At 67.0% G+C, this 45,669-nt stretch carries 57 protein-coding genes (1 of these 57 only partly in view); 50 read left to right on the forward strand and 7 right to left on the reverse strand.

Annotated elements, in window-relative coordinates:
* From LRK53_RS18895 to LRK53_RS18910, 4 genes are all read right to left on the reverse strand, one after another.
* A protein-coding gene (locus tag LRK53_RS18895; protein WP_235642722.1) for a helix-turn-helix domain-containing protein crosses the window boundary here: on the reverse strand, positions 1-1,085 show its 5' portion. It extends 112 nt beyond the left edge of the window; only the first 1,085 of its 1,197 coding nucleotides appear in the window; it begins with the start codon at positions 1,083-1,085; its stop codon lies off the left edge, out of view.
* Positions 1,086-2,225: 1,140 nt separating this feature from the next.
* Positions 2,226-3,263 carry a ParB/RepB/Spo0J family partition protein gene (locus LRK53_RS18900; protein ID WP_235642723.1) on the reverse strand — a complete coding sequence of 346 codons (1,038 nt, stop codon included), beginning with the start codon at positions 3,261-3,263 and terminating at the stop codon, positions 2,226-2,228.
* Positions 3,250-4,698: a ParA family protein gene (locus LRK53_RS18905; RefSeq protein ID WP_235642724.1), complete on the reverse strand. Its 1,449-nt coding sequence runs from the start codon at positions 4,696-4,698 to the stop codon at positions 3,250-3,252. The genes LRK53_RS18900 and LRK53_RS18905 overlap by 14 nt, the downstream gene beginning before the upstream one ends.
* 686 nt (positions 4,699-5,384) lie before the next feature.
* The gene (locus LRK53_RS18910; RefSeq protein ID WP_235642725.1) at positions 5,385-6,446 is read right to left on the reverse strand and encodes a ParM/StbA family protein; all 1,062 of its coding nucleotides are present in this window, start codon (positions 6,444-6,446) and stop codon (positions 5,385-5,387) included.
* Between the two features lie 506 nt (positions 6,447-6,952).
* Here LRK53_RS18910 and mobI point away from each other — a divergent pair.
* The 19 genes from mobI to LRK53_RS19005 all read left to right on the forward strand — a co-directional run bounded on the left by mobI (position 6,953) and on the right by LRK53_RS19005 (position 19,753).
* Complete coding sequence (gene mobI / locus LRK53_RS18915) at positions 6,953-7,549, forward strand: conjugative transfer protein MobI(A/C) (RefSeq protein WP_235642726.1); 597 nt, start codon at positions 6,953-6,955, stop codon at positions 7,547-7,549.
* Between the two features lie 355 nt (positions 7,550-7,904).
* A complete protein-coding gene (locus LRK53_RS18920) occupies positions 7,905-8,900 on the forward strand; it encodes a S49 family peptidase (RefSeq protein WP_235642727.1) in 996 nt (331 codons plus the stop codon).
* Positions 8,897-9,373: a CFI-box-CTERM domain-containing protein gene (locus LRK53_RS18925; protein ID WP_235642728.1), complete on the forward strand. Its 477-nt coding sequence runs from the start codon at positions 8,897-8,899 to the stop codon at positions 9,371-9,373. Before LRK53_RS18920 ends, LRK53_RS18925 begins: the two co-directional genes overlap by 4 nt.
* A complete protein-coding gene (locus LRK53_RS18930; RefSeq protein ID WP_235642729.1) occupies positions 9,352-10,020 on the forward strand; it encodes a hypothetical protein in 669 nt (222 codons plus the stop codon). Before LRK53_RS18925 ends, LRK53_RS18930 begins: the two co-directional genes overlap by 22 nt.
* Positions 10,020-10,622 (forward strand): PD-(D/E)XK nuclease family protein, encoded by a 603-nt coding sequence (locus LRK53_RS18935; RefSeq protein ID WP_235642730.1) that lies wholly within the window; start codon positions 10,020-10,022, stop codon positions 10,620-10,622. The genes LRK53_RS18930 and LRK53_RS18935 overlap by 1 nt, the downstream gene beginning before the upstream one ends.
* Positions 10,623-10,743: 121 nt before the next feature.
* Complete coding sequence (locus LRK53_RS18940) at positions 10,744-11,205, forward strand: hypothetical protein (RefSeq protein ID WP_235642731.1); 462 nt, start codon at positions 10,744-10,746, stop codon at positions 11,203-11,205.
* Positions 11,206-11,216: 11 nt separating this feature from the next.
* On the forward strand, positions 11,217-11,438 hold the full coding sequence (locus LRK53_RS18945) for a hypothetical protein (protein ID WP_235642732.1): 222 nt from the start codon (positions 11,217-11,219) through the stop codon (positions 11,436-11,438).
* Positions 11,439-11,738: 300 nt separating this feature from the next.
* A complete protein-coding gene (locus tag LRK53_RS18950) occupies positions 11,739-12,188 on the forward strand; it encodes a hypothetical protein (RefSeq protein WP_235642733.1) in 450 nt (149 codons plus the stop codon).
* A gap of 526 nt (positions 12,189-12,714) precedes the next feature.
* On the forward strand, positions 12,715-13,350 hold the full coding sequence (locus tag LRK53_RS18955; RefSeq protein WP_235642734.1) for a hypothetical protein: 636 nt from the start codon (positions 12,715-12,717) through the stop codon (positions 13,348-13,350).
* A 103-nt stretch (positions 13,351-13,453) separates the two neighbouring features.
* Positions 13,454-13,735: a hypothetical protein gene (locus tag LRK53_RS18960; protein WP_235642735.1), complete on the forward strand. Its 282-nt coding sequence runs from the start codon at positions 13,454-13,456 to the stop codon at positions 13,733-13,735.
* A gap of 78 nt (positions 13,736-13,813) precedes the next feature.
* Complete coding sequence (locus LRK53_RS18965) at positions 13,814-14,512, forward strand: hypothetical protein (RefSeq protein WP_235642736.1); 699 nt, start codon at positions 13,814-13,816, stop codon at positions 14,510-14,512.
* A complete protein-coding gene (locus tag LRK53_RS18970; protein ID WP_235642737.1) occupies positions 14,509-15,768 on the forward strand; it encodes a site-specific DNA-methyltransferase in 1,260 nt (419 codons plus the stop codon). The genes LRK53_RS18965 and LRK53_RS18970 overlap by 4 nt, the downstream gene beginning before the upstream one ends.
* A 100-nt stretch (positions 15,769-15,868) precedes the next feature.
* On the forward strand, positions 15,869-16,144 hold the full coding sequence (locus tag LRK53_RS18975) for a hypothetical protein (RefSeq protein ID WP_235642738.1): 276 nt from the start codon (positions 15,869-15,871) through the stop codon (positions 16,142-16,144).
* Positions 16,145-16,320: 176 nt separating this feature from the next.
* Complete coding sequence (locus LRK53_RS18980; protein ID WP_235642739.1) at positions 16,321-16,707, forward strand: hypothetical protein; 387 nt, start codon at positions 16,321-16,323, stop codon at positions 16,705-16,707.
* A gap of 151 nt (positions 16,708-16,858) precedes the next feature.
* A complete protein-coding gene (locus LRK53_RS18985; protein ID WP_235642740.1) occupies positions 16,859-17,224 on the forward strand; it encodes a hypothetical protein in 366 nt (121 codons plus the stop codon).
* A gap of 82 nt (positions 17,225-17,306) precedes the next feature.
* Complete coding sequence (locus tag LRK53_RS18990; protein WP_235642741.1) at positions 17,307-17,666, forward strand: hypothetical protein; 360 nt, start codon at positions 17,307-17,309, stop codon at positions 17,664-17,666.
* Between the two features lie 85 nt (positions 17,667-17,751).
* Positions 17,752-18,105: a hypothetical protein gene (locus tag LRK53_RS18995; protein ID WP_235642742.1), complete on the forward strand. Its 354-nt coding sequence runs from the start codon at positions 17,752-17,754 to the stop codon at positions 18,103-18,105.
* A 117-nt stretch (positions 18,106-18,222) separates the two neighbouring features.
* The gene (locus LRK53_RS19000) at positions 18,223-18,558 is read left to right on the forward strand and encodes a hypothetical protein (RefSeq protein ID WP_235642743.1); all 336 of its coding nucleotides are present in this window, start codon (positions 18,223-18,225) and stop codon (positions 18,556-18,558) included.
* 85 nt (positions 18,559-18,643) lie between these two features.
* Positions 18,644-19,753: a phosphoadenosine phosphosulfate reductase domain-containing protein gene (locus tag LRK53_RS19005; protein WP_235642744.1), complete on the forward strand. Its 1,110-nt coding sequence runs from the start codon at positions 18,644-18,646 to the stop codon at positions 19,751-19,753.
* Here LRK53_RS19005 and LRK53_RS19010 read toward each other — a convergent pair.
* The gene (locus LRK53_RS19010) at positions 19,726-20,775 is read right to left on the reverse strand and encodes a hypothetical protein (RefSeq protein ID WP_235642847.1); all 1,050 of its coding nucleotides are present in this window, start codon (positions 20,773-20,775) and stop codon (positions 19,726-19,728) included. The two genes, LRK53_RS19005 and LRK53_RS19010, sit on opposite strands and share 28 nt — an antisense overlap.
* 266 nt (positions 20,776-21,041) lie before the next feature.
* On the opposite strand from LRK53_RS19010, the gene LRK53_RS19015 reads away from it, so the two are divergent.
* The 31 genes from LRK53_RS19015 (at position 21,042) to LRK53_RS19170 (ending at position 44,468) form a co-directional block, all read left to right on the forward strand.
* Positions 21,042-22,103, forward strand: coding sequence for a hypothetical protein (locus LRK53_RS19015; RefSeq protein WP_235642745.1), 1,062 nt, complete (start codon positions 21,042-21,044; stop codon positions 22,101-22,103).
* A gap of 76 nt (positions 22,104-22,179) precedes the next feature.
* Positions 22,180-22,500 (forward strand): hypothetical protein, encoded by a 321-nt coding sequence (locus LRK53_RS19020; RefSeq protein ID WP_235642746.1) that lies wholly within the window; start codon positions 22,180-22,182, stop codon positions 22,498-22,500.
* Positions 22,493-23,053, forward strand: coding sequence for a DUF2786 domain-containing protein (locus LRK53_RS19025; protein WP_235642747.1), 561 nt, complete (start codon positions 22,493-22,495; stop codon positions 23,051-23,053). Before LRK53_RS19020 ends, LRK53_RS19025 begins: the two co-directional genes overlap by 8 nt.
* An 80-nt stretch (positions 23,054-23,133) precedes the next feature.
* Entirely contained in the window at positions 23,134-23,376 is a 243-nt protein-coding gene (locus LRK53_RS19030; protein ID WP_235642748.1) for a hypothetical protein, read from the forward strand.
* Positions 23,373-24,281, forward strand: a complete 909-nt coding sequence (locus LRK53_RS19035) for a DUF72 domain-containing protein (RefSeq protein ID WP_235642749.1) — start codon at positions 23,373-23,375, stop codon at positions 24,279-24,281. The genes LRK53_RS19030 and LRK53_RS19035 overlap by 4 nt, the downstream gene beginning before the upstream one ends.
* Before the next feature lie 82 nt (positions 24,282-24,363).
* A complete protein-coding gene (locus LRK53_RS19040; protein WP_235642750.1) occupies positions 24,364-24,744 on the forward strand; it encodes a hypothetical protein in 381 nt (126 codons plus the stop codon).
* 67 nt (positions 24,745-24,811) lie between these two features.
* Complete coding sequence (locus LRK53_RS19045) at positions 24,812-25,675, forward strand: hypothetical protein (protein ID WP_235642751.1); 864 nt, start codon at positions 24,812-24,814, stop codon at positions 25,673-25,675.
* 68 nt (positions 25,676-25,743) lie between these two features.
* A complete protein-coding gene (locus tag LRK53_RS19050; RefSeq protein WP_235642752.1) occupies positions 25,744-26,409 on the forward strand; it encodes a hypothetical protein in 666 nt (221 codons plus the stop codon).
* 144 nt (positions 26,410-26,553) lie between these two features.
* Entirely contained in the window at positions 26,554-26,940 is a 387-nt protein-coding gene (locus tag LRK53_RS19055) for a hypothetical protein (RefSeq protein ID WP_235642753.1), read from the forward strand.
* 137 nt (positions 26,941-27,077) lie between these two features.
* Entirely contained in the window at positions 27,078-27,608 is a 531-nt protein-coding gene (locus LRK53_RS19060) for a hypothetical protein (protein WP_235642754.1), read from the forward strand.
* 309 nt (positions 27,609-27,917) lie between these two features.
* Positions 27,918-28,427, forward strand: a complete 510-nt coding sequence (locus LRK53_RS19065) for a hypothetical protein (protein ID WP_235642755.1) — start codon at positions 27,918-27,920, stop codon at positions 28,425-28,427.
* A gap of 81 nt (positions 28,428-28,508) precedes the next feature.
* Positions 28,509-29,033, forward strand: a complete 525-nt coding sequence (locus tag LRK53_RS19070) for a hypothetical protein (RefSeq protein WP_235642756.1) — start codon at positions 28,509-28,511, stop codon at positions 29,031-29,033.
* The gene (locus tag LRK53_RS19075) at positions 29,030-29,614 is read left to right on the forward strand and encodes a DUF262 domain-containing protein (protein ID WP_235642757.1); all 585 of its coding nucleotides are present in this window, start codon (positions 29,030-29,032) and stop codon (positions 29,612-29,614) included. Before LRK53_RS19070 ends, LRK53_RS19075 begins: the two co-directional genes overlap by 4 nt.
* A gap of 20 nt (positions 29,615-29,634) precedes the next feature.
* Positions 29,635-30,093, forward strand: a complete 459-nt coding sequence (locus LRK53_RS19080; protein WP_235642758.1) for a hypothetical protein — start codon at positions 29,635-29,637, stop codon at positions 30,091-30,093.
* Entirely contained in the window at positions 30,090-32,987 is a 2,898-nt protein-coding gene (locus LRK53_RS19085; RefSeq protein ID WP_235642759.1) for a hypothetical protein, read from the forward strand. The genes LRK53_RS19080 and LRK53_RS19085 overlap by 4 nt, the downstream gene beginning before the upstream one ends.
* A complete protein-coding gene (locus tag LRK53_RS19090; RefSeq protein WP_235642760.1) occupies positions 32,977-33,714 on the forward strand; it encodes a hypothetical protein in 738 nt (245 codons plus the stop codon). The genes LRK53_RS19085 and LRK53_RS19090 overlap by 11 nt, the downstream gene beginning before the upstream one ends.
* Before the next feature lie 111 nt (positions 33,715-33,825).
* On the forward strand, positions 33,826-34,077 hold the full coding sequence (locus LRK53_RS19095) for a hypothetical protein (RefSeq protein ID WP_235642761.1): 252 nt from the start codon (positions 33,826-33,828) through the stop codon (positions 34,075-34,077).
* Positions 34,078-34,134: 57 nt separating this feature from the next.
* Entirely contained in the window at positions 34,135-34,506 is a 372-nt protein-coding gene (locus LRK53_RS19100; RefSeq protein ID WP_235642762.1) for a hypothetical protein, read from the forward strand.
* Positions 34,507-34,605: 99 nt separating this feature from the next.
* The gene (locus tag LRK53_RS19105; RefSeq protein WP_235642763.1) at positions 34,606-35,049 is read left to right on the forward strand and encodes a hypothetical protein; all 444 of its coding nucleotides are present in this window, start codon (positions 34,606-34,608) and stop codon (positions 35,047-35,049) included.
* 61 nt (positions 35,050-35,110) lie between these two features.
* Positions 35,111-35,314 (forward strand): hypothetical protein, encoded by a 204-nt coding sequence (locus LRK53_RS19110; RefSeq protein ID WP_235642764.1) that lies wholly within the window; start codon positions 35,111-35,113, stop codon positions 35,312-35,314.
* Between the two features lie 349 nt (positions 35,315-35,663).
* Positions 35,664-35,978 (forward strand): hypothetical protein, encoded by a 315-nt coding sequence (locus LRK53_RS19115; RefSeq protein ID WP_235642765.1) that lies wholly within the window; start codon positions 35,664-35,666, stop codon positions 35,976-35,978.
* A gap of 11 nt (positions 35,979-35,989) precedes the next feature.
* On the forward strand, positions 35,990-36,271 hold the full coding sequence (locus LRK53_RS19120) for a hypothetical protein (protein WP_235642766.1): 282 nt from the start codon (positions 35,990-35,992) through the stop codon (positions 36,269-36,271).
* 109 nt (positions 36,272-36,380) lie between these two features.
* Entirely contained in the window at positions 36,381-37,043 is a 663-nt protein-coding gene (locus LRK53_RS19125) for an esterase/lipase family protein (protein ID WP_235642767.1), read from the forward strand.
* Between the two features lie 78 nt (positions 37,044-37,121).
* Positions 37,122-38,225: a DNA polymerase III subunit beta gene (gene dnaN, locus LRK53_RS19130; RefSeq protein WP_235642768.1), complete on the forward strand. Its 1,104-nt coding sequence runs from the start codon at positions 37,122-37,124 to the stop codon at positions 38,223-38,225.
* A gap of 122 nt (positions 38,226-38,347) precedes the next feature.
* Positions 38,348-39,025, forward strand: coding sequence for a hypothetical protein (locus LRK53_RS19135; RefSeq protein WP_235642769.1), 678 nt, complete (start codon positions 38,348-38,350; stop codon positions 39,023-39,025).
* Entirely contained in the window at positions 39,022-39,480 is a 459-nt protein-coding gene (locus LRK53_RS19140) for a hypothetical protein (RefSeq protein WP_235642770.1), read from the forward strand. Before LRK53_RS19135 ends, LRK53_RS19140 begins: the two co-directional genes overlap by 4 nt.
* Positions 39,477-39,974: a hypothetical protein gene (locus LRK53_RS19145; protein ID WP_235642771.1), complete on the forward strand. Its 498-nt coding sequence runs from the start codon at positions 39,477-39,479 to the stop codon at positions 39,972-39,974. The genes LRK53_RS19140 and LRK53_RS19145 overlap by 4 nt, the downstream gene beginning before the upstream one ends.
* A gap of 93 nt (positions 39,975-40,067) precedes the next feature.
* A complete protein-coding gene (locus LRK53_RS19150) occupies positions 40,068-40,883 on the forward strand; it encodes a hypothetical protein (protein ID WP_235642772.1) in 816 nt (271 codons plus the stop codon).
* 242 nt (positions 40,884-41,125) lie between these two features.
* Complete coding sequence (locus LRK53_RS19155; protein ID WP_235642773.1) at positions 41,126-41,965, forward strand: hypothetical protein; 840 nt, start codon at positions 41,126-41,128, stop codon at positions 41,963-41,965.
* Between the two features lie 302 nt (positions 41,966-42,267).
* Positions 42,268-43,503: a recombination-associated protein RdgC gene (gene rdgC, locus LRK53_RS19160; RefSeq protein ID WP_338109857.1), complete on the forward strand. Its 1,236-nt coding sequence runs from the start codon at positions 42,268-42,270 to the stop codon at positions 43,501-43,503.
* Positions 43,504-43,514: 11 nt separating this feature from the next.
* Entirely contained in the window at positions 43,515-44,468 is a 954-nt protein-coding gene (locus LRK53_RS19170) for a hypothetical protein (protein WP_235642774.1), read from the forward strand.
* A gap of 9 nt (positions 44,469-44,477) precedes the next feature.
* On the opposite strand, the gene LRK53_RS19175 is transcribed toward LRK53_RS19170, so the two are convergent.
* Together LRK53_RS19175 and LRK53_RS19180 are read right to left on the reverse strand one after the other, a co-directional pair.
* Entirely contained in the window at positions 44,478-44,678 is a 201-nt protein-coding gene (locus LRK53_RS19175; RefSeq protein WP_235642775.1) for a hypothetical protein, read from the reverse strand.
* 60 nt (positions 44,679-44,738) lie between these two features.
* Positions 44,739-45,518 (reverse strand): DsbC family protein, encoded by a 780-nt coding sequence (locus LRK53_RS19180; RefSeq protein ID WP_235642776.1) that lies wholly within the window; start codon positions 45,516-45,518, stop codon positions 44,739-44,741.
* Positions 45,519-45,669 lie beyond the last annotated feature (151 nt).

Genomic DNA, 45,669 nt, shown 5'->3' on the forward strand with positions numbered 1-45,669 from the left:
CTCCAGCGTTTCGATTCGACGAGGCGAACACCGGCGCGGACGCCGGCGAGTACATTGCCCTGGCCCAGACCCTTGGTAGCGACCTGATACGCGATCTGGTCAGACAGCGCAAAGGCTTGCGCTTTGGATCCGGTGATCGCTTGGAGGCGCTGAAGGGACTGCGTCAGAGCAGCGGCGAGATCAGGGCTCGCCGTCAGCTTCGCCTGCCGAGCGTGAGCGACGGCCCTCCTTGGGGCCGGCTTCTCCTCCTTGGGGAACAAGGCGCGGAAATGTTCCACCTCACGATCGGTCAGACCCCACGCTAGGTCGAGCGGAACGTCCGCGTAGCTCTTGGCCTGCATGGCGCGCATGCGGGCTTCGGAGGGTACCTTGGCGGCCATAGAGTCGTTGATGGCTTTGTCGAACAGGAACGGGGCTGCTTTGCCTTCGGTACCGTCCTTTGGCGATTCCGCGCGGACCGGCTGGGCCGGCTGGGCCGATGTAGCGTCGGGGGCTTCGGGCAGCACTTCGTGGTGGGCTTCGGGAATACTGTACTGAACGGTACACGAACCAGCGGCAGGGAAGGATGGCGCCGCGCACACCTCTGGATGGCCGGCCATGCTGTCGACGCCGCCGTGTCCTCCTGAGGGCCGAATATCGGCACCGTCACCGCCAAGGGGCCGGTCGGGCCCAGTTGAGCTCTCGGGGCTGCCCGGTGTCTTGCCGTCTACCAGCAGCGCGGCGGCGCCCGTGAGGCGCGTCCGAGTCGGCGCGCCGCGGTGTTTGACGGCGATACGCTTGACGAGACCTGCCGATTCCAGGCCCGAGTAGGCGGCACTGACCGCGTTGCGGTGGACGCCAAGTTGCTCAGCAACGGCAGCAACGGGCATTGCCTCAGTGGAGCTACCGCGACGAATCATGCGGGCGAGTGTGTTGAGCGCCACGCGCATCGCTGTTGCCGAGAGATTGGCGCGTGCCAGCTCGTCGCATAGTGCCGCGACGTGGGCGCGGTACTGCAGACGATTCTGCCGGCGCTCGGCGGATTTGAAGTGGACAAACGGGATGTTGCGGGCGTAGCCAGCCGACTCATGTGCGTGAGCGTGCATGGGGTTCTCCTAAATGCAGAGACAAAACGGCCCCTTGACAGCGCTGTGCCCGCAATTAAGATCGTGACTGCGACATCACTTGATTGCGTGGATTAGCGCTATCTGACAGAAAGCTCACCGTTGGCGCGGTGGGCTTTTTGCTTTCTGGGGATAGCCAGTTGTGAGCGGGCAGGTCGCTACGTCATGGCTGGTCCTCCCGCGTCAGGTCTGAGTTGTTCGTTCGCCCGCGAGTGACCCGGCCCGGGTCATAGATCCACCAGGCCAGCGGTCCGTAGAAGCCGGCGCTCTTTGCGCGCGCTCCGGCGTCACCCGAGCGGCGGCATGCAAGCCCACCCGACTCACTGACCCGGCCCGGGTCAGTCGTCCTCGCGCACGGTTGCAGCGACCCGGCGCGGGTCAGCTCAGCGAGAAAGCCGATCGTGGCCACCTCGAACAGCCGCCGGGATGCGTGCTGGTTCAAGCCTGGTGCCGAAGCGCGAGGGGAGAGTGACCCGGCCCGGGTCAGCGGCAAGACCGATGCCCAGCGAGAGCCCGTCCTCTGTCGTTTGGCGTTGTCCGCGCGTGCCCGGTAGGTGCCGACCCGGCCCGGGTCAGTCATCCCGACGCAGGGTTGCATTGACCCGGCCTGGGTCAGTTGCTGGCGCAAGGCCGTCAGTAGCCATTCGGGCAGCCGCAGCGAGGCGTGCAGGGTCGACCCAGGCCACGAAGCGCATGCAGTGAGTGACCCGGCCCGGGTCAGCGGCAAAGCAGGCAGCCAACCCGAGCATGTCCTCGAAAGGCTGGGGGTGGCCGCACGTTGACTGTGGACGCTGACCCGGCTCGGGTCAGTGCCGCGGGACAGCGGATAGGTGCGACGCTGGGGTAGGGGCGGGGTGTAGATCTCAGGGCAATCGCCGCGCGTGACCCGGCCCGGGTCAGCCGACGGCCATCCTGACTGCCGAGGGGCAAAGCCCCCAACATGTCGCGCGACACCGCGGCGAGGGCAAGGAACGGAAGCGGCCCGGCTTAGCCGGAAGGCCGAATCCGGGCCACCTGACTCACCGGGGGCCGTTGGGCTCCGATTCTCCATCCCCAACAACGCCGAAGGCCCGGATTTCTCCGGGCCTTCGTGGGGTGTTGCGAGAGGGTAGGGCAGGAGCCTCACCGAGGCGTCCCCTCGTGTGCACTGTGGTAGTCCGCGATCAGCTTCTTCAGCTGCTCCACCAGCTCGTCCGGCGCGTCCTTGTAGAGGACGATCGCCTTGCGGTCGTGGATCATCCTTACGGATGCGAGGGCCTTACCCGCAGTCGCCACGATAGACGCGCTGCTGTTGATGCCGGTGAGGCGCTTGTATACGTCGGTGGGCTTGAGGTTGTCCCGAGCCCGGAGGCTTTGAGCTTCCTCGGCCACTGCCGCCGCGTTGCGGCCGCAGGCGTCGAGCAGGGGCTTGATCCAGTTGGAGCGGATCGCCCGGGGATCACGAAAGGCCGAGATCACAATCTCCGGCAGCTCGCCGTATGCGATTAGGCGCTGCAGGACAGCGAAGGGCTCATTCAGCGCCTCGGCCATCTTTCGCATACTGGGGAACTTGCCTTCCTTGAGGAGGAGGGCGTAGTGCCGACCTTTCTCGAAGTGGGATAGATCCTTGCGCCCCTTGTTCTCCGTGACCATCGACACGACCAGCTGCTCGTCCGACAGCTCGCGGACAAAGCAGAAGAAGTCGAGGCCGGCGGTCAGGCATGCGCGATGCCGGCGATGGCCGGCGGCAAGCTCGTAGTCGAAGTCCGGGTCGCCCTGGATGGGGCGGACTATGCCTGGCTCCGAATTACCACCGGTGCTTTTAATCTCATCCACAAAGGCGAGGAATTCCTCGTCTTCGAAGGCCTTGGGATGGCGGTCAGCGTAGGCGCTGGGGCGCACCCGCGCCGGGTCCACCTTGATGGCAACGTCGCCCGAGGCAAACTTCGCCTTCAGTTCATCGGCTTCGTGTCGCGCGACCGCGGCTTCCCGCTGGGCTTCTTCGAGCTGCGCATCGAGCGACTTGTTGCCCGTATCCAGTACCTTGCCGACGAACCCGGTGACCCGCGGGGACGCAGGGCTAGGCGCTGCGGCGGGCTCGACGGCGGGATCTGCGTTGCGCTTCGCGGCGGCATTAAGAATGCCATCTACAAGCGCGCTGGTCTTCTTACCCGCGGCCATGACTCACCTCCAATGCAGCGTCCTCGGGGTGGGGCGTGCCGGCGGCTATGCCCGCAGCAGCCTCGCGCGCCAAGCGCTCCAGCTCCAGCATTTCGGCGACCACCGCCGGATCCTCCTTAGCGAAACCGGAAGCCCACGCGGCACGGATGGCATTGACGACCTTACCGCCCAGTTCGGCATACGCCAGGCGTGCCTGGCGCAGCCCGCGGCTATCAACATCGCTCGGTGTTGCCTCCCAGACGGACATCTGGCGCGCGAGGGCATTGGGAATCGCAGTGGTGTCAGGGATGCCAGCCTCGCTGAGGTGCCGCCCGAACGCTTCCTTCGAAAGGCTCTGAATCACCTCGGAGGACTGGCTGCGGTTCTTCACGCGGTTGTGCACGAACATCACTGGTGCCCACTGGCGCTCGGGGTCGCCGGCGCGGTTGGCCAGGCTCTGGAGGCCAGAGCTGGCCATCGCGCAGAATGCGGCCGTTGCCTTGAAGTCAGGGGAGGCCGGTGGCACCGGAATGATCATGCCGTCGGCCGCCCACATCGTGGCCAGCGCGGCAAATGAAAAGGCAGGGGCTCCGTCGATCAGCACGATGTCGTAGTTGTGCTCCACCGTGCGAATCGCGCGATCGACGCAGGCGTAGAAATCCCGGGCTGCCGGCAGCCGCTCCATGAAGGCTGCAGTGATGTCGAAGTCCGCACCGATCATCTCCAGGTTCGCCGGCACGATGTCGAGCCCATCGATGTGGGTCTTGAGCGGCGACAGGGTGATCTGGTTGAACAGGTCCTGCGAGCTGACGCTGTTGAGCGCCGGCAACAGGGTGTGCTGCGGATCCACGTCCTCGGGGGAGAAGCCGAACATGGTGGAAAGCGAACCCTGTGGGTCCGCGTCGATCACCAGGGTGCGCCAGCCATACAGGGCGAAGAAGCCCGCGAGGTTGAAGCATGTCGACGTCTTGGTGGAGCCACCCTTGAAATTGAAGCAGCCAAGGCGGATCGCACGCGAGCCTTTAGGGCGTCGCGGCGCCACGCCCAGCTCTTGCATCATCCGGTGCATTTCCGCGAGTGTCAGCGGAAGCTGCGGCAGGGTTCCCTTGGTTTCGGCGGCAGGATCGTAGGACTCAAGCGTATGCTTGTTCGCACGGCGCCACTCACGCACCTGGCGGTCGTTCAGTCCGGTGATCTCGAGTAGGTCGGACGTGCGGAAGTTACGAAATGACCGGTTTTCAGCGGTGCCCGCCACTTCAGCGTACGCCGCCGACATTCGGTTGATCGCGTCAGCGATGTCGCTCAAAGCCGATGCGGTCATCGGCAAGGCGAGGGCTGCCGCGTGAGGAGAGTTCGGAGCCATGGGTACCCGAATGGTGCGTGTGTGGAGATGCTTATACGCCGCGAAATGGCTCTGTGCAACGTTTTCGGCGAGCCGGGCAAAAAAACGCGGCATGGGCAAAAAATCGCGACATGAACGATATGCCGCGACAACGCGGTTTAAGCCCCTCGCCCGCCCGGCTGGATGAGCGCAGTGAGCCCCCAAGCGCGCCGGAGGTCCGACCACCCTCGGTATGGCGGTGGCGATCGCCGCTAGCGCGACTGCACCGCGGATCCTTTCGTCAGTGGCGCTTAAAAGCGCTGGCATAGCGGGTCCTCATCGTGATTCGGTCAAAAATGTGGGCGGCCGATGCAGCCAGGGCCCGGCGCTGTAACCGTTGGCCACAGCGGCCTTATGACGTCCCGAGGTCGTTGTCCTTGGACGATCGCCCGGGTCGCCTCTGGATCAAACCTCTTCCATGGAGGCCAGCAGCTCGTCGAGTCCCGCTCCGCCTGTGTCCTCAGGCACGGCCGGCACGCGCGGGAACGCCCCAGAGAGTGGGGCGCCTGCGCCAGGCGAGGGCGGGGGCGCGACGTGCGTAGGAAGTACGAGCTGACCATCAGGCCTGCGCCCTTCCAAGTGGGCGCCTCGGGCTTCCACCAGCAGCCCAAGCCGCGCCAAATACTTCAGTCGCGCCCCGCGACTGCGAGCCTGGAAGCGGTCCAGCTCATTCAGCAGCTCGCCATCGCGGCCATCTCGATCCCAGTAGACAATCGTCCGCGGGCGGGGCCGTAGTTCCTTGACCACGGTGCGCGCCATGGTCACGCCCGCTTCTGCTTGCCGACAGCCGCCTGCCGAATGGCTGCCTGGTGCGCCCGGCGGGCCAGCCACAGATAGCCCTGGGCATTCGCCATGACGGGATCAGCGGTCATCCGGACGTCCGAGGCGCGGAAGCTCAACCGGGCAGCGGGCTCGAATAGGCCTGCGCCCCCGCCCGTCAAGATCACGGAGTCGATGACGTCGCCAAGATCGCGCACCGAGGCCAGGACCGCCGACATGACTTGCCGCGACACGACGGCCGCGGCCTGATCGATGTACTGGCGATACGCAACCGTATGGACGCCCAGCCTGAGCTGCTCCTGGCCGGAGCGAAATGCAGCCTCGAGGCGGTTAACACTGACCTGCGCGCCGTCGTGGTTCTCTGAGATCTGGCGCGCGGCCAGCTCCAGGATGCGCCCGGTGGCCGCTGGATTCGTCTGCGCGGTTCCCCCGCGCACGGAGCCGCCCTGCATGAGCACCCAGTCCACCGAGTAGAACCCGACGTCGATGACCAGAACCGTACGGCCGTCGTCCAGGGTCGCCTGGTCATGGAAGACCGAGGCATAGGTACCCATGGGCTGGGCCATGACGAACACCCGGTCCACCCTGACCGTTCGAGTAGGAGAGATGCGGTGCTCGCCCTTCAGGCGCTCACCCAGCCGCTGCCGAATCATTTTGCTGTCCGGACCGTCGTACTGATCGCACGGGAGCCCCGTGACGAGGATTCCCACGTGGTCGTAGCCCAGGCGGGCCAGCGCGGCGTAGTACAGGGCCAGATACTCCGGCGACGTGATGTAGGAGCGATCCGCTTGGCGGGTAAAGCCCTGCAGGATCATGGGATCCGTGCCCCCCACCCACGGGAGCCCCTGGATCGTGACCGCCTCGCCGCCCCTCAGGTCCGGCTCATTGTTCAGCAGGGTAGGCGCCTGATCGAGGGGCGCGGCGCCCACGGGCAGCTTGACCACGTCGACCGACTCGGTTCCCAGAACCATGCCGCAGGCCTTCAAATTCCCATAGCCGACGTCCAAACCCACCAGCGAACTCGACGTGGTGCAGATTTCCATGCTTGCTCCTTGATTCCAAGTTATTGAACTTACGGCGATAACCAGCGAGCGACCGAGGCGGCGCGCGGTCGATGGTGCAGATTCCGCCCCATGGACCGTCGACTGCCCCAGATGGAGTCGTGATCTGCACCACCGACGGCCGGACAACCCAGCCAAACGGCGTCAGATCGCGATCCGACGCGCATTAGAATCTGCACCAGGGGAATTGGGCCGGCGAAAGGGGGCCGCTGGAGGGGGCCGTTACGGCCGAGCGCATCCTCGACCGAGGCACGCACCAGCCCTTGGCGTCCCCCGCGGGCGGCGTCGAGATCTGGCGGGATCGGTGGTCCTACGACGCGATGGCGGACAGGTTCGCGGGATCAGCATGTAGCGAACCCCCATGGGGAACGCCCCCCGTTCCCCATGTCTGTCATGGGGAACGCTGCAGACGCCCATGACCGAAACGGACGGTCGAAACGGCAGCGTTTCGCCTGAGTGGGGAAACCGCCTTTCCCCATGATAGATAGATGAATGGGAACACGCCCCAAAACCAGCACCTAACAATCTCTTCCGTCGAAGCCAGCCAAGGGCTCGACGAGCTTCGGGCCATCGCATCCCACCTTCAGCTCGCCGAGGCATTGGTCGAGGCCGAAGCAACGGCCTTGATGACGGCCTTCCGAGAGGCACGACTCGAACTGAGAAACCAGGCCGCAGTCCAGCAGCCAGGGGAGGCGGTTGACACCAAGGCGGGCAAATACTCGCCGCTCAATCTCGGGGTCAGGGCGCACAAGGGTGGGCTGGAGATCTACTGGTTCACCCAGAACAAGGCCGCGACGGGTAGGACCGCATATCGGTACTTGCCACTGGGGCGAGGCGGGCGGGCGGGGCACGGGTACCAGCTGCCCGGGCTGCTGGCCCATGCCAGGCCGTATGAGCGTGACTTGGTTCGAGAAACCGAGGGACGGGCAACCGCGCTCCGCGCCCGGCGAGCCGCCCTTGTTGATCTGCGCCGATCCGCCCAGCGACTCGTGAAGCAGTACGAGGAGCAAGTGAGCCGGGACCAGGCCCAGCCGGACAGGCATGTTGGCGCGGACCCGTTTGGTGCCGTCCAGCTCCCGGGGTAAACCTGAGCCACACCGCAGGACGCCCAGGAGCCCATGGATTCACACACCCACATTCAACCGCCCGTACAGCCGCCGGGTAGTGCCCCGCCCGCCGCATGGTCTGCCGTGGCGCATTACCTCGCGCATCAGCGAGGCCACCACATCCCGCTTGCCGCCCTGCTCCGGGCGCCGTGGCGCTGCCTGTTGAACCTCAAGGCAGGCCACGTCGACCGCGGCACTGCCAGCGCAACGGTCCGGACACTGCCGGTCCGGGCGGGAGGCAGTGGCCTCGACAGCTCTTGCAACGATTAACCACCACCGGGTCAAGCGGCCCGATCGCGCCGAGGAAGTCGGTGTGCCACACCAGGAGAACGTAGTGACTGATACCAAAGACCATGACCACGCGGGTGCCGACCAGGGCGACTGGCGCATCGCCGTCGTTGATGCCGCCCAGGCGGTGGCCAACCACATGGTCCGCAGCGAGGCCAGGGAGCGCCGGGAGGCGAACTGGAGAAAGCTGAAGCGTGGCGTGTTCATCGGCTTGGCTCTGGGCGGCATGCTCTCGTACTGGATGTTCATTCGGAGCCTCGCCGGTACGCCGGCCAGCGACCCCAATCCGAGCTCCAACGCCGTGGCGGTCATCCCCATCGAGGGGGAGATCTCCGGCGCGGCCAGGGCCTCCGCCGACAAGGTCGTCGGGATGCTCGAGCGGGCGTGCAGCAACGCCAAGGTCAAGATCGTGCTGCTGGACATCAACTCGCCGGGTGGCTCGCCTACGGAGGCGGAGCGGATGGTGGCGGGCATTAATCAGTGCCGCACCAAGCAGCACAAGCCGATCTATGCCCTGATCGACCAGATGGGGGCCTCGGCGGCCTACATGGTGGCGATGCACGCGGATCGGGTTTACGCCGGGAAGTACTCCGTCGTGGGCTCGATCGGGGCGATCATGCGCTACCTCGACGCCAGTGACGCCGCTGCCCGCTTTGGCCTGACCGAGCACGTGTTCCGATCCGGCGACCTCAAGGGTGGGGTGTCGACGTGGTCCAAGACCTCTCCCGAGGACGCCGCGCTGAACACAGAGATGGTCAAGGCCATGGGCGCGGCGTTCGTTGATGACCTGTTCGCCACGCGCGGCGCGCGACTGCATGCCACCCGAGAGGAGATCGCTTCCGGGCGGGTCTGGACCTCCGACCAAGCCCTTGCGATGGGGTTGATCGACAAGCAGGCCGTCTTCGAGGAGCTCAAGACCACCGAGTTCAAAGGGCTGAAGGTGTCCCGGTACGACAGTCGCCCCCCGGTGACGCGCCTCCTCGGTCTTGAAGAGACGCTGCGCTCGGTCGTGGCGGATGTGCTGCAGCCGAGGTTCGAGTGAAACCCAGGAGCGAGCAGGACTACCTCCCGGCGACGGCGTTGGCCTCGCTGGGGTTCTGTGAGGTCAAGATTCTCAACGAAGGCCGCTATGGCCGGCAGAGCACCGCGGAGCAGGCGGAATCGGCCAAGGCTGGGATCCAGGAGCATGACCGATTTCACCAGGTCGTCTCGGAACTCCACAACCAGCCCAAGCCGCCACAGGACCGCCGGTGCTTCATCGCTACGGCCATGTGGGGTGCGGACGATCCGCGCACTCAGCAGCTGCGCGACTGGAGGGACAGGGTCCTGCTCACGCATCGGTTTGGACGGTGCGCGGCAGGTGTCTACTATGCCATCAGCCCATCGCTGGTCCGGCTCATTGAGCGCTGGCCGGGGCTGCGTGGCCCGGCCGGCCGCACCTTGGAGTGGGTGCGTCGATGGCTGGTTGGGCGTGAATCAGGGAGGGAATCTCAATGGCCATCGAGAATGAGCTGACGACCGTGAGGCTGCGCGTAGAACTGACCGACACCCGAGACTTGGTCCTCTTCGAGGAGCAGGACCGTGCCGAGCGCCACTACCGCCACATCCACGGGGCGCTTATGGACGCGGGGAGCCGTCGATCTGCAGCCGAGACGCAGGCTCAGGTGGACCGGGCGGGTGAGTTTGTCCTGTCGGCAGCGGACGCGGGCCGCGCGACCATCAAGTCGCTGCAGTCGCAGATTCAGGCCATCCGGGAGGACACGAGCCGGAGTCGAGCAGAGACCGACTGGCGTGTGGCGGCCGTAGCCGACATGGACACGATTCGAGAGAAGGGCCAGTACGTGCTGGGCGTGCATGCCAACGCGGCCTTGGCGGGCCGGGCCATCACGGACGCGGCCCTTGCCACAGCGTGGGAGACCAACGGGCTGCTGCACGGGACGGGGTTTGAGCGCCTCCACCAGACCGCCCACTGGCTCCACGCCTACGTCAGGGAGCGGCGCGCGGTGTGGCTTGCCCGCCTGACCACGATCACCGGGCTGGAGATTCGGTCCCTTGCGGACGCGGACGTGACGTGGGAGTCGGAGTCCGCTCAGCGTACCCACTGGGTCGTGAGCAACCTCCCGTCCGGTTGGGACGCGGCGATCCCCAGCGAGGAGGCGTGATGCACTGGCTTGATGCTCTCTTCCTGCTTGGCCTGGTCGCCGCTTATCTGCTCTACCGGGCGGACGTGGCGCGCCGGGGCCGGCGAGAGGGGGCTCGTGGCCTGTACGAGCGCCACGAGCGCAGCCGGATGCCGGCCGTGATCGCCGAAGGGCGGCTGGTTCTCTCCGAGACCTATCACCGCACCGACGTTCCCCGTCGTCTCGGCGCGCGGTTCGACCAGGTGTTCTCCGGAACGGACGGTCTGCTGTACGTGGTCGACACGAAACGCCGTCGGCGCCGGGTCGTCTACGGCTACGACCAGATCGAGCTGTCCGTCCAGGCGGCGGTGCTTCGCCACGGGCGCGTACCGGGCGGAACCGGTCCTGTGGCCCCCGTGGGTTTTATTCGCATCGTCTGTCAGGGGGTGGTGAGCTATGAGCGTGTGGCCTTGCTGAGTGACGAGCGGTTGGCCAACTTGCACGCGCGGTATTTCGCCGTGGTGCGGGGCCAGGTGCAGCCTTGCGGACCGGAGACGCCCGGCGCGTGCCGGAAGTGCGCGTATCTCGCGCGTTGTGAGACGGGTCGGCGGTTCGTCGCCTCCGGACGCCGACGGGCCGCCTGATCGGCCGGTCGGCAGGGTGGGCGATTGATGGGCCGGGAGACCGGCCCTTCTTTTTGCCTGAACTTTGGCCCCCGTGTGCTTGGTTGATCGTGGGTGGGACACCACCGCGTAGGAGTAGCCCTTGACCACGACCACGACCACCGACACCGCCACGGCAGTCGCACCCATCCTCGGCACCGAGGTGGCGCGCCGCGTGGAGCAGGCCTGCGCCCGATGCGGCGGGACAGACGTCACGATGGAGGCGGCCGTTCGCTGGGACATCAACAGCCAGGAGTGGCAGGTGAGCGCGGTGTACGACAAGAGCGCCTACTGCGGCGGTTGTTCGGCCGATGTCTCGGTTGACGAGCGCGAGCTTGCACCGACCCCGGCGCTGGCCACCTACACCGTCTTCGTGCGCCAGGCCAACGGCCAGGGGACAACCCATGTGTCGGCACACGAGGCGCCCTCGCTGGTGGAGGCCGAGCGGCTCGCTCTGGCCGAGACTGCAGCCGACTGGAACGACGACGTCGATAGTCTGGCGGTGCTGGGCGTGATCGCCGGCGACGTGGAGCTGCTGAGCTGGGACGATGACTCGTGGTCGTGACGGAAGGGGTGGTGGCGTCGGTCTACGGCTGCGGGTGCCCGCGCAACGCCGACGGCTCGCGTTCTCGTCGCTGCCTCGAGAGCGCGAACCCTTGGCACGACTGCTGCCAGTTCACCCGAGAGGAAACGCAGGGCAAGGTCGTGTCCGGTGACGGCTTCGACTGGAAGGGCACGCGCTGGGTCGTCGTCCACGCCACAACGAGCAGGGTCTACGGCAAGCCGGTGCCTGCTTGAACGGCTGGTCCGTGAAACATTTTTGGCGCGCCCAGCCATAACCATCTGAAAAGACGTAGGAAATGGAAGCGTGGAACATGAGGTGTCAACGTTTCACGGAGCGGCGCTTGTCGTGCTGTCGTGAGCAGACGTCCCCTCTTGGGTCACGTAAGTGTTTGTACGTGCGGCGAAAAGTGAGTCGGCAGACCTGGAGGCGTGGTTCATCACGGCCGAGCCGGTCCCCTGACGTCCGCGGGGGACGACTGACGCGCAGGTGAGAGTTAGTGGTTACTCTAGTCATACCAACTGGTGAGAAGTGCCGTGGCTAAGCTCGAAGACGAAGGCAAGCGCAAGTCGATCTACATCCGTGACCACCTCGGCGCGCTGCTGGGGAGTGGGCGCGTCCCAGCGAAGACGATCTCCAAGCGGATCGATCGCGTGGTCGCCCGCTACAACGCTCTGGTTCGCGAGGCCATGCCTCGTCGCTTGGAGCTGACGCCGGCGGAGCTCGTGCTCCTGGCCGAGCTGGTCAGCAAGACGGATCTCTCCGAGCCCGACTACGCACACATCCTCCCTGTGAAACTTCAGCAGACAGCAGACCGAGGGGAGAGCAAGGGCGCCGACGCCGCCGGACTGGCCTTTCGTCTGCGCGCCCTGAAACTGGGCGAACTGCTGGCCGTGGTCGACCTGGTGGAGCAGTTTCTCGGTGAGGTGGGAGAGATCAGTCGCGAGACGGCGAAGGCATTTCTCGTGCGGCAACGCCCGTCGTGACCGAAGCGTGTCGCATCGCGACGCGATTCAGAGACGGAACCGGGCGATCCGTGGCCCCGGCAAGAGCGATTGAATCAACGAATCGAAGGCTGGCAGCCGTATGACCGACCATTTGGAGCAATCCGCCGCGTCGTTTCGCGACAACCGCTCAAATGACGCCTCGATAGGCGAGGAGGGCGGAGCGGTCCGCCTTGAGCCGGCGGAGAGACCGGTGTCCCCGCAACTTCGCGCCTCGGCAGAGCGGTTCGTCGCGGCCGTCGACGACGAGTGCCTTGCGGTCGCCGGGGGGCCTTTCCATGTCCTGACAAGAACGCTCCCCTTTCTGCAGGCAGACTCAACCGAGGACGAGACACCCCAGTGGGTACCTCTGCGTTGCGTCATTGGAGAGTCTTGGCGATGGACAGAGCCTGCGGAGCGTCCTGGCCGTGAGGACCTGGAGGCCTACCTGGTGTCTCCCGCGCGGGCCCATCGTAACGACCCGGATGCTGCGTCAGGCTGGTGGGTACCGGAGCTAGGTATCGGCGCCATGCACGAAGGCAAGAACCGCGTCCGCTACCTTCGCGAAACCTGTGGTGCTTCGCTCATGCCGGCCCTGATGAGTACGCTTCGATTTCCTGGGCCTGACCGGCTTTGCTTGCTGACCGCCGATGCTGCTCCTGGGCCGTTTTACGCCCTGATGCTGGACAAGCGCTGGCTGACGTTACTTCAACATCCTTCCCTTTCCCTGCCGCTGCTGCGGTCCTACGGGATCTTCCCTACAGCATGGCCTTACCACCTCCCCGCGATCGAGGAGCTGCTGGGCTCGTGTTCGTGGCAGGCCTATGCCCACGGAACGCCGTTTGCGTTGGATGTCGACGCGTGGCAGCGGCGCCAGCGTGGGCAGAAGGAACGGCTCCACGGTGACGCATTCGGCCTGGTCGACAGCTCACCGCACTGGCCAGGCGTCCGACGCCTCGCTTGGAGCGCCGCCGCAATCGGCGTGCTGGGCGGTGTGATAACGGCACTGAGTGGCGGTCACCTCGCGGTGTTTGGAGCGGCGGCGCTCACTGCCACCTCGGTGGTGACCGGGGCGCTGCTGGCGCTCAGCACCCCGTTGATCTCAGCCCCCCGCTCTGTTTGGGCGCCCGGTCAAGGCCAGTCCAAATCGGACGGGCTCGAATAGTGCTCCGTGTCCAGCCCGTCATGCCCGCAGCGGGTTGAATCCGTCCAGGTGATGAGCGGTACCCTTAACTGCCCGCTGGCCCGCGGGCCATCAGACGAGCGCCATGAGCCGACGAGTGCAAAATCGTTTCCGCGATCCGATGCTGCGCAAGCAATTCGACGCGCTCATTGACGCCTATCGCCGCGGCCACCCGAGCCTTCTGGGTCCTGACGGCACGAAGCAACGAGGCAACGCCGCCGCCCAGGCATTCTGGTCCGGTTTCGACAGCGGCGACGTTTGCCGTCTGTACCCGACGCCCGCTTCCCGGCGCACGATTGCTTACGCGTGCTTCCGGGCCGGCCAAGAGGCGACGTGGTTGCCGCGACCGGTCTGCCTGCCAGGGTAGGCGCGAATCGTCGACATCTTTCGTGGCCGCCCATGGGGCTGACTCTGTCTTCCGACTTTCATTACGCCGGAGACCGCCATGCCCACCGCCAGTGTGCTCACCATGCCCGCCCTTCGCGTCGCCGTTGAACAGGCCTTGGACGCGAAGGTGTTCTACCAGGAGGACTTCAAGCAGGCCTGCCGTGCCGGATGGGATGCCGCCGTGCCCGTCACGGAGGCGAGGCTGGCGGACGTAATGCAGGACGCGGACACTCCCTTCGACGCCCGCCGCGAGAACGAGCGCGCTGCGCGCGAGACGCTGTTGGCGGGGCCGCGCGGTGCATGGGTGGTGGTCCGCACCGCCTTTGGACATGGCCGAGAGGGTTACCTCGCCCTCATCCACGATGGCTTCGGTACCGTGCACGCTCGCTCCGACGGTTGGGCTGCCTTCCCGACCTTCGACGCGGTCGTTGACCGAATGATCGGGTCGGAGGTGTATGACCTGCGGCGAATGATTGAGGCCGAGCGCGAGCGTGCCGCCTGCGTCGCAGCAGTCGCCTTCCTGCAGCTGAGGGTCGGCACCCGACTCCGGCAGGTTGCCTTGGGCGGCATCACCTACAGCACCGCGGTGGTCGCCGAGATCCACGAGGCGTCCGGCCGCGTCACCCTGGTATTGACCAAGCGCGGCTCGTCCAAGCGCTATCGCGGCATCGTGCCGGCGACGGTCCTGGTTCCTCGTGCAGAAAATCGCCGGGCCGGACCGATGGTCGTCGTCAACGGCGAGGCCGCAGCGGCGTGAGCGCGGGTGACGGCGGGGTAGGGCATCCGCTCTTCGAGCACGTCGCGGCGGCCTACAGCGACAGCGACGACGGGCGGCTCGATAACGCCAGCCTGTATCGGATGGTCGCCGAGCGTGCTGGCATTCCTGAGAGTAAGCGACGGGCGCGCTCGCCTATCGGACGAACCGGTCAGCTGCACAGCCCGGTGGAACGCGCGATTCGCTGGCATACCCAGACACTCAAGCACATGGGCGCCATCCGCAGGGTCGACGGGGAGCGAGGTGTGTGGGAGCTGGTGGAACGCACGCGCCAGGGCCTTCACGTGCCGGCGGTGCCGGTCAAGCTGGTGGCCTTCTCCACCGCACTTGGCGTCGCGATCTGGGGCGACAACCGCGGCGTGATTGCCAACCTCGATGAGCCGATCCACCTGGTCCTGACGTCTCCTCCCTATCCCTTGCGCAAGCCGCGGGCCTACGGCAACGTGCCGGTGTCCGAATACGTCGACTTCATCGTGCACGCGATCGAACCTCTGGTGCGCACGCTGGTGCGCGGCGGTTCCATGGCACTGAACCTGTCCAATGACGTGTTCATGGCATCGAGTCCTGCCCGGTCCACCTACCTCGAACGCCTCATCATTGCGCTGGAAGACCGCCTCGGCCTTCAGCTGATGGATCGTCTGCCGTGGGTCAACCTGAGCAAGGCGCCCGGCCCGATCGCCTGGGCGTCGAAGGAGCGCATCCACCTCAACGTGGGATTCGAGCCGATCATCTGGATGTGCAATGCGCCGCGCGAGTCCTTTGCGGACAACCGGCGCGTCCTCGAGCCGCACACCGAGAAGCATCGCCAACTCATCGCCGCGGGCGGCACTGCAGTGGAGGGCGACTACTCCGACGGCGCGTACCGGCGCCGGGCAGGGGCCTTTGGCCGCGAGACCGCGGGGCGCATACCGAAGAACGTGCTTATGCGGGGACACCGGTGCGCCGACGCGATGGCGACGCGGCGCGACGCACAGAGGCTCGGTCTGCCGCCCCATGGCGCCGTCATGCCCACGTCCGTAGCGGACTTCCTTGTGCGCTACCTGACCGAACCGGGCCAGCTCGTGGTCGATCCGTTCGGCGGGAAGGGGACGACCGGATTGGCTGCCGAGCGCGCCGGACGAAGGTGGCTTATCTGCGATCGGGTGCTCGACTACCTGCGCGCAGGAGCGGAGCGATTCCGGGCCGCCCCTGGATTCGAGATGCCCGAGGCGGTGGAGCACTGGCCGCGCGCGGCCTGAGGTTGGCGATCAACGGCGGCGCGGCGACCGAAGGGCGCGGATCTTTCGGCTGGGTGCTATCCGGTAGATTGGAACTGTAACCACACACGCGAGCCGTGCCATGGACGTTCTGATTCTTGCCACCTCAATTGCAGCGCTTGCATCCGGGTATGCGGCCGGTCCGTCCATTCGCCGGGCCGTGGAGCTGCGCGTGCGTCGCGTGCCGCCACTGCCCAAACGCCGGCTGCCGCCGCCGCTGCCCCGAAGTGCTGCGCCGGCACGGGCGGGGCAGGGTGGCGGTCTGGACCTTTTGCAGCTGGCTCGTCGTCGGCAGTACGAGGCCCTTGGCGTCAGCGAGACGTTCCTCCCTCCGGGGCAATGGTGGTCGGCGGTGTGAGAGGGGGGCGTGAGAGCGCGCTGCTCCCGTGCCCCTCTGGGCTATCTGTCCCCTTCATTGCAGGTCATGCGCCTAACCACAGCAGTGCGATGGATGGCCTTGCAGAAGTAGCTGCCAACTTCGGCGATGCCGGAACCGAGTGATGGTGATCGGACATTCACCACGCGGGATCGAGCATGAACACCACCCACGGCGCGCCGGCGATTGGCCCGAATCCACCGGCATCCTTGGCCCCCGACGTTGGCGCACTGTTCGACTACAAGGGCAGGGAGTACCGCTGCAAAGGCTGGCTTCGTCCGGCCGAGCCGCCTACCCCCGGTCCGGACTGGGCCGACTTCATCGACGAGATCCTCTATGACGCTGCCTACCAGCGCGAGGGCGTTCGCTTCCGGTGGTGCCATCGGCACGAAGCAACCCACGTGGCCGGCAGTGGGGTTGCGGGCTGCCTTGCGGCGATCGCGCACATCCGGGTGACCGGGCAGGCGCAGCTACCGCCGGACGTGCTGGAGAGCGAGCGAGTCCGGGCCCAGACGCTTGCCCGGTCGCGCCGGCTCGTCGGATAGCCGGCCCTCGGCTTGCGAAACCCTCCCATGGGACCGCTGTGTTTTACGGTCGCCAGGCGACGCGACAGCACTATCGTCTCCGATGGAATCCGCTCGGCTGAAGGGCCTTCTGGCGAGCACCGTTCACTCAAATCAGTGCAAGGAGTGCCTCATGCTGGGTGCCATCTTCGGTTTTGTCCTTCTCGCCGCCTTGGCCGCCATCTTCTTCACAGAGATCCGGCGCCGCTGGGATGAGATTGATCACAGCGTTGTCCCCTGGGTGACCGGAACCGCGCTCGGGCTAATCGCCCTCCTATGCATTCCGGACCATCTGCTCGCCAGCGCCGTGAACTGGCTGGGAGGCTGGCTGCCGGCGTGGGGCTTCATGCGCCACGACCTTGGCGTGTTGGGCCTGACCTTTGCGGGCTTGGCCGCTTACTACCTCCTGCTTTCCTTTGTCATCGAACGCGTTGCTGATGCTGTGCTGGCGTGGGCCGCGAAGCGGAGAAGCTCGGCTGCGGGCGCTCGCGCTCGCTGACAGTGCCGAAGTCGGAACTCGGCACTCAAACAGGCTGGCCACCGGTCAGCGAACCCATTCACCGCACGTAACGGAGCACCACATGTTGAACTGGATCTGGGCAGGCATTCTTCTCGCAGCAACGCTGGCGAGCTACTACATCGCCCTGCGGCGATTCGAGGGTAATCCGAACGATTCGGGCGTCGGGCTCCTCGTTGGGGCGATCACCGGTTGCTTAGCCCTCGGCTGCGTCCGCGAATCGGTGCTCTATCCGGTTATCGCGCTCGTCGCGGGTTGGGTCCCTGAACCGGGCACCGGTTTGTATGCGCTCACCGTCGGTGTGATCTTGCTCGCGGCCGTGGCTTTCTACTTCGCCGTGCTCTATTGCGCCGCGAAAGGTCTTGTCGCGGTGTCAAGGCGCCGCCACGGCCTGGTGCAGGCGTCGGCAACATCCTCGACCTAACCATGGGTCGTCAGTCGACCGTCACCGCTGTGCAATGGCAGCGTTTCCTACCTACGTCTCACCACCACCCCACAAGGAGAACCTCATGCTGCAATGGATCTGGGCCGGCTTCCTGCTTGCCGTAGCGCTGACCTTCGTCGCTGTGGATTACCGGCGCCTGGATGATGATCCCCATCATGGCGGTGTTGGTTTCTTGGTCGCTGCCATCGCGGCCATCTTCGCCGTGGGGTGCGTACAGGACTGGGTGTTCTGGCCGCCTCTCTCCTGGCTCGATGGCCACGTGCCGCAGCGGGGCACGACGCTGCAGGTCCTGACGATCGGGGCCATTCTGTTGATCGCCCTGGTCGCCTACCTGTTCGCGCTCTTTGGCACGGCCGTGGGCTTGGCCACACTCACGCGTTCCTCGGCCGGCCTCGACAGCAAGGCACCCTCGGCGTAACGGCTCGTCCACCCCCTAATTGTCCGGCGCGCCCGCATGGGCGCCGAAAGCCCAATGTTGGCGCACCTCGGTTCGCAGCCACCCGTTCATCGCTGAACCACAAGGAGCACCACCACCATGCTCGAATGGATCTTGGCAGGCGTCTTCTTCGCCATGGCACTCCTATTCGTCGGTGCCGAGTACCGCCTGCTGGACAAGAAGCCTGATGATCCCGGCCTCGGCTTCTTGGCCGGCATTGGGTTGGGCGTGATCGCGATGATCTGCGTCCAGGACTGGGTGATTTGGGGTCCGATCAAGTGGCTCGACGTCCGGTTGCAGACGGTCGAGTTGTTCGTCCGGATGCTGACGATCGCCGTGACCATGATGGTCGGCGGAATGGCCTATATGGGCGCGCTGTTCGGCATCGGCATCGGTCTGTCCACCCTCACCCGGCGTCGCGCCGTAACCACGTAGCGGCGCCCTCGCCACGCCGAAAGCCTCCCGATGTTTGTTGGGAAGCTACGCGCCAGATGCTGGGGCCTCTCATCTGGAGCCCTCTATGCTGTCCTCCCTCCGCCCTCTCGCCGTCGATCCCTGCGTCACCGAGCTGCTGGCTGCCCACGCAACCGTGGCTGTCGGGGTGTCAGGGGGCAAAGACTCGCAGGCCGTCGCGCTTGCCGTCGCTCGCCACCTGGACGCCATCGGCCACGACGGCCCGCGGGTGCTCATTCACGCCGACCTCGGCCGTGTCGAATGGCGTGACTCCCTGCCTGTCTGTCAGCGCCTCGCGGCGCATCTGGGCTGGGAGCTGCTCGTCGTTCGCCGGCGTGCCGGCGACATGCTCGATCGTTGGGAGTCGCGGTGGGTCAGTCGCTCCGAGGCGTATGCCCGCCTGGAGACCGTGCTGCTCACCTTGCCATGGAGCACACCTGGCATGAGGTTCTGCACCGGAGAGATGAAGACGGACGTCATATCCCGTGAGCTGCGTCGGCGCTTTCCGACTGGGCCGATCGTGTCGATCGATGGCGTGCGGGCCCAGGAGTCCAGTGCTCGCGCGCGCAAGGCACCCACGTCGCCCGCGGCGAAGCTCACCCGCAAGGGACACGTCGGAATGAACTGGCATGCGATCTTGCCGTGGTCGATCGAGGACGTGTTCGACGAGATCGCCCAGTCCGGCCTGCAGTCACATGAGGCCTATCGCGTGCACGGCGCGTCGCGGGTGTCTTGCGCCTTCTGCATCATGGGGTCGCTTCCGGACCTGACCGTGTCGTCGGGCCTGGCGGAGCACCTGGACACGTATCGAGCGATGGTCGACCTGGAGTGCCGCTCGACATTCTCCTTCCAAGGCAACCGATGGCTCGGCGATGTTGCGCCGGATCGCCTCACCCACGATCTTCGCGTGCGCCTGGCCCACGCCAAGACGGCCGCCGCCGCCCGGAAGGCTGCGGAGACGGCCATTCCCAAGGAGCTGCTGTTTGGAGGAAAGGGCTGGCCATCACGCATGCCCACGCGGGGCGAAGCCGATGCGCTAGCAGGCGCGCGCCGGGCTGTGGCCACCGCGGTCGGGCTTCAGGCGCAGTTCCTCACCGGCGACGCCGTGCGCGGTCGCTACGCCGAGCTCATCGCCGAACGCGAGGCCAGTTACTCTCCCGCGAAGTGTGCTGCGTAGTAGTCGATCAGCTCGGCCGCCTGGGTTCCTTGACGCGCACGCGCCTGCTCCGCGAAGTCGATCGACGGCAGGAGGTGGATGAGCTGGTTATCGGTGTACTGGCTGAGAGTGGCTTCCGGATCGACCCGCGCCCGGCGACGCCCCGTGAGTGTTGACGCGGCTTCGACGGCGGCGCCAATCATCACGTCAGCGAGCTGCACGGCCGCGCTGCTCCTGGAATTGACGTGCGACACCGACGTTAGCTTGAGCGGAAAGGTGAGGCTGGCGATGTCCGATTGCCTGAACGTGGCCGGCTCCTGGTGGGAGATCAGCCTCTGCAGCATGCGGTGATACGCACGCAGGTTGTCGGACTCGTCGTGCTCAATCCGATACGGGCCTGCTGCCATGACTTCTGTTCGGCTTATCAGGGCCTGCAGAACGATGAAGGCCGCGTCGGTCGTGACGCCATGGGTGGCGATCGCCGCGAGACACTCCGGCGCGGCGGTCGCCAGAGGACCGAGCGCCTCCGGTAGGTCACGCCAGCGCGAAGCGCGGGCGGAGGCCACGAGATCGGCCAGCGCCTTCGGCGTCTTATCGTGCACCGCACGCTGAAAGCAGGTAAGCAGCCGGTCCAGAGCGCCCTCCCCGAGCAGTTGCGGGCCGACCAGGTAGAGCAAAGACGCGAGCGAGTAGTTCTGGCCGTTCTCGTAGAAGTTGATCCCGCGCTCGTAGTAGTAGGGCTCGATCGCGTAGTCAGCGAACATCAGCAAGAGCAGGAAGCGCTTATCGCAGACGTAGGTCACGCACTTGTAGTTGGTGAGCACGTCTCGCTGTAGCGCGAGCAGGCGGGAATGGTTCGCCGGGCGACGCATCAGGTCTCGGTACTTCAGCTCGCCCGCCTGCAGCCTGGGAAAGTGCCGTCGGATGAGGTCGCCGGCGGCGTCATCATCGATGGCGATCGCCGTGGCCCCCTGGAACGGCTGGTCGCGGTTGAGCAGGTCGTAGCCGGTGTAGCCGCTCTCGTCGATTCGGAAGCATTCCATTGCGCGATCTCCGCAGGCCTCGGCACCAAGGCGCATCGTATCGCCCGGTTCCGACCCTGTCCCGCCGATCTCCACCACGTGCCGCTGGGTGCCGGAACGGCCCGGCGTAACCGCAGTGTTTTCCCGTCCGCACAAGACAGCGGCCGCGTAGCCTCGTGGGCGATGTGAGTGCGGAGCAGCGCGGGCCGATCGAAGCCGGCGCAACTTCGAGCCGCGGCCGAGGGCAGGACACTCCCTTTGACCCTTCCGACACTGGAGTTTGCTTCATGACCCCTTCCACTGACTCTGCCGCCGTCACCGCGCACGACGCCCAGCGGGCCGCACTCGCACTCGCAGCCCTCGAAGGCATCAGCACCGCGACGCTCGCGAAGCTCCCGGCCGGGGCGCTGGCCGCCGCGCGCATCGTCAGCGCCTCTCTCGCGCGCGCTTCAGAGCTGGTCGGCTTCAACGACCACAGCGAAGTGGATGGCGGCGATGCGGTGGATGTGCTCGGTCAGCTCTGGGAATCGGTGCAGCTGGGCGCCAGCCTGACGGTGCCGTCCACGGGCGAGGACACGGGCTACCGGGTGGGGCAGCGGCCCGAGGGATTCCGTGCCATGGATACCGCTCCCCGCGATGGCCGCATCCTCCGTCTGCTGGTGCGATTCGAGGAGCACGCAACGGACGATGCGAGTGAGGCGTGGACCATCGGCTGCAACTCGTGCGACGAGACCGGCGACGACGAGTGGCAGCTCGCTGGCTGGTGCTGGGACCACGACCACTTCACCGCGGGCAAGGGCACGCCCATCGGCTGGTTGCCGATCCTGTCCGACGCCGTGCTCATCGCCGACGTCGCCGCGCAAGGGGTGGCCGAGGAGGCGATCGCGCTGCTACGCGAGTATGCCGGGGAGTTCACCGAGGAACCGGAGTTTGCCGACTCCCTGCAGGGTCGCGTGGATGCCTTCTTGGCGGGTTTGCCCAGCCGGGAAGTGGACGCGGCGACCTCACACGCCGGCGCCGCGCTGCCTAACCCGCGCGAACAGCTGGAGGAGGAGCGCTGGCGACTGATGAATAGCTTCGGACATGGATCGTTTGCCGACGGGCGCACGCGCGACCGCATCGCCGAGATCGACCAGGAGCTGACCGCCAACGCCGATGCGACAGGTTCGGCGCCGCCGGCCACGGTCGCGGCCATCGAGTTTGCACTCCAGGCGGAGGAGGGCCTGGCCTTCCTGCGCTACTGGAACGAGGGGGCGTTCGACGTGTGCCGCAAGGAGTGGCCGGAGGCGCCGGCCACCTGCTACGTCGGCGCGGACCCGACGAACCCCACCGCCGCGTCGCGAACCTGAGGCGACCGCTTCCCCGTCAGGCGCGGGCGCGGGGCGATTCCCTGTCCGCGTGCCTGAGTTCACCAAGAGAACCATCATGAGCATGACACCGCGATACGAGGAGTGGCGGCACCTGCGGGAGACCGGCGTATGGTCTGCCGGCGTGCCGGACTGGGCGCGCGGCCAGGATGGCCGCATGAATGATCACGCCGCCGCGGTGGCCGTGATCGAGGAGCTCGCCGCGATCGTGTCGCGACTGCGCGACCCGGTGACCCTGGCAACGGTGCAGGCGGCCATCGATGCGTATGAGAACGCCCCGGGCATCATGCAGGGTACGGCCATGACCGCCGCCCTTGAGGCCCATCGCACGCTCCTTGGCGCCGGCGCCAACCAGCTGGAGCGTGTGGCCGATGCCTGATCAAAAGGCCGGCTCCGTCCTGCGTCGGCTGCGAAAGATCCTCGCCCTCGCTGAGCGCGGGGAGCGTCACGAGCGGGAGACGGCGCGGGCGCACCTGGAGCACCTGCTCCAGCACCACGGGCTGTCCATAGAGGACGTGATTGCAGAGGATGAGGGTGAAGCTCAGCTGTGCACGTTCCAGGTCGACGGCCCGCTGGAGGCACGCCTCTTACGGCAGGTGATCGCGATGGTGACCAACTCGATCGGCGTGCGGCAGTTCCGCCGCGGGCGCTCGCGCAAGCACCTCGCGTACATGCTCACGCGGGCCCAGTATGCCCAAGCCACGTTCGTTTTCGGCATCACGCGCCAAGCGCTGGAGCGCGAGCTGGACGTCACCTTCAAGGCGTTTGTCCAGGTGCACGACTTGTTCCCACAGGAAGACCCGCCAGGCCAGGCCCAGATGTCGACCCCAGAGCAGGCCGCGGAGCTGGTGCGGCTGTACGCCCGCATGGGGACCATGGACAAGACCCCGCTCCCCAAGGCCATCGCCGGGCCGGAGTCGCCGCCGAGCTGAACACGCTCTCCATGCCTTGTCGGCAGTACGCTACGCCGAGCGGCCGCGGCCGAGTGATGGCAGACGACAAGAGGTGCTCCATGGAGCGTGCGCAACTGGCCAGCATGCTGGCGAAGCTGGATCAGGCCCTCCCGGGCTTGATCCGGGACTACCCCGATGAGGGTGACTTCTGGGCGGCGTTTGCCGGCGAGGCCGACGTCATTGAGGACGGGGCCGGCGCGGAAGACTTTGCCTGGGTCAGCGACCAGATCGACGAGCTGCTCACCAAGCACGGTCTCTCACCGCGCGAGGACTTGCCGCCGACGGATAGCTGGCCGGCATGAGTATCCGGGTCGGTACCGCCAGTTGGACGGACAAGACGCTGATCGACTGCGGCCGGTTCTACCCGCCCGACTGCAAGTCGCCTGAGGACCGGCTGCGCTACTACGCCAGCCAGTTCCCCATCGTCGAGCTGGACTCCAGCTACTACGCACTGCCGAGCGCCACCAATGCCCAGCGGTGGGCAGAGCGCACGCCCGAGAACTTCGTGATGAACGTCAAGGCGTTCCGCGCGCTCACCACGCATCAGACGCCACACAAGGCGCTGCCGCGTGACCTGCAGGCGCAGGTGCGCCCCGGCACGCGCGGGAACGTGTACCTCAAAGACATGCCCGCGGAGGTCGTCGACGAGTTGTGGCGTCGCTTCCTGGTCGCCCTGCAGCCCCTGGACGATGCCGGGCGCCTGGGTGCGCTGCACTTCCAGTTTCCACCTTGGTTCGTCGCCAAGCGCGAGCACTACGCCTACCTCGATGAGGTGCGCGAGCGGCTGGAGCGCTACACGGTCGCCGTGGAGTTTCGGCACCGCAGCTGGTTCACCGAGGAGACCACCGAGGCGGTTCTGGCGTTCCATCGCGAGCGCCGCTTCGTCAATGTCGTGGTCGATGAACCCCAGGGCCCATCCAACACGATTCCGGCAGTGTGGGCCGTGACCAATCCGGACCTGACCATCGTGCGCTTGCATGGCCGCAATCACGCCACCTGGAACATTCGCGACGCGACGTCCGCATCGGACCGCTTCGACTACGACTACTCGGCCGAAGAGCTCGCGGAGCTGGCCAGCCCGATCCTGGCGATGGCCGGCGAGGCCCGCGACACCCACGTCCTGTTCAACAACAACCGTGAGGATCAGGGGCAGCGCAATGCGCGCTCGCTGATGGACCTGCTGCCTGGCGTGATGCGCCCGGCCTAGTCCGCCGGCGGAACTGCTGCGCACTTCGGCGCCGGCTGCGAGGACGGATCATGTCGGTGCAATCACTCACCGAGGAGATCCCATGGCCACCGGTACCGGCACCATCCCATCGTCGCTGACGATCAACGGCCAAGCATACGTGCCCGGCACGGCCGCGTTGCAGCGCGTGGACGCGGCGGGCCGGCCGGTGGTGGGGAGCTTCATGCGCGACCGGTGCGGCATCCGCCTGTACGGCCTTGATGGCCAGCCGTTCGCGTACGTGAAACTCGATCGCACCGAGAGCTGGTTTGTAAGCTGCTCCCGGGTCGAGGGCCGCGTGCGCTACATGTTCGCGCTGTCCGATCCCGACGCCCGTCGTCTGGGCTTCAACCCTAGCGCTGCCGATGCCTACCGTCAGGAGCACGAGGCGGCGGCAGATGTGCGCCGGCAGGTTCTCGCTGCCGAGCGCGCGTGCGCTGCGTAGTCCACGCACCGTGGACGCCCATTCAAGCTCGGTCGGTCCCGGCCGACCCGTAGACCAGGCATAGGAGATGCAAAACGAGATGGCGCTGAGTGTGGCTGACGGCGTGGACTTTGGTCTTCTGGTGGTGCTCGGATACCTGGCGTGGAAGCGCAAGGGCCCATTCGTTCCGCCGCGGTGGCGGGCCTACCGGTGGCTTCGGCGGATTCCCACCCGGGCGTGCCTTGTGGCGGCCGCCCTCGGGGCCTTATCGATCGCGGTGATCATCCTCGTGACGCCGAGGTGGCAGTACGCCGGCACGTCAGCGCGACTCCTCTTTGACATCGCCCTCAAGCTCGCGCTCATCCCGCCTATGGTTCCGGCGGCCCGCCTGCTCATCGTGCCTGGGCGCCCAGCGGAGAAGCGCAAGGGCTTCCCCGCCGAGTATCAGGTCACCTTCGAACGCAACTCCGCCACGGAGGTGGGACTGCACGTCCGGCGCACGGACGGCTATCTGTCGGTCCTGCGCCAGCGCCTGCCGAGCCGAGTCGCCAACCTGAGCCTGGCGGTCAACGCCGTCTTGGACCACCGCGCCAGCCTGTTGGCGTGTGGCGTTCGCTATGTCCGCGTGACGTCGCCAGATCTCAGCGCAAAGGCCATGGCGCACCTGGCTCGACACATGGGGGCGGTTCTGGGTTCCTCGTCCGGTGAGGGCGCTCTCTCGTGGGAGCCGGTCCCACCGCGCCCCCTAAGTCGATGGAAACGCGTGGTGGTGCGGGCGCTGCGGGCGCGTGAGCCGCTCCGCTCGCTGGTGGGCGCGTGGACGTTCGTGCTGTTCTCGGTGGCGGGCGTAGTGTGGCCGCCGGCCTGGGTGCGCGCGGTGAGGGGCATGCGTCGGATCTGGGTGGCCAGCGCCGAGCCACTGGTCGAGCGAGGCGTTCGCATCACGTTGTGATGGCCCCTCGGTGTGCCAGCGCCCTGGTACACCGGGCGCCGATTGATCCGCGGTGACCCTGTGGGATCATGAAGCCCAGACATCTGGAGGGGCGCACGCCCGGAGGAGGCGCGATGGCGAGGTCGAGGGACAAGGTGCAGCAGCAGGGGTTTTGGGACGCCGAGGTGACCAAGCCCGGGCATGACGCCGTGGTGGTCTGGGTCGACGACAATGCGGATGTGGTGATGAGGACCGCCTTTCCCGAGCTCTACGGTCGCGGCTGGCTGGCTGACGACGTGGAGTGGGGTGTGGACGACGCCAGACGGGCCGAAGCAGAGGTTGAGGTTGCAGCATTCATGGAGGGCATGCCTCGGCCTGATCCGCGCGTGAGGCGCACAACTTGGGAGCACGTGCTGCGCGAGGAGGAGATGAGGCCCAGGTATCAGCCGCGAAGCGTGGGATTCGCGGACCTCATCATCGAAGCGGAACGTCCGATGATCTACGTGCGCCAGGAGGACGCGCCGAGCCGGCGGCTCTCCCTTGCCATCGGATGGTTTCGCATTGGGGGTCACCACGGCGTGTTGGTCGAAGCCAAGTCCGCCCTTCCTACTCGGGGTGATTTGATCCGGCAGCTGCGCCACTACGGAACCGTGTTTCGCGGGCCGATGGTGGTCGTGTCGCCAGACGACACATATGCCAAGTTGCTTGCCGCTCAAGGCTTTCGATTTGTCCGGTGTCCGAGCGCGCTGGACTGATCGCGCCGGCGGTGAGCCGGACCGAAAACCCGGTCCGCTCGCCGTCCGCTTTCGCCCGGCCGGGATGAGCGGTCACCGATAGTCTGTGCAGGTGCCTCCCGCATCCTGCGGTCGCACAGGCACCGCAAGGAGGCCGCCTTGAACGTGAACTCGACCCTTCGCTACTCCTTGGCTGCGCTGGTGACCACCGCGGTGCTGGCGGCAGTGGCCGTCCATCACCTCAACGGCGCCACGCATCGCCCGGTGCATTTCAAGCTCAAGGACCGATGGTGCCGCGAGCTGCGCCAGGCGCAGGGAGCGAAGCCCGCCCACGCGGTCCCGTGCACCATGACGGCCTACCTCGCGCACTCGGACATCGGCTGGGTGGGCTATGGCTACAGCGACAACGTCACGGGGCAGTGCCTGCTGCTTCCCTACGACACGATAGATCGCGGCTCCTTCGACATCGACACGGCGGCGCCGGCCCTCGACGCGCTTCCCGTCAGCTGCAGCACCCAGTGGGCGCCCTTTCACCCGCACATGGGCCTGTAACGGGCTATCGCATAACGCCGTGAACTTTGCCGCGCGGCGCGGGCCGGCACGATAGTCGTACCTCTTCACCGGGAATCTCTTCATGCCTTCTATTGCCCCCCCATGTGCGCGCCGGCACCAGCGCCGCGACACCGTGGGTGCTGAACGCACTGCGTGGCACCGCATGTGTGGCGTTGCTGTTGCTCTCGCCGTGGACCCGTGCGCACGAGGCCAGCGCGCTGATCGACGTTCGCATCGAGCGCAATGGTGAGCCGGTCGAGCGCGCCAGCGTCGCCGCGATGATGGGCAAGGCCGCGGTGGTCGAGGCGACGCGTTCGTTCGACGTCGACGTGGCGGCATGCGTGGGGACCGGCGCCGGCGGACGCTATCAGGAGGGTGGCCACGGCAAGGCCGGCGTCACGGTAGCGGTCACGCCGGTCGCCGACGGACACGACATGCTACAGGTGTCGGTCTCGCTGGCCAGTGCGGAGGTGGCGCGCATGGTGCCCATTCAGTCCGGTCCCTGCCGAGGGCAAACGCCGGCGATGATCAAATTCGATGCGAAGGCAGGTCTGAACCTTCGCCCCGGCCAGCCGCAGCGCTGGCAGGTGGGGGAGTACGAGGTCACCGTCGAGCTTCGCGCGCTGCGCCATGCCAGCGGCACCGCCGCCGGCGATCTGAGCGCGTAGCTGCCGGCACGAGTTATCCAAAGGCGCTGTGGACGGAGCTGGGGATAACTGCCCGCGCGCCTTGCCGGCCCTCGCCGACGACGGCGTGGGCACGCACTACTCACCGCCGACGCCCGGGCCGCGCGCTTCCCGGTCCCGAAACGACACGCCGCCGACCCGTCCTTCCGCCGATCCCCGGTGTACGGCCGGCCTTACCGTGTACGGCGTCCCCAAGCTGATCTCGACCCCATGATGCCCCGAACATCCCACCTCGATCCTCTGCGCCCCGCGCGCAGGCGCAGCGGCTCTCGCGCGTTCCGGCGCGACTCGATGCGTGTCGATGGCCCGAGCGCCGACGGCCGCGTTACCGAGCCGGCGCGCCATCTGTCGGAGCATGCGTGCCTCTCGGACAGGGAGGTCATGGTGCTACGGGAACAGGTCGATGACCTCGGTGCGATCACGGTGGTGGGGGTCGATCTGCGCATCTGGAGCGTGGTGGCCTACGCCGCCGCCGCCGTCCAGGTCGCCGGCGCCCTGTTGTTCCCGCCACACTGGCCGACGCTCCTCGCCATTGTCGTGGTGTTGGCCATGGGAGGCTTTGCCGAGTGGGCGTCAAACCGGGCCACCAACACGTCCACGCATGCGCGATGGCGCCTGGAGGACGAACTGGCCCGTGCGACCGATGCGGACATGGCGTGGGTGCGCGCTTACGCCAGCCTCTGTCCTGAGCTCAACGCCACGTTGGCGTCGTGGACCGCCGATGGCCGCAGGGTTCGGGAGCGCGACGTGGAGGCGATCCGTCGGTATGTGCGCGCGGAGGGAACACAACGCACACGCTGAACCGAAGGCGCGGAATTGCGCGCATCTTTGCGCCGGTCGGTCGCGGGGCACGCTGGAGATCCACTCCCACCCGAGCGACCCATGACCCCCGTGGCGATCACCTTCAAAGGCCTGCGCAGCTTTGCTTCCCTCTCGCACGAGACCATGTGCTATCGGGCCACGGTCTACGTGCAGGGGCAGCGGGTCGGGACGATCGAGAATCGCGGCGACGGCGGGTGCTCTCATCTTGTCCTGGTTGATCGCTCGCCCGAGGTCGCCGCACTCGTCGAGCAGGCGCGAGCCTTCGCGCTCACGCAGAGCTGGACGCTCGACTCCAAGGCGTACCGCTATCAGCTGCTGGAGGACTACATCGACGCCTTGGTGGCCGTCGAGGCGGACCGGCGCGCGATCGAGGACCGTTGTCGACGGATGCTGAAGGGGCGCGTCCTCGTCGTCGTTGATCAGAAGCTTTTCGAGGTCAGAGCGAAGCCGAGCCAGGCGGTCTACGAGGCTCTGCGCGCGCGCCATGGGAAGGACGTGACGATCCTCAACGAGCTGCCCGCGGCTGAAGCGGCGGCGATCTACGTGCGCCACGCGACCGTCGGCGATGCCGAGGAGACCGCGTGAACGCCCCGCATGCCGCCGGTGTCCTGCCCGCACCCATCCTGAGTGGCACCGATCGCTCTTTCGACATCGAGCACCTGCTCAGCATGGCGCCACCCACGCACCTGCGAGCCGGTGAGCGGGAGCTGCTGGGCCTGGTGTTGCCTTCGTGGCAGCGTCCCGCCGTCTGGTCGCGATCGCAGCAGGTGCGATTCATCGAGGGGATCTTCTTGGGTCTCGGCACGGGCTACTACGTCACGACCGCATGGGATTGGACGAGTGAGAGTGCGCGGCTGCCCTTGGCTGGGCTCCTACTGGACGGACAGCAGCGGCTCGGTGCGCTGCGTGACTTCGCGGCGGGTGAGTTCGCCGTCTTTGGTGGAACACGGTTCGCGGACCTGTCGATGGCGGACAGGCGCCGGCGCTTCTATCGCCTGTCGTTTCCCTCCATCGAGGTGTCCGCCTCCGATGAGGCGACGTTGCGCGAGATCTATGACCGCCTGAACTTCGGCGGGACCCCTCACACCGACGAACAGCGTGCCGGCGCCGGGGACGGTTTTCCTGCCAACTTTGCATCCGGCGCAGCCCCGGATGCTGTCCAGTGACCCCGAACGGAACTGATCCTATGCCCGTACTCCCCGCAGCTATCCTGCCCCTGGTGCCCCGCTGGCAGGCCGAGCAGGCCCGTGTGGACCCTGAGCACTGGTTCGCCGAGTACAAGTTCATGCAGGACGAGATCGACGAGCTACGTGACCAGCTCGACCTCGCCCTGGCGCCCATCGAGCAGGCCGCGCGGTTCGATGCCTGGGAGACCCTCGGCCCGATCGGCGAGTGGGTGGCCATCACCGAGGCGGAGTTCAACCTACTGCGCGCCCATGGCGTCGGCCGGCAGCAACGGCGCGTGATGCAGTCCCCACCAGACCCCGATGGAGCCATGCCGCTCGCTCGCGCCATGGCTATGGCTGACCTTGTGTCGCCTTCGCCCAGCGCTGCGAGCGCCGCGCTGCGCACCCTGCGCGCCCGCATTATCGAGCTGGAGGCTGTCGCCTCTGGGACCGGCGCCGCTGCGGAGCGCCGCCAGTGAGCGGCCTGGCGGTTCGGCCCGGGCACGCTGCCGGCGGCGTCATCGTGGAGCGCCTGGCTGGCCCTGCGGCAGGTCAGTATTGGCGCGCCCGACACGAGATCACCGGGCGGCACGACGCGCGGGGGAGCTACAACGGCGTCGACGCCGGTGTGGTGCTGTTGCTGCAGGAGATCGAGACCGCGGACGGCGACGACCACGTCATCGTGCTCGCGCCCCATCCGAGTTGGGATAGCTGCTACCAGATCCCGCTGCGCATCCATGCCGACGATTTCGAGCGGGACTGGGAGCTCGCCCTAGACGGGGGCGCCGTGCGCCAGGCTGAGATCGCGCAGCTGGTCGACGCCATGCGCCTGACCCAGGAGGCGATGAGCCACCCGCCGCCGGACGATCCCGGCGCGCCGCGCTTGACTGCGGAGCCCCGGCTCAATCATGGCAGCGAGACCGGGCGTGAGCTCGCTACCGAGGCCGGGCTCACCGCGATGACCGAGCATGCCGCCGCGCTGAAGGTGGCGGCCGACGCGCAGGTGGCGTGGATCAAGCAGCACAGCGAGGAGCTGGGGGACCAGGCCGGGGCGCTCGCGCGCTTCCACGAGGAGAAGGCCAGCGCGCTGTTGGCGAAGGCGCGGGGACAGTTGTCCGATCTGGACCGCATCCGCGGCATGGTCACGAACCTCCAGATCTACACCGGGCAGGGCGTCGAGGTGCTCCCGTTGGCGGCCGGCGAGCCGGCGCCTCGTGAGGAGCCACTGGTCATCTACCAGGATCTTCTGAGCTTCGACGAAGAGCTGCTGCTGTGTCTGGACCAGGGCGGCCTAGATCACACGATGGTCGATCAGGTCGCCAAGGCGCTGGAGGACCCGGCGCTGGTGCGTCAGATGATCCCGTCGCCGCGCGGCGCGGTACTGGTTCGCTTCCGCGGCGGCTACAAGGAGTTCGTCAAGGGTAGGGCGGGCGACGGCGAAGAGCGTTCCGCGGCGATCAACCGTTACAACGAAGCGATGAGCAAGGAGTCCATGCGGCACCACCTGCTCTACCGCGACGGCGCGTCTCTCTCGCTGATTTCGTGCGATGAGGTGCTGCCGAACATCGAGCAACTGCTGCCCAGCGCGGCCGAACAGGCGGCGCACTTCACGCGGCGCAGCTTCAACTGGAAGAGTCACGGTTACGACGAAACGCCCATCACGCGTGAGGACATCGACTACGCCAAGGCACAGCGATCGCAGCTGGGCACCCTGACTGACTTCGCGCGAGTCCTCGTGATCCTGTGGGGACTGCACGATCGCACTGCGCTGATGGAGGCCAGCGGCATTCCCCGCTTCTCCAACTGGCTTGATCCCACCTTCCAAGCCGCGCATCTGCGCCTGGTGAGCTTGGATAGCCTCATCGCCGAAGAGCGCCCATCGTTCGCCAGCTACCGGGAGGACTGCAACCGCTTCCTCGGCGCCGGCGTCATGGTGGCCGTCAACGCGCGCCAGGCCATGACACCCACGGCCGCTCCCGGCGCCTACCGGCGCACGTGGAACGATGCCTTCCAGGTGTGGGTCCCTGACGAGGGGGTGGTCGTGAGCCGCGTGGCGTATGTCAAAGGTCAGCCGACCGTCACGGTGGCTACCCGGCACGCCTACGATCGCGGCCGCACGCGCAACGTCAAGGTGGTGCTCGAGCACTCCGGCGCCTACCTGGTCCTCGAGCGCGCGGAGGCGGGCCAGCTGCGCCACTACCTCGGCAGCCGGCGGGCGCGCAGCGACTACGCCGCCTTCGTTTCGCTGTTCCGCGCGGCGCTGGAGCACGTTAGCAATCGCGACGCGTACGAAGCGCCGTGGCAGATGTGGGTGGTCGGCGCCGTCACGGACGCGGGTCTTACCCGGGATGGCGCGCAGGCCGAACGCGCTGCGCGGGTGGCCCGGTCTGTGGTTCGGTGCGGACAGAAGGACGGGCGACTGCCGCCCGACCCGGCGGACGCCCCCGCGACGCTGCGTACGGCCATACTCAATGCCGCGCACGCGGCGCTGGCGGACCACGCCTCACGCGTGAAGGCGGTCGGTGACTGGTGCGAGGCGCAGGGCTGGTCTCCGGTGGCGCTGACGCACGACGGGCGCGACCGGTGGCACCTCTATCGTGAAGCGACCCCCGTCGAGCGCGATCGACGCATCGGTGACTTCCCCTGGTGCGTGCGCTGCACCCTGAGCTTTGCGGGCGCGGGCGCTCCGGCGAGCGACGCACAGGCCATGGTGTCCTACCGTCTGCGCGCGGGCGAGCAGGTGGTGTTTGCGTGGGACGGCTCCGATCGTTGGGCGCGCACCACTGCGCCTGCCGGCATGACGCACGCGCGGCTGCTGCAGATTCTGAACCTTCCCGCCGCGACCTCGCTGGCGCTGGAGGACATGCACGGCGTCGTGGACGCCCTGATCGCCTCTGCGACGACATACAACCGCGTGCACTCGCGGCGCTACGTGTCGCGCGAGCCGTGCATGTTCCCCATCGGCACAGTGCTTCAGAAGGGAAAGGCCAAGCTGCTGGTGATGCGCGTGGACGCGTGGGACGCGGCTTTCGCCTGGGGCGACGACGCCCAGAAGGAGCGCGTTCGCTCGTGGATCCAGCGCACCTACAACCAGCCCGCCCATGCGCTCGCGCGGCTTGCTGGCGACCTCGAGCCGGCGGTGGGCGTGGTCGCGGTCGAAAACGTGACGTTGCGCGAGGGCGCGCTGTGGTTCGACGCGCCCTACGGCGATCGCACGGACCGAGCCGCATGGGAAACCGGCCGGCGCACGGGTGATCGCCGTCTCACAACCCTGTCGCCGGTCGGAGCGCGCCTCGTGCCCTGGCTGGCTCCCCTGTGCGAGGCGCCCACTCCATCCATCCACTGTTCCGAGGAGGTCAATCATGGGTCCTGATAGCCCGATCACCGCTGTCGCTGCGTCTGTCCACGCCGCTCGTCTGCGGGATTTCCCCGAGATCGTCTACGTCGATCGAGATTGGGAGCGCCATCGCGAGTGGTTCGGCGGCATGAGCCGCGAGGAGCGCGCCAAGGTGCACGAGCAGGAGCGCGCCACCGATCAGCTCCAGGGGCCTACCGTGGAGCGGCGCCGCCGGCTGAGTGAGCAGGAATGCCTCGTCACGGCGTTCCCGCAGCTGTGGGGGAGCACGGCCCTCGGATTCGGAGGCATGGGCGGTTCTGCGATGACCACGGCCTACACCGTTGTCGTGGAGTCGTCGGTCGTCGGCCAGCGCGCGGTGTACTTTGGGTCATCCGGGCGCCTGGCGTACATCGTTCCGATGCGCGGCCCTCACGAGGAGACCTTTCAGCAGGCGTTGGCCGCACGCTCGCTTCCGTCCGTACGAGACGCCGCGGCCCTTGGTTGGGTTGGCCACGATCCAGCCGCGGTGACCGGTGCGGTGGAGCTCACTGGCGCGCAGATCCACCAGTTGGCGCAGTTCGCCGCGGCGCAGGCGGCGGCGGGGCTGCTACCCGGAGCCGAGGGTGGCGTGCCGGGGGACCAGCAGATCTATCGCATTGAGAGCCGCACGGTTGGAAGCAAAGCGCCGGGCATCTATGTGAGTAGTCATAAGGGCGACCCGGAGGGCGGTGTTCTCCTCAAAGGCGGTAGGCATACGCCGTGAGGGCCGACACGTCGTTGAACCGCCCGCAGGGGGTTCATATGCTTGGGCCGTTCGGTAGCGCCACGATGGCCACCGGCACGCGAGCGATTCATCAAGGAGAGAGGAGGAACCATGGAAGCGGACGCGAACTACCGTATCGAACATCGCGCGGGCCTGACGATCGTCTTCGGCACGCTGTCGAGCGAGGACATCCCCGCAGTCACCGCGCACGGTTCGGTGGACGATGTGCTGTCGCCGGAACTGGCCGCGGCGCTGAACGCCACCTACGTGTTCGGGCCATCGGAGGCGGTCGACGGGCTTCGTGAAGAGTTGCTTGGCCACGCACCGGCGGGCGCCAGGCAAGAGGCGCAGAAAGGGGCGTGACTTTGCGCCTGATCGGGGCGGGGGACAGTGGCTGCACACCACTTGCCGGAGTGCCCCATGGTCACCTTTTTCGGACTGCTGTTCTTCCTGTGCCAGATCGCCGTCGCGTACGTCGCGTGGCGCGCCGCCACGGTCAATGACCGCGCCCGGACCATTCCCAAGGCGGCTGCCTGGTTCGCGCTTGTGGCTGCATCGGCCTCCATCGGCAGCACGCTCAGCCGCTGGTTCGATCAGCCCACGATTGAGCGGCTCTGGTTGGCGATGGTCTACTGGCAAGAGCAGCCGGTGAAGGCTCTCGCGATCGGCTACGGACTCACCGCCGTCGGCATCGTGTTCGCAGTGGGGGCCGGCGCGATTGCGACGCAGCTCTATGGGTCCGGTGTGGCGCCGCTGCTCGCGGCTCGTAACGGCAACCGTCGGCGCCGCTGACTGGGGTCGGAAAGCAGGCCCCACAAACCGGGTCGTTTCCAGACACCGCGCCAGCGTGCGCCGCCTATTGTGGCCCGATCCTGCCGCCGGAGTGATTCCATGCCAGCAACCCTTGCTCGAACTCTCGGACTGACCGCCGTTGCCATGGTCGTCCTGGCCCTTGTCGCGCCCGTCGGCGCCAATGGCGAGGCGGCAGCATGGGTGGCCCTGGCCGTGATCGCTGCGCTTATCGCCACATATCCAGACACAGAGACGCCACCGGTTCGCACGGACGTCGGTGAGCCGCGTGCGCCCGCTGTCAACCGGCTGGCGAGCCACTGGCGCGCTGACCGCGCGCGAGCGGCCATCCTCGCCCACATGGGTAGGCAGCCGGTCCAATCCATTCCGCTGCTGGCATCATTCATGCGCACCGGCTTGGTCGACCACTCCGAGTTGACCCCTGAGGCGGCGCCCGCGTGCCTGCAGCGGCGAGTGCGCGCCTTGACCGACGGCCGCGCGCTGGAGCTGGCCGAGCTGCTCGGTCTTGAGGTCGAACCACGCTGAGGAACGCGCGCCGTTGTCCGCTGACGACTACCATCCGTCCCATCAATGACGGGAGTGGCGGGTGAGGCGCAAGCACTGGCGCGAGGACGATTTCAAAGCAGCGTTCTGCCGGCTGCTTGCTGCGCGCACGGGCTGGTCGCCCGCGGCCTGCGAGGCTGCGTACGGCCTGCCAGGGCATCGCTTCGGCCAGGAGCCCGCCGATGCCGTTGAGGACTACATCGAGGGCGCCTTGCGCGATCTGGATCGGCCTGCAGCGGTGGACTGAACGTCGCGCCGGCGTGTGGTCGGTCGCCGCCGAAACACCGGCCGCTGCGAGGGGTGTTTCGCAGATTCGGCGCAAACCCGCGGCCCTATGATTTCCATGTGGCCGCACTCCCACACGCCTTCATGTCGAAAGACTCGGTCCGGATCTATGCGGGCAGCATGATCCAGAGTGTACGTTGGCGACCCGCGCCCCCTGTCGGGTCAATGACGTTCCTCCGCAAGGAGGAGAGCGGTCGCAGTCTGGGCACGACGCCTCCCCCCTGGGGCGTGCTTCGGCGCATGGCACCCCCCCTGTTGCCATGCCGTGCCCAGCCTGTGATCTCCTCGCATCACTCCACGGAATGTCGCCCATGAAGACCAGCGCGCTCGTTACGGCCCGAAACCATCGGCCCCATACCGCCAAGGTGCTGGCGCATGCCATCGGGTTCGGCATTCTTGTTGGACTTGCCGTGCTGACCGGACAGCTGCTCTGGGCCAGGATCATGCCGCAGGCCCGCCCCATCGACCTTGCTTCGCTTCCCACGTGCTTCGCCGCAGTCATGGCCGCGGTGATCGCCTATTGTGAAGCGCGCTGGCCGGAACGCACGCTCGGATTCCTGGGGCGCGCCGCCAGCCCGGTGCTCCTGGGCGTCGTGGTCGTGCTCGCCCTCGTCGCTGGCGCCTGATAGGTTTACTGGTGGACGGCAACCCAGGATCGCCGCGCCGGGTGCTGCTGTCACCCTATGCCGCGCCCGAGGAAGTCACGTTGGATTCCCAGCAGCTTGCGACCGTTCGTGCGGCGCTGGAGTGGTACGTCCAATGCGGCCTCGGTGACCACGCGCTGCGTCCGATTGACATCGCCGAGCTGGCCACCGCGTCAGGTGCGTGCGATGCGCTGGCCGACGCGGGCCTCGCGCGCCTTCAAGGTCTTCTGGACGACGCTCACCGAGTGAAGTTGCGCTGGCCTCTGCGCGCCTGACTCCCAGTCGGACGACGAGCGAAACGCCACGACGCAATGCGCTGCTTTCGCCCCTCTATGCCTAGACCTGAAGCCTATCGTGGCCCGGTGTTATCCACCGACCGCCATCATGCCGTACACCATTCACCCCAAGACCGACGTCATTCTCGTACCTGGCTTGATGCGTACCTGCGCGTCCATGGCTGCGGTCGCTGATGTGGCCTTGGCCAGCGGCCACCGGACGGGCCGCTTCCACTACTCGCGGTGTGACGCTCCCGCGGTGATCCAGGCGCGTTTGCAGAAGGTCATCCGCGAAGCACGCCGTCCCGTGGTCGTGATCGGACACAGCTACGGCGGCCTCCTGGCCGTCAGTGCGTGCCGCCACTCGTCCGTCACGCAGCGCGTAAGCGGCATTCTCTGCCTCGGCGCGCCGCTGCGCGGCAGCGCGAGTGCGCGACGGTTGGCGACGTTCCGTGCGGGGCGAGCACTCTTGGATGCCTCGGCGGACCTGCTGGGCGCGGGGCTCGACTATCCGCGTGTGCCGGCGCGGATCGCCATGATCGCCGGCGAGCGCCCGCATGCAGTGGGCCGTCTGGTGCGGACACTGGATGGGCCGAATGATGGGACAGTCGCCGTCGCTGAAACGGCGTGGCCCGGGCTGACGGAGCACATCCGTCTTCCGGTAACGCACCAGGGTCTGCTGGCCGACCGCCGCGTCTTGGCGCATGTGCAGGCGTATCTCGCAACCGGCTCGCTGCTCGGCGAGGCCGGCGTGCCGGCAAGGGCGGCGTGATGCGTGCGGAATTGCCGCTGACTTTGCGCCGGCTCGCGCTCGCCTACGGTGAATGGACCACTCACTGAGGCGACGCCCATGCACTTCCGAATCGCTCGCACCACCCTCCTGCGCCAACTCACTTCCGTGGCCGGCGCCGCGCAGCGCGGCGCGTCGATGCCGATTCTGGAAAATGTCCTGCTGAACTGCGAGGGCAGCCGTCTCACGGTCAAGGCCACGGACCTGGAAATCGAGTTGCAGAGCGTCGGCGAGGTCGGCCAGACGCTCAGTGACGGTGCCATTACGGTGCCGAGCAAGAAGCTCGTGGACATCGTGCGCGCCTTGCCCGATGCGGGGGAGGTCACCGTCAAGCTCACCTCGGGGAAGCTGGCCATCACCTCCGGCAAGGGGCGCTACACGCTCTCCACGCTGCCGGCGACGGAATTTCCCGAAGCCATGAAGGTGGACGATGCGCGGGCCATCCGTGTCGAAGCAAAGGCACTGCGCCGGGTCATGGATCGCGTGAGCGTAGCGATGGCCAAGGGCGACGTGCGTACGTATCTCAACGGCATGCTGCTCAAAGCATCGGGTGACCAGCTCGCATGTGTGGCCAGCGATGGCCACCGTCTCGCGGTCGGTGAGGTGGCGCTTCCTGCGCCGGTCGCGCAGGACTACTCGGCCATCATTCCGCGCAAGGGCGTCGCACAGATCGTGGGCCTGCTGCCGACGGACGATACGGCTGTGACCATCGAGGCGGGCACCGGTCAGGTGCGCGTGGCCGTTGGCGACACCACGCTCACGACCCGCTTGGTCTCCGGGGCATTTCCCGACTTCGAACGCGTCATCCCCACCGGCTTCGCCGGCTCCCTGTCGGTAAGTGCGGGCGAGCTGCGTGAGGCGGTGGGCCGCGCGGCTTTGCTGGCGGAGTCCAAGTACAACACGTTGCGGCTGTCCTTCACCGAGGACGGCATCCGTCTGCACACGAAGGCGGAAGGGCAGGGCAGCGCCAACGAGGACGTCGCAGCGCACACCACCGTGCCGAGCATGGAGTACGGCATCAATCACCACTACCTCGCCGACGCCCTTGACGGGTTCATCGGGGAGACCGCGTGCATCAGCGTGCGCGATTCGGCCACCAGCATGCTCGTCACGGCCGCTGGCGACACCTCGATTCGCCATGTGGTCATGCCGATGCGCATCTGAGGCAAGGGGGGCGCCTACGCGCCCCCATCAGGAGAACCCAACGCATGTCGCAACCTCAATTCCCGCTTCGTCGCGTCGCCCGAGTAGCGCTCGTGGCGGCCGCGGTCGTCGCTACGTCTGCCATGGTCTATCCGCTCGCGCGCGATCGGCTGGCCGACTACCGCGCCAACAAGGCGCTGCTGTCCTCCATGGACGGGATGCGGCCCGGTGGCGACTCGTGGGAAGCATTCACGGCACTGCAGGCGCAGGAGCGTCGTGTCATGCAGGCGACAGGCGCGAAGGCGCCCAGCGCGCAGGAACGGGTGACGGACCAGGAGCGGAAATGGCTACTGTCCGCGCTGGGCCAGGGCAACCTGGTCGCGGCGGCATCACTCTTCCCTGACCCACTGCGCCAGGACGATCCGATCTACGCGCCGCAGCGGTTCCAGGCGATCCGCAAGCAGGCGGCAGAGCGGGTGCTCACGGCCGCCGAGGCGGCGCTGGGACGGCGTGGGGATGCGGCGTACTCCGATCGCTGGATGCTCCACGCGGCCGCGAACATCAATGCGCTCGGCGTCGATCGGCCGCGCAATCCGGCTCAAGCCGCGATGCTCTACGAGGCCGCGTTCGAGGCGGGCGACACGCTGGCCGCATTGGGCGCCGCAGCGATGGCCAAGGAACTGGGGCGGAAGGAGGACGCCTACCGCTGGGCACTCCGCTGTCTCGGTCCATGCCAGACGCCAGGATTCGACCTGTCCGTGTATCAGGCGGGCCTGAGCCTGCAAGCCATCACCCGGGTGCAAAGGAGCGCCGCACCATGACCGATTCTCCCGCTGATACCCCGTCGTTCCACGACGACTATCCGCAACTCCCAGGCTTCGACGCCCTTATGCAGGTCACGGTGCCAAGACGAGTGACGCTTGAGGAGGGAGACCTCGCGTCGCTCGACCAGCTGAGCGAAATCCTCATCCATATCCGCCACCTCGCCACGGCACGGCCGCAGGGCGCGCTGGCGCAGATCGAGATCCTGGCCGGCGCGATGGCGAAAACGCCGAGACTGCTGGCCGAGGGCGTGGCGAACGGCGCCCGCCAAACGCTGGTGTTGGAGCGCCTGGCCGGCGCGCGCGCGCTCGCCCTGGCTGCAGCTCCCCGCGGTGGAGCGGCGCGCTCAGTTCGAGCCGTCATCGACGCGCACTTCCAGTGTCCCAACGCGGGGAACGAACCCGCCATAAGCGGTGTGCTCCAACGCGAGTCCACAAAGGACGCAGGACCGTGAACCCCCCACCGACAGCAGCACTGCTCGTGGTCCAGTCGCGCTGCTCCAGGCACGCGACGCTGAGGGATCGCATCAAGCGCTGGATCATTCCGCCGTATATCCGCCAACTGGTCGCCGGCGGGACCGTTGTCGTATTGATCGGGCGCGCAGGCGTCGGGAAGACGGTACTACTGAACAAGGCTAAGCTGCCGCGTGTCCCTCACGGCGTGACCGCGCTGCCTGACGGCCTGTTCGGTCTCGACGAGCCGGCAGGGCACGCCCAGGCGGCTGCGATCAAAGAGCGCTTGCGCAGCGGTGGCGCCGGGTTTGCGCTGGCGCTGCAGGACGTCACGGACCTGCAGGTGCTTGATCTGCTGCCCGAGCTCGCACAGCGGCCGGTGGTGGAGTTCTTTGTCATCGAGGACGGCAGCGGACGCGTGGCATACGACACCTACCGATGGATAGCGGCGCACTGGCGTGCCAGCCCTCCGGTAAGCGGCCGACTCGTGGCCTGACATTCCGCCGGCGAGACGGCCGGCGCAGATCGAACGGATCTTTGGCCCGCTTGCTGCGCGGTCATCCTCGCTGCACCGCCCGAGGATCCGACCATGCAACAGACCACCCGCCGCGCGCTCGAGGACCTGCAGTCCAACTTCAACCGCGTAGCCGTCAGCCTGCGCGAGCTGATGGCGATCGCCGCCGAGGCCGCAGCCTTCGAGTACGACGCGGTTCCCCTCCATCTGCGGCCTTTCCGCCATTTCGCGCAGCATCCGTCCACGACGCTGGCCGACTTCGCACGCCGCACGTGCGCGGAGGTGGTCGAGGCGATCCGCCGAGAGCTGGCCGGCGCCCACGCGCTCGAGCTCGAGGGTCACGAACGGATCGTGGGAACGTTCTTTGTCGATGCGTCGCGGACGCTGCCCGCAGAGGGATTCTGCTGCGTCCGGATGGGACAGGCGCTGTATGAGGCGTTCGCGGATGGCGCCGCATCGATGGGCCTTCGCCAGGCGGCTGATCGCGTGGTGGATCTCTTCCGTCTCTCTGCTGGCACCGCGCCCGAACAGCGCCGCGGGTACATCGTGCTCGACCTGCGCATGCACACCGACCGCTGGGGCGGGCGACTGTCCTGGTCAAACGATCAGACGCTGGTCCAGGCGTGTCAGGCCATGACGGACGTCGTGTCGGCAATCGACGCGGGAGTCGCCCAGCAGATGCAGCCAGACGTCGAGCGGCTCCGGCGCGTCGGACAGATGAACCGCTGGGAGCCCTCGCGCACGGCCTACGGTCCGATTGGCCCGGTGGTATTGCGGGCGTATCAGAACAAGGTCGAGTTTCAGATCCCGCTCGACCTGGCCGCCCGCATCAACGCCTGCCTGACGGAGCATGCATCGAGCTTCGCCGCCTCGACACCGGCAGCCGCATGACCTGGTTTGGTGGGGCCGCGCGCCCGCGGTAGCGTGATGGGGAATGGGAGCCACGTAGGTGCCCGGGTGTGGTGGAAGCACGGAGCGGTGAAGCCCGCAGCGCAAGGATGATCAATCGCCCAGGAGGGCGGCAGGAGGGCTCGCGCTGTGGTGGCGCGGGCCCTTGCTGTTTTTGGGTCAAGTTTGGCGCGCGCTCGACGGGTCTACGTTCAGTGGACCGCCCCTTGCCGCGAGAGACGTAGATGTCGACCCAAGCCCAACAGGTTCCGCTCGATCTAGCCCCGAGCCACAACCCGAGCATGCACAACCTCCTTCTGGCCGAGGCGCGCATGATCGACGAGTCCCATGCGGAGCTGCACGCGCTCGTCGAGCGGGTGGCCAAGGAGTTTGGGCAGAACAAATGCGCGTCCCTCGTGCGCTACGACCCCATGGGTCGCGCTGAGGCGCTCTACCACGTCCCCGAGCGCCTGTTCGCTGCCATGGTCGACCGCGTGGCCGTAGCGCTGTCTCCGACTGAGACGCCCTTGGTCCTCCCGGTTGATGACTTGCGCTCGCGCTACTTCTCGCACCGGCCCCTAGCCACGCGGGTCCCCTTTACTTGCGTGGATCTGGTCGAGCGTCTGCTCGCCGCCTTCGCGCCCCGTGCGCTGGAACTGGCGTACCAGCAGGCAGCCCTTAGCTTCGCGCGCGTGTTCGGCCTGCGGCACCAAAAAAAGCCGAAGACCGTCGCTGGTCGCCTGGTGCTCGAGCACGGTGCGTCCGTCGACCAGTTCTGGACGCCAGGCCGCTATAGCAGCCAGTCGCAGGAAAGCATTCGCAACCATCTCAACGCTTTGGCGGTCTGCTTGCCCTTCGCCTGTCCGAATTTGGACGCCCGCGCTCTCCGGGTCGAGGTCGCGGGAGTTCTTTGCGATCTCGAATCCAACGGATGGGTTCCTGATCGCGCCTTCCGGGGTGAAGTCGCAGGGGTCCAGATCCGGCTGTTCCAGTCGGCGGTGAAATACCACTTCCCTCTCGCCCACGTGCAGGCATTGAACCTGTTCTGTGTGCAGCACGCACCGGACTACTTCGCCCAGAACTGATCACTCGTAACGAAACGGGCGGTCCTGTGCCGGCTCTTTCGGTGCGCCGCCCCGCCAGCCAACGGAGACACTAGATCGATGACATCGAGCCTCAACGCTGCCGCCCGCGCCGAGCGACTCGCGCTGATTCGCGCAGCCGCACAGCCGGCCCCGCCTGAACCCGTCGCCGCCGCGCCGCGGCCGACAGGCAAGCCCCGCGGAAGCACGCCGGCTGTCGTGCCGCGATACGACGGGCGGCACCGAGCATTACCCAACTGGAACTTCGCCGTACTGCGCGGCGGACGCTGACCGGAGACGACACCATGCTTCCCAGGAACATCACCCTTTTCCGGATCTCCGATGAGGTCGCCAAGGATCTCGATCGCCTCCCCGAGGCCTTGCCCGAGCATCCCATGCGCGAATGCGGCGCCCTTGAGGTCCACACGCGTGGATTCGTGAGTCCGACGGGGACGGAGGGTGAGTTTTGCCGCACGGTCGGCCGCGCGGTCCTGCTGGCGCTGGGGAGCGAGTCGAAGCTCTTGCCGGCGTCTGCCGTGAACCGGGCGCTGCAGAAGAAGGTGACCAAGATCGAGCAGGAGGAGGGGCGCAAGATCGGCGGACGGGAGCGTAAGCGGATGAAGGACGAAGTGGTCACGGAGCTGCTGCCGCAGGCACTGGTGCAACCGGGCCGGACGGATGCGTGGGTCGACCTCAGCCGCGGGTTCGTGTGCATCGACAGCTCAAGCCGCAAGTCGGCCGAATCCTTCCTGTCGAGCGTCCGGGAGGCCCTGGGCTCATTCCCGGCACTGCCGATGGCCCCTGACAACTCCGTGCGGGCCACTCTCACGGCTTGGCTCGCCTCGGCCGACCTTCCCGAAGGCTGGGCGCTGGGCGACGAGTGCGAACTCAAGGACATGGCAACCAGCAAGGGCGCGGTCTGGCGATGCCGCCACGAGAGCCTGGACAGCGAGGAGGTGCGCGAGCATCTGCGCGGCGGCAAGCAGGTCAGTCAGCTCGGCCTGGTTTACCGTGATCGGCTGTCGTTCGTGCTCGATGAGTCGCTGGTCATCCGCAAGATCAAGTTCCTCGACGTGGCGATGGATGACCTCCATGCCGCCGGCGAGCGCGCGGAAGGGGACCTCAAACTGGAGATCGAGGCGCGAGCGATGTTCGTCCACGGCGAAGTCGGCGAGCTGCTCGATCAGCTCGAGGTGATTTTCGGTCTGGGCCGCCCAACTACCGAGGCGGTCATTGATCGCGCGGTGGCAGAGAACAAGACCGCTGAGTTGCCCTTTGGCCCCGTGGTTCCCGATGGGGAGGATGAGGCGGCCTCACTCGAGGCGGCCAAGCAGGTTCTGCGATCCACGGGGAGAGTGTCGATCGCCGGGCTGCAGCGGGCGATGCGCATCGGCTATAACCGCAGCGCCCGGATCATCGAGCAGCTGGAGGCGCAGGCGTTCGTGTCGCCGCCGGACAGCAGCGGGGTACGCACGCTCATCGGTGATGGCGCCCGTGCCGGCAAGAGCGGCCCCCACCACGGCGGCGAGGTGAGCCTGTGAAGCGCGCCAGTATGATCCTTCTGCTGAGCGCGGCAGCGCTCGCAGGTTGCCACAGTGAGCCCCGCATCCAGTTGCGCAAGGGAGAGACTCTGGAAGCTGCGATCGACGCCGCCATCAAGCGCGCACCGCGCCCGGAGGTGGCCAGCGCGACCAAGGCGCGCGATGCGTTCGTTGAGGCCTTCTTGAAGCACCCTCGCGCGGGGTTGCCGGCGCCCGAAGCGGTGGTCGGCATGAAGGTGGACGAGTTCATCCGCTTCACCACTCGGACCCTCAAGGGCAATGCCGATAACCTGGTGCATGCACCGACAGCGGATCCGGCGGCGCCAGACGCAGTTCGTAATTCCTCGCTGCTACGCACATTGCAGCTGGACAAGGAGCTGCTGGAACTCGCCCGAGACCAGGCGCAGCAGGAGGGCCTATTCACAGTCGACCAGTTCGAATGGGCCAAGCCCGCCTTCGTGCCGCCGGTGGATGGTGCGATGGGTGTTGATGACCAAGCGACCTTCGCATTCAACTTCGTCAACCATACCGAGATGGACGTGTATCACCCGGTCTTCCATCTGCGGGTGACGCTTCCCTCAGGCGACGTGGTCTTCGACGACAACCTCCAGAGTCCGGAGGACAAGCGCAGTGATCGCACACCGATTGCGCCCGAACAGCCGGCGCTGCTGCAGTTCACGTGCTGCAATATCGCCACGGCACCGCTGTTCAACCAGGTGATGCGCGAGCTGCCGCTGGATGCGACCTTCGAGTACACGCTGGTGTCGATGGACGACTACACGCGGCGGAACAAGCTGGACACGCGGTCGTTCACCAGCACGCGGTACGCAAGGCTCAAGGCGACGGACGAATGCATCGCGGATCTGCAGAGCCGACTGGTGTCATGGACGCCGCAGTCGGCTGTGGCCGCTTGCCGCGCGAGCCGGCCGGGCGGGGACGGCCTGTCAAGCAGCCGCCCCCGTTGAAGGTAAGGATCAGGGACGATCCTGATCGACCTGCGCGGGAATGACCGCGTAGGAGGCCAGCAGGACACCCGCGCTAACCATCAGGGCGAGGCCTACGCCGTCCAGAGGTGGCTGGCCTTTCACCAGGCAGGTGACGAACGCGGCGCCGGCGCCAACGACGACCGAGATGGCGATGCGCAGGTTGATGGCGAAGGCGGATTCAAGACGCATATCGACTCCAAAAGCGACAAAACCCGCGCGAGGCGGGTCTTGTGCGTGTGGCAGGTGGGATCACGGAGCGACGGCGGCGACCTGGGCCTTCTTCTGGCCTTGCTGCAGCTTGCCCAGGAGCGCGGCCGGCGGCAGGAAGCCACCGAGCTGGCGGCCGGTTTGGTCGTAGATGGCAGGGGTGCCTTCGATCCCGAGCTTGTCGCCCAGCGCGTACATCTTGGCGATGTCGGCACTGCGCGCGCAGTCAGCCGGCTGCACCTTGCCACCGGCGACCACCGTGGCGTAGGCCGCCTTGCGGTCCTCGGCACACCAGACCGACTTCATGGTTGCCATCTCCGGAGACTGCACGCCGCCACGAGGGAAGGGCACGTACTCGATCGCGATGCCCGCGTCCATGTAACCCTGAAGGTTCTTCTGGATCATGTGGCAGTAGGGGCAGCCGGTATCAGTGAACACCGTCACCGTGTACTTCGGGTTCTTCGGTGAGAAAACGATCTTGTCCGCGGCCGGAATGGTCTTCAGGAGCTCCACCCGGACGTCACCGAGTGCTTCGTCCGTCAGGTTGCTGTGTGTCTTGGTGTCCAGCAGCACGCCGTAGAACAGGTACCGGCCATCTTCGGTCGTGTAGAGCACCGAGCCGTCGGCGATCACGCGTTTGAGTCCCGGGATCGGCATGTCGTCGATCGAGCGGATCACCGCTTTGTCGTTGATGGCGCGAACGGTGTCGCGGATCGCCTGGTGATCGGTGGGTCCCGCGGCCCCAGCAACGGCGCCAACGGAGGCGGTGAGAGCGAGGGCGCCGGTGAGGGCGCGACGGGCGAGTCGTGAGAAGGTGGGCATGGCCGTCCTTTGGGGGTGGAGTGAGCGCCGGCGTTGACGCGGCGGATGGCCAGAATAGGAGTCGCGGGCCGGCGGCCAGCTCCGAAACGCCCCGGATTGGCGGGCTCGTTTCCCATCCGCCTTCACCTTCCCCGCGCCTATCGTGCGCAGC

Source organism: Rhodanobacter thiooxydans, from assembly GCF_021545845.1.
Lineage (GTDB): Bacteria > Pseudomonadota > Gammaproteobacteria > Xanthomonadales > Rhodanobacteraceae > Rhodanobacter.

Coding starts and splice junctions, on each gene's coding strand:
- LRK53_RS18900 (WP_235642723.1), bottom strand. CDS start 3,263: ATGGCCGCGGGTAAGAAGACCAGCGCGCTTGTAGATGGCATTCTTAAT.
- LRK53_RS18905 (WP_235642724.1), bottom strand. CDS start 4,698: ATGCCGCGTTTTTTTGCCCGGCTCGCCGAAAACGTTGCACAGAGCCAT.
- LRK53_RS18910 (WP_235642725.1), bottom strand. CDS start 6,446: ATGGAAATCTGCACCACGTCGAGTTCGCTGGTGGGTTTGGACGTCGGC.
- mobI (WP_235642726.1), top strand. CDS start 6,953: ATGAATGGGAACACGCCCCAAAACCAGCACCTAACAATCTCTTCCGTC.
- LRK53_RS18930 (WP_235642729.1), top strand. CDS start 9,352: ATGGCCATCGAGAATGAGCTGACGACCGTGAGGCTGCGCGTAGAACTG.
- LRK53_RS18935 (WP_235642730.1), top strand. CDS start 10,020: ATGCACTGGCTTGATGCTCTCTTCCTGCTTGGCCTGGTCGCCGCTTAT.
- LRK53_RS18955 (WP_235642734.1), top strand. CDS start 12,715: ATGCACGAAGGCAAGAACCGCGTCCGCTACCTTCGCGAAACCTGTGGT.
- LRK53_RS18960 (WP_235642735.1), top strand. CDS start 13,454: ATGAGCCGACGAGTGCAAAATCGTTTCCGCGATCCGATGCTGCGCAAG.
- LRK53_RS18965 (WP_235642736.1), top strand. CDS start 13,814: ATGCCCACCGCCAGTGTGCTCACCATGCCCGCCCTTCGCGTCGCCGTT.
- LRK53_RS18975 (WP_235642738.1), top strand. CDS start 15,869: ATGGACGTTCTGATTCTTGCCACCTCAATTGCAGCGCTTGCATCCGGG.
- LRK53_RS18980 (WP_235642739.1), top strand. CDS start 16,321: ATGAACACCACCCACGGCGCGCCGGCGATTGGCCCGAATCCACCGGCA.
- LRK53_RS18985 (WP_235642740.1), top strand. CDS start 16,859: ATGCTGGGTGCCATCTTCGGTTTTGTCCTTCTCGCCGCCTTGGCCGCC.
- LRK53_RS18990 (WP_235642741.1), top strand. CDS start 17,307: ATGTTGAACTGGATCTGGGCAGGCATTCTTCTCGCAGCAACGCTGGCG.
- LRK53_RS18995 (WP_235642742.1), top strand. CDS start 17,752: ATGCTGCAATGGATCTGGGCCGGCTTCCTGCTTGCCGTAGCGCTGACC.
- LRK53_RS19000 (WP_235642743.1), top strand. CDS start 18,223: ATGCTCGAATGGATCTTGGCAGGCGTCTTCTTCGCCATGGCACTCCTA.
- LRK53_RS19005 (WP_235642744.1), top strand. CDS start 18,644: ATGCTGTCCTCCCTCCGCCCTCTCGCCGTCGATCCCTGCGTCACCGAG.
- LRK53_RS19010 (WP_235642847.1), bottom strand. CDS start 20,775: ATGGAATGCTTCCGAATCGACGAGAGCGGCTACACCGGCTACGACCTG.
- LRK53_RS19015 (WP_235642745.1), top strand. CDS start 21,042: ATGACCCCTTCCACTGACTCTGCCGCCGTCACCGCGCACGACGCCCAG.
- LRK53_RS19020 (WP_235642746.1), top strand. CDS start 22,180: ATGAGCATGACACCGCGATACGAGGAGTGGCGGCACCTGCGGGAGACC.
- LRK53_RS19025 (WP_235642747.1), top strand. CDS start 22,493: ATGCCTGATCAAAAGGCCGGCTCCGTCCTGCGTCGGCTGCGAAAGATC.
- LRK53_RS19030 (WP_235642748.1), top strand. CDS start 23,134: ATGGAGCGTGCGCAACTGGCCAGCATGCTGGCGAAGCTGGATCAGGCC.
- LRK53_RS19035 (WP_235642749.1), top strand. CDS start 23,373: ATGAGTATCCGGGTCGGTACCGCCAGTTGGACGGACAAGACGCTGATC.
- LRK53_RS19040 (WP_235642750.1), top strand. CDS start 24,364: ATGGCCACCGGTACCGGCACCATCCCATCGTCGCTGACGATCAACGGC.
- LRK53_RS19045 (WP_235642751.1), top strand. CDS start 24,812: ATGCAAAACGAGATGGCGCTGAGTGTGGCTGACGGCGTGGACTTTGGT.
- LRK53_RS19050 (WP_235642752.1), top strand. CDS start 25,744: ATGAAGCCCAGACATCTGGAGGGGCGCACGCCCGGAGGAGGCGCGATG.
- LRK53_RS19065 (WP_235642755.1), top strand. CDS start 27,918: ATGCGTGTCGATGGCCCGAGCGCCGACGGCCGCGTTACCGAGCCGGCG.
- LRK53_RS19070 (WP_235642756.1), top strand. CDS start 28,509: ATGACCCCCGTGGCGATCACCTTCAAAGGCCTGCGCAGCTTTGCTTCC.
- LRK53_RS19080 (WP_235642758.1), top strand. CDS start 29,635: ATGCCCGTACTCCCCGCAGCTATCCTGCCCCTGGTGCCCCGCTGGCAG.
- LRK53_RS19090 (WP_235642760.1), top strand. CDS start 32,977: ATGGGTCCTGATAGCCCGATCACCGCTGTCGCTGCGTCTGTCCACGCC.
- LRK53_RS19095 (WP_235642761.1), top strand. CDS start 33,826: ATGGAAGCGGACGCGAACTACCGTATCGAACATCGCGCGGGCCTGACG.
- LRK53_RS19100 (WP_235642762.1), top strand. CDS start 34,135: ATGGTCACCTTTTTCGGACTGCTGTTCTTCCTGTGCCAGATCGCCGTC.
- LRK53_RS19105 (WP_235642763.1), top strand. CDS start 34,606: ATGCCAGCAACCCTTGCTCGAACTCTCGGACTGACCGCCGTTGCCATG.
- LRK53_RS19115 (WP_235642765.1), top strand. CDS start 35,664: ATGAAGACCAGCGCGCTCGTTACGGCCCGAAACCATCGGCCCCATACC.
- LRK53_RS19125 (WP_235642767.1), top strand. CDS start 36,381: ATGCCGTACACCATTCACCCCAAGACCGACGTCATTCTCGTACCTGGC.
- dnaN (WP_235642768.1), top strand. CDS start 37,122: ATGCACTTCCGAATCGCTCGCACCACCCTCCTGCGCCAACTCACTTCC.
- LRK53_RS19135 (WP_235642769.1), top strand. CDS start 38,348: ATGGTCTATCCGCTCGCGCGCGATCGGCTGGCCGACTACCGCGCCAAC.
- LRK53_RS19140 (WP_235642770.1), top strand. CDS start 39,022: ATGACCGATTCTCCCGCTGATACCCCGTCGTTCCACGACGACTATCCG.
- LRK53_RS19150 (WP_235642772.1), top strand. CDS start 40,068: ATGCAACAGACCACCCGCCGCGCGCTCGAGGACCTGCAGTCCAACTTC.
- LRK53_RS19155 (WP_235642773.1), top strand. CDS start 41,126: ATGTCGACCCAAGCCCAACAGGTTCCGCTCGATCTAGCCCCGAGCCAC.
- rdgC (WP_338109857.1), top strand. CDS start 42,268: ATGCTTCCCAGGAACATCACCCTTTTCCGGATCTCCGATGAGGTCGCC.
- LRK53_RS19170 (WP_235642774.1), top strand. CDS start 43,515: ATGATCCTTCTGCTGAGCGCGGCAGCGCTCGCAGGTTGCCACAGTGAG.
- LRK53_RS19175 (WP_235642775.1), bottom strand. CDS start 44,678: ATGCGTCTTGAATCCGCCTTCGCCATCAACCTGCGCATCGCCATCTCG.
- LRK53_RS19180 (WP_235642776.1), bottom strand. CDS start 45,518: ATGCCCACCTTCTCACGACTCGCCCGTCGCGCCCTCACCGGCGCCCTC.